Origin of the sequence: Streptomyces glomeratus, from assembly GCF_021462825.1 — a bacterium.
In the GTDB taxonomy this organism is placed as follows: Bacteria; Actinomycetota; Actinomycetes; order Streptomycetales; family Streptomycetaceae; genus Streptomyces; species Streptomyces glomeratus.
The window spans coordinates 1-56,448 of the sequence record NZ_JAKEEB010000008.1; the positions used below are offsets into that span (position 1 = coordinate 1).

Genomic DNA, 56,448 nt, shown 5'->3' on the forward strand with positions numbered 1-56,448 from the left:
GTGCTGCTGCCGTTCTTCTCCTTCATGACGTTCCTCATCGCCGTACCGACCGGCGTGAAGTTCTTCAACTGGATCGGAACGATGTGGAAGGGCTCGCTGTCCTTCGAGACTCCGATGCTCTGGGCGACGGGCTTCCTGATCACCTTCACCTTCGGCGGTCTGACCGGTGTCATCCTGGCCTCGCCGCCGATGGACTTCCACATCTCGGACTCGTACTTCGTGGTGGCGCACTTCCACTACGTGGTCTTCGGTACGGTCGTCTTCGCCATGTTCGCCGGCTTCCACTTCTGGTGGCCGAAGATGACGGGCAAGATGCTGGACGAGCGCCTCGGCAAGATCACCTTCTGGACGCTGTTCATCGGCTTCCACGGCACGTTCCTGGTGCAGCACTGGCTGGGTGCCGAGGGCATGCCGCGCCGCTACGCGGACTACCTCGCCGCTGACGGCTTCACCGCCCTGAACACGATCTCGACGATCTGCTCGTTCCTGCTCGGCCTGTCGATACTGCCGTTCCTCTACAACGTGTGGAAGACGGCGAAGTACGGCAAGCCGGTCGGCGTGGACGACCCGTGGGGCTACGGCCGTTCGCTCGAGTGGGCGACGTCCTGCCCGCCGCCGCGGCACAACTTCCTCACGCTGCCGCGGATCCGCTCCGAATCCCCCGCCTTCGACCTGCACCACCCGGAGATCACCGCGCTCGAGCAGCTCGAGCACGCGGGTGCCGGCAGCAAGGCCGTCGCTGGTGGCAAGGAGGCCGGCAAGTGAAAATCCAGGGCAAGATGTTCCTCTGGCTGGCCATCTTCCTGCTGATCATGGCCATCGTCTACGGCCTGTGGTCGAAGGAACCGGCCGGTACCACCGCGCTCTTCCTGGCCTTCGGTCTGAGCGTGATGATCGGCTACTACCTGGCCTTCACGGCCCGGCGGGTCGACGCGGGCGCCCAGGACAACAAGGAGGCCGACGTCGCGGACGACGCCGGTGAGCTCGGCTTCTTCAGCCCGCACAGCTGGCAGCCGCTCGCCCTCGGTGTCGGTGGCGCGCTCGCCTTCCTGTCCATCGCGATCGGCTGGTGGCTGATGTACTTCTCCGCCCCGCTGATCCTGGTGGGCCTGTGGGGCTGGGTCTTCGAGTACTACCGCGGCGAGAACCGCACCCAGTAACACGCGCCGAGCGCACGGGAGCCCGGACACTCTCCGAAGTGTCCGGGCTCCCTCTTTTGCCACTCCTCACGTCCCCCGCACGGATCACTCGGCGCGCCGCGGCCGAGCGGGATTCATAGCGTGAGGTCATGAGCCACTCAGTGTTCTTCCGGGGGCCACGACGCCGCACCGTCGTCGGCTGCACCCTGCTGCTGATATCCCTCGCCGCGGGCCCCGTCGCCTGCGGCATCGACGGCGACCCGCTCGCGGTGCATCCGTTCGACGCGGCGGACCAGATCTCGTACAACGCCCCTGACGACAACGCCAAGAAGGCCGATCCCGACAAACCCCTGGAGATCACCGCCCCGGACTCGGACGGGCGCATCACGGACGTCACGGCCATGGACACCCGAGGACGCTACGTGGCCGGTGAACTCACCGCCGACGGCAGCCGCTGGCACAGCACCTCACCGCTGGCCGCCGGCACCCACTACACGGTGCGGGTGAGCACCGAGGACGAGGACGGCCTGCCCGGCCGCAAGGTCCTCGAGTTCGACACCGCCACCCCCAAGAAGAAGCCCCTGAAGGTCGGTATCGGCCCCGAGACCGGCACCTACGGCGTCGGCCAGCCCATCACCGCCGAACTCAGCGAGCCCGTCAAGGACAAGGCGTCCCGGGCCATCGTCGAGCGCTCCCTGAAAGTGGAATCGGTACCCCGGGTCGAGGGCTCCTGGTACTGGGTGGACGACAAGATGCTGCACTACCGCCCCAAGGAGTACTGGCCCGCACACACCACCGTCACGGTGCACAGCAACCTCGTCGGTGTGAAGGTCTCAGACCGCCTGTGGGGCGCCGACAGCAAACCCGTACGGCTCACCATGGGAGACCGCCTCGTCGCCGTCACGGACGCCGCCGCGCACCATATGACGGTCTACAAGAACGACGAGGTGCTCCGACGGATCCCCGTCACCACCGGCAGGCCCGGTTACGACACCCGCAACGGGGTCAAGGTCGTCCTGGCCAAGCAGTCCGCCGTACGCATGCGCGGAACGACCATCGGCATCTCCAGGAGTTCCAACGACTCCTTCGATCTGATGGTCTACTGGGCGGCCCGGGTGACCTGGAGCGGCGAGTACGTGCACGCGGCGCCCTGGTCCGTCGGTGACCAGGGGTACCGCAACGTCAGCCACGGCTGCACCGGGATGACCACGGGCAACGCCCGTTGGTTCTTCAACACCGTGCGGCTCGGCGACATCGTCCAGGTCGTCAACTCCCGGGGCAGGCAGATGGACCCCTTCGGCAACGGCTTCGGCGACTGGAACCTCGGCTGGGGCGCATGGCAGAAGGGCAGCGCCCTGACTCCGGACAAACCGGGCCCGAGCCCGGTCGACAGAGCGAGACTGCGCCCGCAGGCGGTGTGAGGAGGGACGCCCGTGCCCCGGCAAGGGGCGCGGGCCGGCGCCCCGGAAGCCGTCAGGTGCTCGCCAGAGCCCGCCGCCGCAACAGCGATGCCAGCGCGGAGGCGAACTCCACCGGCTCCACCGGCAGCGCCACGGCCGCATCGGCCCGGCTCCACGTCGCCAGCCACGCATCCTGGGGCCGCGCGATCAGCAGGAGCACCGGAGGGCAGTGGAAGATCTCGTCCTTGATCTGCCGGCAGACGCCCATACCGCCCATCGGCACGGCCTCGCCGTCCAGCACGCACACGTCGATGCCGCCCTTGTCCAGCTCCCTGACGACCGCATCGGGCGTCGCGCACTCCACGAACCGGACCTCGGGAACGTCCGGAGCGGGCCTGCGCCCGGTCGCGAGCCGCACCTGCTCGCGGGTGCGGGAGTCGTCGCTGTAGACCAGCACCGTGGCGGTCGGCTGCATGCTTCCTCCGGGACGTCAGCGTCGTACGGAATGGACCGTTGGGGCGGATGCTACTCCCTTGAACACCGGGTCAACAGCGGTCCGCACACGGCTTCGATGGGCCATACGGGCACTACAGACGGTACGGACACTCCGAACGGCACCCCCCGGGGTGAGGGCGGGATAAGCGCCCGACATAATGTCGGTCGTGGCGACAGCAACGACAGTAGAAACCGGGCACGCGCACCCGTCGGTCAACCGGCCGAACCTCACCAGCGTCGGAACCATCATCTGGCTGAGTTCCGAGCTGATGTTCTTCGCGGCCCTCTTCGCGATGTACTTCACCCTGCGATCGGTGACCGGGCCGACGCACTGGAAGGAGATGGCGAGCCATCTCAACTTCCCGTTCTCGGCGACCAACACCACGATCCTGGTGCTCTCCTCCCTGACCTGTCAGCTCGGCGTGTTCGCCGCCGAGCGAGGGGACGTGAAGAAGCTCCGGGGCTGGTTCATCGTCACCTTCATCATGGGTGCGATCTTCGTCGGCGGGCAGATCTTCGAGTACACCGAGCTGGTCAAGAAGGACGGCCTCTCGCTGTCCTCGGACCCGTACGGTTCGGTGTTCTACCTGACCACCGGCTTCCACGGCCTGCATGTGACCGGTGGTCTCATCGCCTTCCTGCTGGTGCTCGGACGCACCTACGCGGCGCGGAGGTTCACCCACGAGCAGGCGACCGCCGCCATCGTCGTGTCCTACTACTGGCACTTCGTCGACGTCGTCTGGATCGGCCTCTTCGCCACGATCTACATGATCAGGTAGTCGGCCGTCGGCCGCGGCGGAAGGTCACCCGAACGGGGTGAACCGATCGCCCGCGACGATCCGATCCATTTCCAGAAGCATCGACGCAGAAGATCCTGACACCGGGGTAATCCGTGAAAAAGCTCTCCGCACGACGACGCCATCCGCTGGCGGCTGTCGTCGTCCTACTCCTCGCGCTGGCGGCCACCGGGGGGCTGTATGCCGCGTTCGCGCCCGCGAGCAAGGCGCAGGCCGATGAAACCTCCCAGTCCCTCGCCATCGAGGAGGGCAAGAAGCTCTACCAGGTGGGCTGCGCCAGCTGCCACGGCACCGGCGGTCAGGGCACCTCCGACGGCCCGAGCCTGGTGGGCGTCGGCGCCGCGGCCGTGGACTTCCAGGTCGGCACCGGCCGTATGCCGGCCGCCACCTCCCAGGGCGCCCAGGTGCCGAAGAAGAGGAACATCTACACGCAGGCGCAGATCGACCAGCTCGCGGCGTACATCTCTTCGCTCGGCGCCGGCCCGGACGTGCCGACGAAGAACGACTACAGCCCCGAGGGCGCCGACATCGCCAAGGGCGGCGAGCTCTTCCGCGCCAACTGCGCGCAGTGCCACAACTTCACCGGCCAGGGCGGCGCCCTGACGCACGGCAAGTTCGCGCCGAGCCTCGAGGGTGTCGAGCCCAAGCACATCTACGAGGCCATGCAGACGGGCCCGCAGAACATGCCGTCCTTCCCCGACACCACGCTGTCGCAGCAGAACAAGAAGGACATCATCGCGTACCTCAAGGCGGTCAACGGTGACCAGACCGAGAACCCCGGCGGCCTCGACCTGGGCGGTCTCGGTCCGGTTTCCGAGGGCCTGTTCGGCTGGATCTTCGGACTCGGCGTGCTGATCGCTGTCGCCGTCTGGGTCGCCGCTCGGACCGCAAAGGCCAAGAAGTCATGAGTAGCCACGACATTCCCGAAGAGAACCTGCCCGCTGAGCAGGACGCCGAGCACGGTGCCGTAGCCGTCGCGGACGAGAAGAACCCGTTCGCCGACCCGGGCCTGCCGCCCCACGAGCACCGGATCCAGGACATCGACGAGCGGGCCGCCAAGCGCTCCGAGCGCATGGTCGCCATGCTGTTCACCGTGTCGATGATCGCCACCATCGGCTTCATCGCCGCGTACGTGACGATCCCGAACGACAGGTCGATCTACGTCTTCCCGATCGGGCACCTCAGCGCGATGAACTTCGCGCTGGGCCTGACGCTGGGCGTGGCGCTGTTCACGATCGGCGCGGGTGCGGTCCACTGGGCCCGCACCCTGATGTCCGACGTGGAGGTCGCCGACGAGCGCCACCCGATCGAGGCTCCGCCGGAGGTCAAGGCGAAGGTTCTCGCCGACTTCCAGGACGGTGCCAAGGAGTCGCAGATCGGCCGTCGCCCGCTGATCCGGAACACCATGCTGGGCGCGCTGGCCCTGGTGCCGCTCTCCGGCCTGTTCCTGCTGCGCGACCTCGGTACGCTGCCCGGCACCAAGCTGCGCCACACGATGTGGAGCAAGGGCAAGCTCCTCGTCAACATGAACACGAACCAGCCGATGCGTCCCTCGGACATCGCGACCGGTTCGCTGACCTTCGCCAAGCCCGAGGGCCTGGAGGAGACCAACGAGGACTTCCAGAAGCAGATCGCCAAGGCGGCCCTGATGCTCGTCCGGCTGCAGCCGGAGAACATCAAGGACAAGAAGGAACTCGAGTGGTCCCACGAGGGCATCGTGGCCTACTCGAAGATCTGCACCCACGTCGGTTGCCCGATCTCCCTGTACGAGCAGCAGACGCACCACGTCCTCTGCCCGTGCCACCAGTCCACCTTCGACCTCTCCGACGGTGCCCGGGTCATCTTCGGCCCGGCCGGTCACGCCCTGCCGCAGCTGCGCATCGGCGTCAACGCGGACGGCTACCTCGAGGCGCTCGGCGACTTCGAAGAGCCCGTCGGTCCTGCTTTCTGGGAGCGCGGATGAGCACTACAACGAGCAACGAGTCCGCTTCGCGCGGAAGGGCACCGGCCGGCGAGCGCATCGCCGACTGGGCCGACGGCCGCCTGGGGATCTACTCCCTGGCCAAGTCCAACATGCGCAAGATCTTCCCCGACCACTGGTCGTTCATGTTGGGTGAGGTCTGCCTCTACAGCTTCATCATCATCATCCTCACGGGTGTGTACCTGACGCTGTTCTTCCACCCCTCGATGAACGAGGTGGTGTACCACGGCTCGTACGTGCCGCTGCAGGGCCAGCTGATGAGCGAGGCGTTCAACTCGACGGTGCACATCAGCTTCGACGTCCGGGGCGGTCTGCTGATCCGGCAGATCCACCACTGGGCGGCGCTGGTCTTCCTCGCCGGCATGTTCGTGCACATGATGCGCGTCTTCTTCACGGGCGCGTTCCGCAAGCCGCGTGAGATCAACTGGCTGTTCGGCTTCCTGCTGTTCGTCCTGGGCATGTTCACCGGCTTCACCGGCTACTCGCTCCCGGACGACCTGCTCTCGGGCACCGGCGTCCGCTTCATGGAGGGCGCGATCCTGTCCGTGCCGATCGTCGGCACGTACCTGTCGTTCTTCCTGTTCGGCGGAGAGTTCCCGGGCGGCGACTTCGTGGCCCGGTTCTACTCGATCCACATCCTGCTGCTGCCGGGCATCATGCTCGGCCTGGTGGTCGGCCACCTGATCCTGGTCTTCTACCACAAGCACACGCAGTTCGCGGGTCCCGGAAAGACGAACAACAACGTCGTCGGCATGCCGCTGCTGCCGGTCTACATGGCCAAGGCCGGAGGCTTCTTCTTCCTGGTCTTCGGTGCCATCGCGGCCATCGCGGCGGTCGCCCAGATCAACCCGATCTGGGCCATGGGTCCCTACCGTCCGGACCAGGTGTCCACCGGTGCCCAGCCCGACTGGTACATGGGCTTCTCCGAGGGCCTGATCCGTACGATGCCGGGCTGGGAGATCAACGTCTGGGGCCACACGCTCGTCCTGGGCGTGTTCGTCCCGCTGGTGATCTTCCCGCTGGTCCTGGTCGCCATCGCGGTCTACCCGTTCATCGAGTCCTGGGTCACCGGCGACAAGCGCGAGCACCACATCCTGGACCGTCCGCGCAACGCGCCGACGCGTACGGCCTTCGGTGCCGCCTGGATCGCCTGGTACTTCGTGCTGCTGGTCGGTGGCGGAAACGACATCTGGGCCACGCACTTCCACCTGTCGATCAACGCGATCACCTGGTTCGTCCGCATCGCCTTCTTCGTGGTGCCGGTGCTCGTGTTCATCGCCACCAAGCGGATCTGCCTCGGCCTCCAGCGCCGCGACCGCGACAAGGTGCTGCACGGCCGTGAGTCGGGCATCATCAAGCGGCTGCCGCACGGTGAGTTCATCGAGGTCCACGAGCCGCTCAGCCAGGAGCAGCTGCACACGCTCACGGCGCACGAGCAGTACAAGCCGGCCGAGATCGGCCCGACGGTCGACGAGAACGGCGTCGAGCGGAAGATCAAGGGCTCGGAGAAGCTGCGTGCCAAGCTGAGCAACGCCTACTACGGCGAGGACAACCAGATCCCCAAGCCCACGGTCGAGGAGTACAAGGAGATCACGAGCGGCCACGGCCACCACTGATCGCTGCGCGCGCCACGCCACGGTCGAAGGGCCCCGTCCTCCGCGGACGGGGCCCTTTGCCGTGCCCCGGGCTGGATAGGGTGGACCTGTTCGAGATGTGCGTCCCGTCCGGGACACCGACCCAGGAGCGGCTTATGAGCGCTGTGACCCCCGCAGGAGGCGACACCGCGGCGGCCCGTTCCTGGCCCCAGGTGCTGAACGGGCTGCTGGACGGCCGTGACCAGAGCGCGGACGACACGGCCTGGGCGATGGACCGCATCATGCGCGGTGAGGCCACGGACGCGCAGATCGCCGGGTTCGCGGTGGCGCTGCGTGCCAAGGGCGAGACGGTGGAGGAGATCACCGGACTGGTCCGGACCATGTACGAGCACGCCAACGTCATCGAGGTGCCCGGGCCGACCGTCGACATCGTCGGTACGGGCGGTGACGGCGCGAAGACGGTGAACATCTCCACGATGTCGTCGATCGTGGTGGCCGGCGCGGGCGCCAAGGTCGTCAAGCACGGCAACCGGGCCGCGTCCTCCGCGTCCGGCGCCTCGGACGTGCTGGAGAAGCTCGGCGTCAATCTCGAGCTGACGGTGCAGCGGGTGGCCGAGGTGGCCGAGGAGGCCGGGATCACCTTCTGCTTCGCGGTGAAGTTCCACCCGGCGCTGCGGCATGTGGCCGCCGCGCGCGGACAGCTCGGGATCCGTACGACGTTCAATGTCCTCGGTCCGCTGACCAACCCGGCACGGGTGAGGGCGCAGGCGGTGGGTGTCGCGGACCCGCGGATGGCCCCGATCGTGGCGGGAGTGCTCGCCGAACGCGGGAACTCCTCCCTGGTCTTCCGGGGCGACGACGGACTGGACGAGCTGACGACGACCTCGACCTCGCGGGTGTGGGTGGTCCGCGACGGCAAGGTCACCGAGCAGGCCTTCGACCCCCGGGACGTCGGCCTCGAGCTGGTGCCGGTGGAGGCCCTGCGGGGCGCCGACGCGTCGTACAACGCGGAGGTCGCTCGGCGGCTGCTGGACGGTGAGACGGGGCCCGTCCGGGACGCGGTGCTGCTGAACTCGGCGGCCGCCCTGGTGGCCCTGGAGCCGACGGGAGCACCGCTGGCCGAGCAGCTGCGCGCCGGAATGGAGAGGGCGGCACAGTCGATCGACTCCGGGGCCGCGAAGGGGACCCTGGAACGCTGGGTGGCCGCGAGCAACCGCTAGGCGCCGCATCGCGGAGGGGAGCCCGGCACTGCCGGGCGCCCGTCTCCTGCGCCGCTCTCCGTCTCCTGCGCCGCCCCCCTCTCCTGCGCCGCCCCCGTCTCCTATGCCGCCCCCCGTCTTCGTCTTCGTCGTGGCTTCCGTCCCGGCGCGGACGCAGGCCCCTGTCCCGGCATCCGGACGGAGTTGCGGCCGGGCGATCACCTCCCGTAGCGTCCTGCGCAGGTCATGAGCGACAGCCACTCGGCCCCGGCCGGCTGTCCGGCAACCCTCCGTCCGTGGCGGGGTGCCCCGGGTGAAGACCGGGCCGTGGGCAGCGAGGTCTACGGCAAGCGCGGACCCCTCGCACGCTGATGGATGAGCGTGGGACCAGGGGTCCTGGTCGTTCGAGGGAGCCTTCCGTGAGCAAGCGAATGCGCTAGGGCCGCAGAGCCCCGCCTCCGCATCCCCTTCTCCCCCTTTTCCCTTCCCGCGCCGTCGACACAGCCGCGCGCCGTTGTGCGTGCCCTCCGGTGCGGTGATCCCATACGCCTTCACGGGAGTGCACCCATGTCTGTCTCCACCGTTGCCGCCGATCAGTCCGTTTGTGCCCCGCTGCCCGTTCTGGGCCGGGATGTCAGCGTCCCGCTCGTCACGGGCGGCGAGGTGACCTACGCCGCGCTCGACTACGCGGCCAGCGCCCCGGCGCTGCAGCGGGTCTGGGACGACGTGGCGGCGTACGCGCCGTACTACGGCAGCGTCCACCGCGGTGCCGGGTACCTGTCGCAGCTGTCCACCGACCTCTTCGAGAACGCGCGCCGGACCGTCGCCGAGTTCCTCGACTGCCGCGAGGGCGACCAGGTGGTCTTCACCCGGTCCACCACCGACTCGCTCAACCTTCTCGCCGCCACCCTGCCGGCCGACTGCCAGGTCTTCGTCTTCGAGACCGAACACCACGCCTCGCTGCTGCCCTGGCGGGAGGCCCGGGTCACCTTCCTCGACGCCCCGCGCACCCCGCAGCAGGCCGTCGCGACCCTGGAGCGCGCGCTCGCGGACCGCGATCCCCACGGCCCGGCCCTCGTCTGTGTCACCGGAGCCTCCAACGTCACCGGCGAGCTGTGGCCCGTACGGGAGCTGGCGGCGGCCGCCCACGCCCACGGGGCCCGTATCGTCCTGGACGCCGCCCAGCTGGCCCCGCACCACCCCGTGTCGGTCAGGGACCTCGACGTCGACTGGGTCGCCTTCTCCGGCCACAAGCTGTACGCCCCCTTCGGCTCGGGCGTGCTGGCGGGCCGCTCCGACTGGCTGCGCCAGGCCGAGCCGTACCTCGCGGGCGGCGGCGCCAGCCGCAAGGTCACCCGGCGCACGGACGGGGGAGTGGACGTCGAGTGGCACGAGACCGCCGCCCGGCACGAGGCCGGTTCGCCCAACGTGATCGGCGCCTACTCCATCGCCTCCGCGTGCAAGGCCCTCACGGAAGCGGGCTTCGAGGCGCTCGTCGCCCGTGAGCAGCACCTCGTCCGCGAGGTCAGGGCGGGGCTCGCCAGGATTCCGGAGGTCAAGGTGCTCTCCCTCTTCGGTGACGACGCACCCCGGGTCGGCGTCCTGTCGTTCGTCGTCGAGGGCTGGAACAGCTCCCATTTCGCCGCCGCGCTCTCCGCCGAGTACGGCATCGGCGTCCGGGACGGCCTCTTCTGCGCCCACCCGCTGGTGCGCACCCTGCTGGGCGGCGACCCGGGCACCCAGGGCGAGTGCGGGGCCCCCGAGGCCGCTCCCGGCGAGAGGTCCCTGAACGCCATCCGTGTCAGCTTCGGCGCGGGCACGCCCGACGAGCACGTGGAGCGTTTCGTCCGGGCGGTCGGGGAACTGGTCCGGGACGGTGCGCGCTGGAAGTACCGCACCCAGGACGGGCGGTGCGTTCCGGCGGTCTGACCGTGGGTCCCGTCACCGTCCGCTACCGCCCACGGTGACGGGGCGTGCGCCGTGCCGGGGGCGCCACGCCCCCGGCTAGTTGTCGAGCCCGATCGCGAACGCCGCCTCCAGATCGTGCTGGGAGTACGTGCGGAAGGCGACATGCGTGTCCGTGGCCAGGACTCCGGGGATCTTGCTGATGCGGCCGGGGATGACGTCCGCCAGATCGTCGTGGGCCTTCACCCGGACCATGGCGATGAGGTCGTAGGTCCCGGTGACGGAGAAGACCTCGCTGACGGAGTCCAGCGCGGCGATCGACTCCGCGATCTCGGGGATCCGGTCCACGCTGGTCTTGATGAGCACGATCGCGGTGATCACGGCTGGCGTTCTCCCTCGGGGGCCTGGGCTGGAGGTTTCACCCTACTCGTACTGCCGTAGCGCACCCATGCATAGAGAAAGCCCAGCGCGAAGCCCACCAGGTGGGCCAGGTAGGCGACGCCCGGGCCCTGGCCGGCGCGGCCCGCCGCGATCCACTGGAGCGTCACCCAGAAGGGCAGCACCACCCAGGCGGGAAAGCGCAGCGGCAGGAAGAAGAGGAACGGGAAGAGACTGGTCACCCTGGCTCCGGGGAAAAGGAACAGGAACGCGCCGAGCACCGCGGAGATCGCGCCGGAGGCCCCGACCAGCGTCTGTGCGGAGTCGGCGTTGGCCGCCGCGTACCCGAGCAGCGCGAGAAAGCCGCAGCCCCCGTAGAACAGGGCGAACTCCAGATGGCCCATCCGCTCCTCGGTCATCGCCCCGAAGACATAGAGGAACAGCATGTTGCCGAGCAGATGCACCCAGCTGCCGTGCACGAACAGTGCGGTCGCAGGCGTCAGGGCGGCCCGCGGCGCCCCGCTGAACAGGTCCGTGGGCACCACGCCCCATCGGGCGAAATAGGCGCGCTGGGCGGCGAGCAGCTCGTCCCCCCTGCCGTACGCCGGATTCAGGCCCGAGGCCGGTCCCAGCGCGAAGATCAGACAGCACAGGGTGATCAGTCCGTACGTCATCGGCGCCGACTGTCCTCGCAGCGCCCTGCCGGCCGTCCTGCTCCAGGTGCTGATCATGGGACAGAGCATGGCGTAACCGGACCGATCAGCACAGAGTGCCTCGCCGTGGGATACGGGCGGGCGGCGACTCCCTGCCAGGCCGTAGGGTTACGACCCACACGCTCCAGGGAAACTGGCGCATCACGGAGACTGGAAGAAGAGGGAAGACAGCGACGATGACGGTTCCCCTGCCGACCGAGACGACCCGCTGGCGCTGCATGCTCTGCGGCAACCTGACCCGGTTCGACGTGACCCGCTCGTCGAAGGTCGTCGAGTATGTGCACCTCGATCTGGCCGGGCAGCCGAAGGTCGAGGAGCGCGAGGTGGTCAGTGAGACCATCGAGTCGGTGCGCTGCCGTTGGTGCAACGCTCTGGACCAAGTGGAACTCGTGGACAGGCCGGGCGCCGGCTCCTGACGGAGGCGGCCCCGCACAGGCATTGGGGTGACGGATGGTGGAGACTTCGGGCGGGGAGCCGGTCGACGGCACCGCTGAGGTGCTCGACCGTCCTCTGCCCGACGGAGTGCGCCGCCGGGTCGTGCAGATCGTCTCTGACGGCTTCGGCGGGCTGACCCTGGCCGAACTGCCCCCACAGCTGCGGCAGTACGCCCGGTTCGCCCCGAACCGCCGGGCCAAGTTCGCCGGCAACGCCATGGCGGCGGCCCTGGAGACCGACGCGCTGTTCCGGCAGCGGATCGCGGAGAAGCTCAGAGAGGCCCAGCCGGAACTCACCGGCGCCCTCGACTCCGGCTCGCCGCCTCCGGCCGCGGACCCGCTCGACGTGGCGGCCGCGGCCTATGTTCTGCGACCGGCGGGCTGGGTGAAGCTGGTGACCGCCGCGGGCGAGGAGGCCCAGCGGGCGGACGCCGAGCGCGCCGACGAGGAGAGCCGGGCCGAGCTGGAGCGGCTGCGCGAGGAGCTGGCGGCCGCCCGCGAACAGACCCGCACCGAGACGGAACGGCTCCGTGGCGAGCTGGAGTCCGCCCGCAAGGACGCCGAATCGCTTCACCGAAAGCTGCGTGCCGCGCTCAGTGACGTCAAGCGCGGCGAGGCCGCCCTGCGCAAGCTCCAGGGCGAGGTGGAGGCCGTGCGTGCCGAGGGGCAGGCGCAGGTGTCCGCCGCCGAGAGCGAGACCCGGCGGCTCAAGGCGCGCCTCGGTGAGGCGGAGGCCACCCTCGAGGCCACCCGCCGGGCGGCGCGCGAGGGGCGCAGCGTCGAGGACATGCGGCTGCGGCTGCTGCTCGACACCGTGCTGGACGCGGCCCAGGGCCTGCGGCGGGAGCTGGCGCTGCCACCGGTCTCGGTGCGGCCCGCGGAGACCGTGGACGCGGTCGAACCGGGACGGATGACTCCGAAGGACATCGCCGCCCGGGCGCTGTCCGAGAACGATCCCGCCATCCTCGACCAGTTGCTGGCGCTGCCGCAGGCGCATCTGGTGGTGGACGGTTACAACGTCACCAAGACCGGCTATCCGCAGATGCCGCTGGAGAAGCAGCGGCTCAGGCTCCTCGGGCAGCTCTCGCAGCTCGCCGCGCAGACCGGTGCGGAGGTCACCTGTGTCTTCGACGGGGCCGAACTGGCCGCCCCCGTGCTGCTCGCGCCGCCGCGCGGAGTGCGGGTGCTGTTCTCCAAACCTGGCGTCACCGCCGACGAGTTGATCCGTCAGCTGGTGCGCGCGGAGCCGCCTGGCCGGCCGGTCATCGTGGTCTCCACCGACCGGGAGGTGGCCGACGGGGTCGCCCGGGCGGGCGCCCGCCCCGTCGCGTCGGTGGTCCTGCTCAAACGGCTTTCCAGGGCATAACGGACTTCCGTACCCGGCTGGCCCGTTGCGCCGGACGCCCCATGAGTCGCCTACGCACCAACTGCAACGTCCGCCGGGCATGCCCGAATTGGGTCGGGCTGACGCAACGTAGCGTCAAGACCACATCACCCCATGTGAGTTCTGCGCAAAAAATGCATTGCGTCACGGGAATTTTCCCGCTCAGGATTTGAACTGATCACAGCGAGGTCACTAGGGTCTGGCCTCGAACCTCCGCACGGGTGATCACTCACAAGGGGTGAGTGACGGCGGAGGGCACCGCCCGCCGGCGTGTCGGTAGGCGGCTGGAGGAAGAAGGAGCTCGCCCCCGTGGCGTCCCACCGTCGACCCAAGCAGCCGAGCCGCACCCGTGTGACCGTGCTCACCACCGCCGCCGCCGCTGCCGTGGCCTTCAGCGCGCAGGCCGCCAACGCCGCGCCCAGCGAGAAGCCGAGCAAGGACGAGGTCAAGTCCAAGGTCGACAAGCTCTACGAAGAGGCGGAGAAGGCCACCGAGACCTACAACGGCGCCAAGGAGAAGCAGGACAAGCTGGAGAAGCAGATCTCCACCCTGCAGGACAAGGTCGCCCGGGGTCAGGACGAGCTCAACCAGCTGCGCGAGGGCATCGGCACCATGGCCAGCGCCCAGTACCGCACCGGCAGCATCGACCCCTCCCTGCAGCTGTTCCTCTCCTCGAACCCGGACGACTACCTCGACAAGGCGTCCACGCTGGACCAGCTGAGCAGCCAGCAGGTCGAGGCGCTGAAGAAGATCCAGGAGAAGCAGCGCGAGCTGGCCCAGGAGCGCCAGGAGGCCTCCGACAAGCTCAAGGACCTCGCCGCCACCCGGACCGAGCTCGGCAAGAAGAAGCAGGAAGTCCAGGGGAAGCTCGCGGCGGCGCAGAAGCTGCTCAACTCCCTGACCGCGCAGGAGAAGGCGGCACTGGCCGCCGAGCAGAGCAGGGCCAGCCGGGCCAGCGAGCGCAGCGTCCTCGACGGCGACACCGGCTCCGCCTCCAGCAGGGCGGCCGCGGCGTTCTCCGCCGCCCAGTCCAGACTCGGCTCGCCCTATGTCTACGGCGCCACGGGTCCGTCCTCCTTCGACTGCTCGGGCCTGACCTCCTGGTCGTACGCGCAGGCCGGCGTCTCCATACCGCGCACCTCGCAGGAGCAGGCCAACATAGGCACCCGGATCTACTCGGTGAACGACCTCAAGGTCGGCGACCTGGTCTTCTTCTTCAACGACATCCACCACGTGGGCCTCTACGCCGGCAACGGCCAGATCCTGCATGCCCCGCGCACCGGCACCGTCGTCCGCTACGAGTCGATGAGCACGATCGGCGGACCCTTCATGTTCGGCGTCCGAGTCTGACCGGGTCCCCCGCCGACCCGGGCATCACTCCGCCCGAACGGGCGAATTCCAGCGACGCCCGCTGACCCCGCGCCCCGCCGATGACCTGCGTCAGCGGCGGGGCGCCGCGTTGTGCGCCCGTCCCATGCTTTGGACCGGGCGTGATCACCCGGCTACTGTCTGCCGCGTTTCCCCCCGCCGTGCGGCGGGGCTCGTCAGCGGAAGGGAGTGCGACCGGTCGTGGGGTCCCATCGCCGCCTTGCACCAACCGGCCTCGGCCGGGGCCATGGCGCCGTGCGCCCGGTGAGCCGAAGGGGCGCGCCGGAGGCGAACCAGGCTCTGAAGAAGGCAGCCGCAGTGCTGTACGCCGCGGCAGCCGCCACGGCGTTCGGTGCCACACCGGCGGACGCCGCGCCGCCCCGCGACCCCCGGGCCACGGTGGACCGGCTGTACCAGGAGGCCGAGCGGGCCACCGAGGCGTACAACAAGGCGACCGAGGACACCGGTTCGCTGCGCCGGCAGCTCGGTCAGGACCAGGACCGGATCGCCCGGCAGCAGGACCGCGTCAACTCCCTGCGGGACACGCTCGGTTCGCTCGCCGGGGCCCAGTACCGCTCCGGCGGCCTCGCCTCCCAGCTCGGGCTGCTGCTGTCCGACGACCCGGGCGAGTACCTGGAGCGGGCGGCCGCCCTCGACCGGATCGGCTTCCGCCAGGCCGGGCAGCTGAGGGAACTCCAGAGCGCCCTGCGCGAGCTGGCCCGGGAGCGCGCGGACGCCACCGGTGAGCTGGCCGAGCTGGAGAGGAACCGCGCGGCCGTCGCACGGCACAAGAGGACCGTCGAGCGGAAACTCGCCACGGCGAGACGACTGCTCGACTCCCTGCCTCTCGCCGCCCGCGCCGCCTACGACAGGGCATCCCGCTCCGGCGACGTGCCCGACCTCACCGGCGCCGCCGCGCCGGACATGCGCGCCTCGGCCGCGGTCGCCGCGGCCCGCTCCGCGCTCGGCCGTCCGTATGTGTGGGGCGCCAGCGGCCCCGGCGGCTTCGACTGTTCGGGCCTCATGCAGTGGGCGTACGCGCAGGCGGGCGTCGGACTGCCGCGCACCTCCCAGGAGCAGCGGTACGCCGGCCACCAGGTGCCGCTCTCCCAGGCGCGCCCCGGCGACCTGGTCGTCTACCGCTCCGACGCGAGCCATGTGGCCATGTACGTCGGGGACGGCCAGGTCATCCATGCGCCCCACCCGGGAGCCGCGGTTCGCTACGACCCGGTCGGAATGATGCCGATCTCCTCGGTCACCAGGCCCTGACCACGGGGCCGGTACCAGGTGACCGGCGCGTACGATCGGACGGTGGCTGGTCGTGGGCGTGCATCGGGGGTCGTGGCCTGCTGTGCGCTGCTGCTCACCGGGCTCGTCGGCTGCGGCGGGCGGCCCGGGCCGGACACCGGGACCGCCGCCGTGCAGCAGGTCCTCGACCGGCGGGCGGCCGCCGTCCTCGACGGGAACCGGACCGCGTTCCTCGCGACCGAGGCGCAGTCCGCCGGCGCCGCGGGCCGGCCGGCCGCCGGCGAGTTCGACAACCTCCGTGCCGTGCCGCTCGCCGCCTGGTCCTACCGCGTCACGGCCCTGCACCGCACCGGCGACCGGGCGAGCGCCGACGCCGAACTGCGCTACCGCATCAAGGGATACGACCGGGCTCCGGTCACCGCCGCGCGGGTGCTGCGGCTGGTCCGCACCGGGGGCCGCTGGTACGTCAGCGCCGACGAGCCCGCGAAGAGAGCCCCCGAGCAGTTGTGGGAGCAGGGCGCCGTCGGGACCGTCCGCGGAGCGCACAGCCTCGTCCTCGGGGTGGGGCAGCCGCGGGCCGTCCTGCGGACCTATGCGGACCTCGCCGACCGGTCCGTGCCCGCCGTCACCGGGGCATGGGGAACGGACTGGGCCGGCCACGTCGTGGTGCTGGTGCCTCGGTCCGTCCAGGGGATGGCGGGGCTGCTCGGCGCCTCGGCGTCCGGGTACCGGGGGATCGCCGCGGTCACCACCGGGGAGGCCGGGGGCACGGGGAAGACGCCTGCGGACCGGATCATCGTCAACCCGGACGCGTACAGGGAACTCGGTGACCTGGGCAAGCAGATCGTGCTCCGGCACGAGACCGCCCATGTCGCCACCCGCGCCCACACCACCGCGGCCACGCCCCTGTGGCTGTCCGAGGGGTACGCCGACTATGCCGGCTACCGCGGCAGCGGCCGCACCGCCCGGGAGGCGGCCCCCGAGCTGGGCCGCCGGATCGCCCTGGGACATGTCCCGGCCACGCTGCCGAAGGACGCGGACTTCGCGTTCTCCGGGGACGCGGACACACTGGCGCGGGCCTACGAGGGCGGCTGGATGGCCTGCCGGATGATCGCCGACCGCTGGGGAGAGGCCCGGCTGAACGCCTTCTACCGGGCGGTGGGCGACCACCGTCAGCGTGCCGGAGCGGTCGATGCCGCCCTTGGACGGGTGCTCGGGACGACACCGGAGAAGTTCACCGAGGAGTGGCGGGCGTACCTGCGGACGCGACTGGGCTAGGGGGTTTCGTTCGGATCAGCCCGGGTCCGCGACGCCCGGCACGGCGGCAGTCACGGCCGGGCTGCGCTCCCGGCCGTCAGGAGGGCGCGAGGCTCTCCTCGGCGCGGGCGGTCCGGGGCGGCAGGGTCGGCGGCGGTCCGGAGACCGTGTCGCGCCACAGCTGCCGGGCGGCGGTCACCGTGGCGAGCAGCAGCAGTCCGTTGCGGGCGAGCAGGAGGGCGATGCCCAGCCGGTCGCTGGCGACGACGTTCGCGAAGCAGACGGGGAACTCCAGCACGGTCGCGAGGCAGGCGGCCAGCACGAGTCCGGCGGGCAGCGTCATCCGGCTGCCGCGCCGGCACAGGCACACGGCCGCGAGCCCCACCAGCCACACCAGGTACTGGGGGCTGATCACCCGGCTGGTGACCGTGAACAGCAGCACCGCCACGAAGGCCGCGTCCGCGAGCGCGTGCGGCGGCAGACGGCGGACGCGCACCCGCCACAGCAGCAACCAGCCGAAGGCGGTCACGGTCAGGGCCAGGGCCACCGTGCTGACCCAGTCGACGTACGGGCCGAGGAATTCCACCGAACCGTAGTTGAGCAGCACCTGGCCCTTCCAGCCGAAGTGCCGGGCGACGTGGAAGACCAGCGAGCCCATCGACTCCACCTCGGTGCCGCGGTCGCGCTGGGCGGTCAGGAAGGCGAAGGAGCCGGGCGCCGTCAGGCCGAACAGCAGCGCCAGACCGCCGGCCGTCGCCGCGGCCGAGTACCAGGCACGGCGGCTTGCGGCCCCCGCCAGCAGCAGCACCGGCCACACCTTCAGCAGGGCGCCGAAGGCCGTGAGCGCCCCCATCAGCCGCGGCCGGCCCGCCCCCGCCAGCAGCGCGGCCACCGCGACCGCGGTCACCATCACGTCGTAGCGGGCGTAGACGGTGGGCCCGAGCAGGGCCACGCCGGCCGTCCACAGCCAGGCACCGCGCACCGTCCTGCCGGGGCGGCCTCCCGCGTACCGGAGCAGACAGAGGACCGCCAGATCGGCGAGGAGCGCGAGGACGTAGAAGGCCTGCGCGTAGTCCAGAAAGGGCAGCAGCGCGGGGGAGAGGATCGCGAGCGCGGCGGCGGGCGGGTACTGCCAGGTGACGTCGTCGTGTGGGAACGTCCCGGCGCTCAGGGTCTCGTACCACCCGTGGTAGATCACCGAGACGTCGGTGGTGACGTCGGGGCCGGGGAAGACGAACACCCGGAAGACGAAGAGCAGCAGGAGGGCTCTGGTCAGGATCCACACGGTGAACAGCCAGAGCGGGAACCTCCGTGTGCCCGTCATATCCACTTGAGCCCCTAGTTCCGGCGCGTCGCGCGTCGTTGCCGCCTGCGGGGCCATGATTCCCCGCCGGACTGTGCGAGGGCCAAGAAGCGCGGCCGTGGGGAGCTGTGAGTACGGTCTCACGCCGGGTTCGGTACTGTCGACGACGATGCACAAGACCCTGATCGTGACCAACGACTTCCCGCCCCGCCCCGGCGGCATCCAGGCGTTCCTGCACAACATGGCCCTGCGCCTGGACCCCGACCGCCTGGTCGTCTACGCCTCCACCTGGAAGCGCGGCCGCGAAGGGGCCCGGGCGACCGCCGCCTTCGACGCCGAGCAGCCCTTCCCCGTCGTACGGGACCGGACGACGATGCTGCTGCCGACGCCGGGCGCGACCCGGCGGGCCGTGGGGCTGCTGCGGGAGCACGGCTGTACGTCGGTGTGGTTCGGGGCGGCGGCACCGCTCGGCCTGATGGCGCCGGCGCTGCGCCGGGCCGGGGCGGAGCGACTGGTGGCCACCACCCACGGCCACGAGGCGGGCTGGGCCCAACTCCCCGCGTCGCGCCACCTGTTGCGCAGGATCGGCGAGTCGACGGACACCCTCACCTATCTCGGCGAGTACACCCGCTCGCGGATCGCCTCCGCGCTGACCCCGCAGGCGGCCGGGCGCATGGTGCAACTGCCCCCGGGGGTCGACGAGAAGACGTTCCACCCGGACTCGGGCGGTGATGAGGTCCGCGCCCGGCTGGGACTCACGGACCGTCCGGTGGTGGTCTGTGTGTCCCGGCTGGTCCGGCGCAAGGGCCAGGACACGCTGATCCGGGCGATGCCGCGGATCCTGGCCGGGGAGCCGGACGCGGTCCTGCTGATCGTCGGCGGCGGGCCCTACGAGAAGGATCTGCGCAGACTCGCCCATGAGACCGGGGTCTCGGGCGCCGTCCACTTCACCGGCGCCGTCCCGTGGTCGGAGCTGGCCGCCCACTACGGTGCGGGCGACGTCTTCGCGATGCCGTGCCGCACCCGCCGGGGCGGCCTGGACGTCGAGGGCCTCGGCATCGTGTACCTGGAGGCGTCCGCGACGGGCCTCCCGGTGGTCGCCGGTGACTCTGGCGGCGCCCCGGACGCGGTGCTCGACGGCGAGACCGGCTGGGTGGTGCGGGGTGGCTCCCCCGAGGAGGCCGCGGACCGGATCATCACCCTCCTGGGCGACCCGGAGCTGCGCCGCCGCATGGGGGAGCGGGGCAGGCAGTGGGTCGAGGAGAAGTGGCGCTGGGATCTGCTCGCGGAGAGGCTCAGGGACCTGCTGTAGGGCGGTCCTGCCGGGGGACGGCGCCCCGAAACCGGCGGAGCCACTAGGCGGAAGGCGAAAATCCGCCGATGCTGCGGCCATGACAGAAAAACTGACGCATCGTCACCTGACCAGACGTCACATTCTCGGGATGGTCGCCCTCCAGACAGCGGCGGCCATGGGATTCACCCGTATCGGCCTGCAGTCCGCCGAAGCGGCCGAGCCCGACTCGGCCGAATCCGCGCCCGCGATCGTCGTCGGCTCCGGCTACGGCGGCGCCGTGGCCGCCCTGCGCCTCGGCCAGGCGGGCATCCGCACCCTCGTCCTGGAGATGGGCCGCCTGTGGAACACCTCCGGCCCCGACGGCAAGGTGTTCTGCTCCACCAGCGCCCCGGACCAGCGAGCGATGTGGTTCCGCACGCGCACCGAGGCACCCCTGGCCACCTTCCTGTGGCTGGACGTCGTCAACAGGGACATCGGCCGCTATCCCGGCGTCCTGGACCGCGTGCACTTCGACCACATGTCCGTCTACGTGGGCCGGGGCGTCGGCGGCGGCTCCCTGGTCAACGGAGGCATGGCCCCGACCCCCCTGCCGTCCTACTTCAGCGAGCAGTTCCCCACCGTCGACGCCGGCGAGATGTACGCCACGTACTTCCCGCGCGCCCGCTCCATGCTCGGCGTCAACACGGTCGACCCAGCCTGGTTCGAGTCGACGGAGTGGTACCGGTTCGCCCGTACCTCCCGGAAGGCCGCCGCCAACGCCGGTCTGAAGACCGCCTTCGTGCCCAACGTCTACGACTTCGACTACATGCGGCGCGAGGCGGCAGGCACGGCGACCAGATCCGCGCTGGCCGGCGAGGTCATCTACGGCAACAACCACGGCAAGCGCAGCCTCGACAAGACCTATCTGGCCGCCGCGCTCGGCACCGGCAACGTCACCATCAACACACTGGAGAAGGTCAGGGAGATCCGCCGGGCCGCCGACGGCACCTATCTGCTGACCGCCGACCGGATCGACGTCAGCGGCACGGTCGTCGAGACCAAACAGTACGGGTGCACCTACCTGTTCCTCGGTGCCGGCAGCCTCGGCACCACCGAACTGCTGCTGCGCGCCCGCGAGACGGGCGCCCTGCCGGCGCTCGACGCGAGTGTCGGCACCGGCTGGGGCACCAACGGCAATGTGATGCTCGGCCGCGCCAACCACCTCTGGGACACGGTGGGCGCCAACGAGTCGACCATCCCCGTCATGGGTATCGACGACTGGGCCAACACCGACAACCCCGTCTTCGCCGAGATAGCCCCCCTGCCCATGGGGCTGGAGCACTGGGTCAGCCTCTACCTTGCGATCACCAAGAACCCGGAGCGCGCGTCGTTCTCCTACGACGCGGCCGCCGACTCGGCGAAGCTCGGCTGGACCGCCGCCCAGAGCGCCGTCTCCGTGAGCATGGCGAAGAAACTGTTCGACCGGATCAACGCCGCCAACGCGACCATCTACCGGTACGACCTCTTCGGCACGACCGCCAAGGCCTTCGCCGACGACTTCACGTACCACCCGCTCGGCGGCTGCGTCCTCGGCCGGGCGACCGACGACTACGGCCGGGTCAAGGGCTACTCGAAGCTGTACGTCACCGACGGCTCCCTCGTGCCGGGCTCCCTCGGCGTCAACCCGTTCCTCACCATCACCGCGCTCGCGGAACGCACCATGACGCGGGTCCTCGCAGAGGACACCGCGTCATGAGCTGAGATCCGGGCCCGCTACTTCCGGTAGATGGCCTCGATCTCCTCCGCGTAGTCCTTCGCCACCACACTGCGCCGGAGCTTCAGGGACGGCGTGAGGTGGCCCGACTCCTCGTCGAACTGGGAGGAGAGAATGCGGAACTTCCGCACCGATTCCGCCTTCGACACCGCGGCGTTGCCGTCGTCGACCGCTTCCTGGATCGCCGCGATCAGATCCGGGTCGTCGCGCAGCGACGCCGCGGTGGAACCCGCCGGCTTGCCGTGCTCGGCGGCCCAGCGGCTCAGGAACTCCTCGTCGAGGGTGATCAGCGCGCCCACGAAGGGCCGCCCGTCACCGACCACCATGCACTCCGCGACCAGCGCGTGCGCCCGGATGCGGTCCTCGATCACGGCCGGGGCGACGTTCTTGCCCCCCGCGGTGACGATGATCTCCTTCTTGCGGCCGGTGATCATCAGATAGCCGTCCTCGTCGAGGGTGCCGATGTCACCGGTGTGGAACCAGCCGTCGGCCAGCGCCTCCGCGGTCGCGGCCTCGTTGTTCCAGTACTCCCGGAAGACGTGCTCGCCGTGGATCAGCACCTCGCCGTCGTCCGCGATCCGCACCACGGAACCTGGCAGCGGCTGACCGACCGTACCGATCTTCTGCCGGTCCCAGGGGTTGAACGCAGTGGCCGCGGCGGTCTCGGTCAGTCCGTAGCCCTCCAGGACCGTGAAGCCGAGGCCGCGGAAGAAGTGGCCGAGGCGCTCGCCGAGCGGGGCGCCGCCGGAGATGGCGTACTCGCCACGACCGCCCAGCACCGTGCGCAGCTTGCCGTAGACGAGCTTGTCGAACACCTTGTGCTTGATCTTCAGACCGAGCGACGGGCCGGACGGGGTGTCCAGGGCGCGGCTGTACGCGATCGCCGCGTCCACCGCCTTGTCGAAGATCTTCCCCTTGCCGTCCGCCTGAGCCTTGGCCCGCGCCGAGTTGTAGACCTTCTCGAAGACGCGCGGCACACCGAGGATCAACGTCGGCCGGAACGCGGCGAGTTCCTCGGTGAGGTTCTTGATGTCCGGGACGCAGCCCAGCTTGATGGGCGCCATCATGGGCGCGATCTGCACCAGACGACCCAGGACATGCGCGAGCGGCAGGAAGAGCAGGACGGAGCACTCGCCCGTGCGGAACAGCGGGCGCAGCCGCTCGACGATGTTGCCGCACTCGGCGAAGAAGTTGCGGTGCGTGAGCACACAGCCCTTGGGGCGTCCCGTGGTCCCACTGGTGTAGACGATCGTCGCCGGGTCGTCGGCCTTGGCGAGCGAGCTGCGCTCCTCGACCGTGGCGTCGCTGACGTCCTTGCCGGCCCGGCCCAGCTCCTCCACGCCTCCGGCCTCGATCTGCCAGACGTGCTTCAGCGCGGGCAGCCGGTCGCGCACCGACTCGACGGCCGCGGCGTGCGCGTCCAGCTCCACGATGCAGGCGGTCGCGCCCGAATCGCCGAGGACCCACTCCACCTGCTCCGGCGAGCTGGTCTCGTACACCGGCACGGTGACCGCCCCGGCGCTCCAGATCGCGAAGTCCAGCAGGGTCCACTCGTAGCGGGTGCGGGACAGGAGACCCACCCGGTCGCCCGGCTGCACGCCGGAGGCGATGAGTCCCTTGGCCGCGCTCCGCACCTCGGCGAGGAAGGTGGTGGCGGTGACGTCCTGCCAGGTGCCGCCCACCTTGCGGGCGATGACGGCGACGTCGGGATGCTGCGCGGCGTTTCTGCGGACGATGTCGGTCAGATTGCCGTCCGCAGGGACCTCGTACAAAGCCGGAAGGCTGAACTCGCGCAAGACTGCTGCTCCTCATAGGGCGCCGACGCCACGACTCTGTGTGCTGCGACGGTGCGGTCCAAGGCTCGGTCAGGCACTCAGGCCTCCCACCGAAAATCGTTGGTTGAAACCCTGAGCACGACTGGACTGCCCGGACGTTACCCGCCGGTATGGCCTCCGGGACAGGGGTTCCCGGCGAGATGTTCCCTGCGTCACACGTCTTGGCGTTCCTTCGCGCACAGTAGTCCACCCCTTTACTGACTGGCCAGTAACCACAGGTCCGGCCGCCACTGTTCACATATGTCCCACAGCCCTACCCTTGATCGTCATGGCACCCACACCGGACGGCACCTCCAAGACGCGCGTTCACGTCGTCAGCGACGTGCACGGCAACGCGCGCGACCTGGCCAGAGCAGGGGACGGGGCCGACGCCCTGCTCTGCCTGGGGGACCTGGTCCTCTTCCTCGACTACGCCGACCACTCACGCGGGATCTTCCCGGACCTGTTCGGCAAGGAGAACGCCGACCGGATCGTGGCGCTGCGCACCGCCCGCCGCTTCGAGGAGGCACGCGCCTTCGGCGCCCGGCTGTGGGCCGGGGTGGGCGAGGACCGTGCCACGGCGATCGAGAAGGCGGTGCGCAAGCAGTACACCGAGCTGTTCGCCGCGTTCCCGACCCCGACCTACGCCACCTACGGCAATGTCGACATACCGGCCCTGTGGTCCGAGTACGCCGGTGCCGGCACCACCGTGCTCGACGGCGAGCGGGTGCAGATCGGCGGCTGGACGTTCGGCTTCGTCGGCGGCGGCCTGCGCACCCCCATGCGGACCCCGTACGAGATCAGCGACGAGGAGTACGCGGCGAAGATCGAGGCGGTGGGCGAGGTGGACGTGCTGTGCACCCACATCCCGCCGGAGGTGCCCGAGCTGGTCTACGACACGGTGGCGCGCCGCTTCGAGCGCGGCAGCCGGGCCCTGCTGGAGGCCATCCGCCGCACGCGCCCGCGCTACTCGCTCTTCGGTCATGTCCACCAGCCGCTGGTGCGCCGGATGCGGATCGGCGCCACGGAGTGCGTGAACGTGGGGCATTTCGCGGGGAGCGGGAGGCCCTGGGCGCTGGAGTGGTGACCCGCGGGTGCCCGGACCGCGCCCCGCACGAAGGGGCCGGTGGCCGAACCGCAGGTGGGGTGGTCGCGGCACGGCGCGTGCGCGGTAGCCTTCACGCTGCACACACGTGCGCACGTGCGCACGGACGCACCACCCTCCCTCACCGGACCGCATCTGGAGGAGCCACGGCGATGGCGGAACACACCAGCTCGAGCATCACGATCGAGGCGGCTCCGGCCGACGTCATGCGGGTGATCGCCGACTTCGCGCGCTACCCGGACTGGACGGGAGAGGTGAAGGAGGCGGAGGTCCTCGCGGCGGACGCACACGGCCGTGCCGAGCAGGTGCGCCTGGTCATGGACGCGGGCGCGATCAAGGACGACCAGACGCTCGCGTACACCTGGACGGGCGAGAACGAGGTCTCCTGGACCCTCGTCAAGTCCCAGATGCTCCGCTCTCTCGACGGCTCCTACCTGCTGAAGCCGGCCGCCTCCGGCGGCACGGAGGTGACGTACCAGCTGACGGTCGACGTCAAGATCCCGATGCTCGGCATGATCAAGCGCAAGGCGGAGAAGGTCATCATCGACCGGGCCCTGGCCGGGCTGAAGAAGCGGGTGGAGTCGGGCGAGAAGCACGAGAAGTAGGAGAACGGCTCGGCCCGGCCGGCCGAAGCGCGGTCCGGGGGCGCGGCCCCCGGACGCCACGGCGACTCCGGGCACGCCGGTGTCCTGCTCAGCCCCGCCGCCGGGCGCGGGTAGCGTTCACGACCATGCGCACCATCCTGATCACCGGCCCCGGCGGCTCCGGCCGCACCACCGTCGCCGCGGCCACCGCGCTGGAAGCGGCCCGGAGGGGCACCCGCACCCTCGTCCTCAGCGCCGACCGCACCGACACCCTCGGTGCCGTACTCGGAGTCCCCACCGGCACCACCCCCGCCGAGGCCGCGCCCGGGCTCACGGCCTGGCGCCCGGACGCCGACGCCCGCTTCAGGGAGGACCTCGTCGCCTTCCAGGACCGCGCGGCCGGCGCCCTCGACCTGCTCGGCGCCGCACGGCTGGACCCCGAGGAGGTCACCCCGCTGCCCGGCGCCGAGGAACTCGCCCTCCTGCGTGCCCTGCGCGACGCAGCCCTCTCGGACTCGTACGACCTCCTCGTCGTCGACCTGCCGCCCGCCCCTCAGGCGCTGGCCCTCCTCGCCCTGCCCGAGGAACTCCGTCGCTATCTGCGCCGGCTGCTCCCGCCGGAGCGCCAGGCCGCGCGGGCCCTGCGCCCCGTGCTCGGCCGCCTCGCGGGAGTGCCGATGCCCGCCGAGTGGCTGTACGAGACCGCCGCCCGCTGGGACGTCGAACTGGCCGCCGTCGAGGCCGTCCTCGCCGACCGGGCCACGAGCGTCTGGCTGGTCGCCGAGCCCGGCCCGGCCGGCGCCGACGCCGTCCGGTCCGCGGCCACCGGCCTCGCCCTGCGCGCCCTGCGCCCCGAGGTCCTGGTCGCGAACCGCGTCCTGCCCGAGGACGCCCCGGACCCCTGGCTCGCCGGGCTCGTCGCCCAGCAGCGCAAGACCGTGGAGGAGTGGCGGGGCGTCCACGGCGTCCATGACGTCCCCCATCTCGGCAGGGACCCTCGCGGCGCCGACGACCTCGCCGCGCTCGCCGTCCCCGCCGTCGACCGGGCGCCCGCCCCGGCCGAGTGGCCCGTGAGGGACCGCCTCGCCGCCGACGGTGTGCTCGTATGGCACATCCCGCTGCCCGGCGTCATACGCGACGACCTGGACCTCGTGCGGCGGGGCGACGAACTGGTCGTGACCGCGGGTCCGTTCCGCCGTGTCGTCCCGCTGCCGTCGGCCCTGCGCCGGTGCACCGTGTCCGGGGCCGCGCTGCGGGAGGGCGAGCTGCGCATCCGGTTCGCGCCGGACCCGGAGCTGTGGCCGCGCCGGGTCTGACCGGGGGCGTCCGGGGCGCCCGGGAACGGCCCCGTACACGATGAATCGCGTACCCCCGATCGGGTAACGTCGGGGGTACGAACCGCAGTCAGGAGTCCGCCATGAGCGAAGAGCGCCCCCGGTCCCACGCGGCACAGGGGGAGGCCGCCGATGGTGGGGGTACACCCTGGGCGAACGAGGCCGGGAACATGGGGGAGACGGCATCCGACGCCGACGCCTGGGCCAAGGCGTGCGCCGAGGACCTCGCCGCGGAGAAGGCCCGCCGCCGTGACCGGTACGGACCGCCGCCCGGCTCGGCCGCCGAGGAGCTGCGCAAGCTCGTCGACGCCGTCGCGGACAAGCTGTCCGAGCTGCCGACGCCCCTGTTCGGTGCCGCTGCCTCGGGCGCGGCGCAGCAGATGGTCCAGCAGGTGGTGCAGCAGGCCAAGGCCGCCGTCGAACCGGTGATAGAGCGCAATCCGGAGGTCTTCGACCATCTCGCCGCGGCCGGTTCGGAGCTGCTCGCGGCCTACCGCTCCGCCGTCGAGGCCCAGGAGAAACGCTGGACGAACCGCACCTCCGGAGACGCCGGCCCCCGCCGCCGGGGCGGGGAGCAGGGGCCCGGAGAGCACATCGACCTCGACTAGCCGACCGGAGCGCTCAGCGCCCGGGAGGAGGCCGCAGGGAGCATCCGACAGCCCTCAGCGCCCTCGGGTACGGTTGGCCGTAGCGGGGCTCGACCGAAACTGAGGGATTCATGGGACTCACCATCGGCGTCGACATCGGCGGCACGAAGATCGCGGCCGGTGTGGTCGACGAGGAAGGCAACATCCTCTCGACCCACAAGGTGCCGACTCCGGGCACGCCCGAGGCCATCGTGGACGCCATTGCCGCTGCAGTCGAGGGCGCCCATGCGGGGCACGAGATCGTCGGCGTCGGGATCGGTGCCGCCGGCTACGTCAACCGTCAGCGCTCCACGGTCTACTTCGCGCCGAACATCGACTGGCGCCAGGAGCCGCTGAAGGAGAAGGTCGAGGCCCGTGTGGGCCTCCCGGTGGTCGTCGAGAACGACGCGAACGCGGCCGCGTGGGGCGAGTACAAGTTCGGCGCGGGCAAGGGCCACCGCAACGTCATCTGCATCACGCTCGGCACCGGCCTCGGCGGCGGCATCATCATCGGCAACAAGCTCCGCCGCGGCCACTTCGGCGTGGCCGCGGAGTTCGGCCACATCCGGATGGTCCCGGACGGCCTGCTGTGCGGCTGCGGCTCGCAGGGCTGCTGGGAGCAGTACGCCTCCGGCCGCGCCCTGGTGCGGTACGCCAAGCAGCGCGCCAACGCCACCCCCGAGAACGCCGAGCTGCTGCTCTCGCTCGGCAACGGCACCCCCGACGGCATCGAGGGCAAGCACATCTCCATGGCCGCCCGCCAGGGCGACCCGGTGGCCGTCGACTCCTACCGCGAGCTGGCCCGCTGGGCCGGTGCCGGCCTCGCCGACCTGGCCTCGCTGTTCGACCCCTCCGCCTTCATCGTCGGCGGCGGCCTCTCGGACGAGGGCGAGCTGGTCCTCGACCCGATCCGCAAGTCGTACAAGCGCTGGCTGGTCGGCGGCAACTGGCGCCCGGTCGCCGATGTCATCGCCGCGCAGCTCGGCAACAAGGCGGGCCTGGTCGGCGCCGCGGACCTGGCCCGGGAGCCCGACCCGATCATGTGACGCGAGCAGGGGCGGATGCGGACCGCGCGCATCGGGTGTGCCTTCCGCGGCGGCCACCTCCGCCCCACCTTGCGGCGTATCTTGATCGGCATGGCGACGACCATCACGCTGCCCAACTCCCGTGCCGAGTCCGACGGTTCGGCCGTCATCCGCGTCCTCAGCTACAACATCCGCTCGATGCGCGACGACACCGACGCGCTCGCCCGCGTGATCAGCGCCTGCGCGCCCGACCTGGTGCTCGTCCAGGAGGCGCCCCGCTTCTTCCGCTGGCGCAAGAAGCTCGCCCGGCTGGCGGCGGCCTCCGACCTCGTGGTCCTCTCCGGCGGCGCCACCGCCGCCGGACCGGCCCTGCTGTGCTCGCTGCGTGCCACCGTCGAGCGCACCGAGGACGTGCTGCTGCCGCTCACCCCGGGTCTGCACCGGCGGGGACTTGCGACGGCGGTCGTGCGGTTCGGCGGTGCGCGGCTCGGCGTCATCAGCTGCCATCTGAGCCTGCGGAAGGACGAGCGGTACGCGCAGGGCGGCATGCTGCTCGACCGGCTCGCCGGCCTCGGCACGGCGCATGCGGTCGTCGGCGGCGACCTCAACGAACGGCCGGACGGTCCCACCTTCGCGCGCCTGGCCACCGCACTCCAGGACGGGCGGGCCGCCGCTCCCTGGGGCGCCGAGCACACCTGGACGCCGGCCGATCCCTACCAGCGCATCGACGCGATCTTCGCGACGCGGGGCGTCGAGGTCCTCGGCTGCGGCGTCCCGCTCGGCCACCCCGGGGTGACGCAGAGGGACCTGAGGGCGGCCACGGACCACCTTCCGGTCCTGGCCGCCCTCAGGGTTCCCGCGTCCTGGACACAGGGGCCGGCCGGACCGATCACATGGACCGGCCGGACTGATCACATGGACCGGCCGGACTGATCACATGGGCCGTTCCCACTGATCGCAGGCACCGGTCGGAGGTCAGACGACCGCGCCCCGGCCCGGATCGTCGCCGTCCTCGTCGCCCGTCTTCATCCGTACCACCAGCGTCACGCAGCCGCCCAGGAAACCACCGACGCCGAGCGTGGTGAGCCACCACGTCATGTCCCAGCCCAGCAGCACCGCCAGCAGGAGCAGCACCGGGCCGCCGATCATCCCGAGCCAGGCGAACTTCGCCGTGGTGTCGGCCGTCGGCAGCGGCGGCGGCTCCGGGGGCACGAAATGCCCCTCGTCGTCCTCGTCGAAGTCGTCCTCCGAGGGCTCCGGCGCCGTGTAGTCGCGCGGGCCGACGCCGGGCGCGAAGGAGATGGAACTGCCCAGCGGCTTGACGGGCTCGATCTTCGACTCGTCGCCCTTGCCGCCGGCCGGCTCCGGATCGGGCAGCGCCAGATCCTCGACGGACCGGAACGGTCTGGCGCCCGGCGGGTCCGGCGGCTCCTCGCCGTACCCCGCGACGATCGCCGCCCAGGCAGCCTCCTCGTCGAAGGGCACACCCTTCTCGTCCGGCTCGCGGTCGGAGTCGTGCTCAGCCACCTGCGGCCGTCCCTTCCTTGCCGAGACTGGGCGCGAGCCGGCCGATGAACGCGAGGCTCTCCTCGAAAATCCGGTCCGCATCGTGGTCCAACGTCGCCACGTGGTAGCTCTGTTCCAGCAGGATCTCCCGCACGTCCGTGGAGGAGACCCGGCTGAGGATCCGCGCCGAGTCGGCGGGCGGGACCACATGGTCCTGAGGACTGTGCAGCAGCAGCAGCGGCTGGGTGACCTGAGGCAGCTCGCCGTCGACGACCCGGAAGAAGTTCCGCACGGAGTGCGCGGCGTGCAGCGGCACCCGGTCGTAGCCCAGCTCGGTGCTCCCTTCCTTGGCGATGTCGCTGGCGATGCCCTTCGTCGTCCGGACGAGGTGGCGCGCCACCGGGAGGGCGTACGCGGACAGGCCGTGCACCTTGTTCGCCGGGTTGACGACCACGATGCCGCTGACCGCGTCCCCGTGCAGGGCGGCGAGCCGCAGGGCCAGGGCGCCGCCCATGGACAGCCCGGCGACGAACACGTGGGTGCAGCGGTCGCGCAGGGCGCGCAGCGCGCGGTCCACCTCCGCGTACCAGTCGTGCCAGCCGGTGAGCTGCATGTCCTCCCAGCGCGTGCCGTGCCCGGGCAGCAGCGGCAGCGAGACGGTGAGGCCGCGCTCGGCGAGATACTCCGCCCAGGGGCGCAGCGACTGCGGGGAACCGGTGAAGCCGTGGCAGAGGAGGACGCCGACTTCCCCGCCCTCGTGGCGGTACGGCTCTGCTCCGGGGAGGACCGGCACGTCGGTCTCCTGTTCATGAAAAGGGGCTGGGCACGTCGATTGCAGGTACTTCACCGTACGCGACGGCACTGACACCGACCAGGGCCGTCGGGCTCTTTGACGGCGGACCGGGTTAAGGTCTGTTCGACAGACACAGGAGGCACTCGGTTGTTGTACGGCGCGATGAAGGTATCCATCGGGGGGCCGCTGAAGCTTGCCTTCAGGCCCTGGGTGGAAGGCCTCGAGAATGTCCCCGCCGAGGGCCCCGCCATATTGGCGAGCAACCATCTGTCCTTCTCGGACTCGTTCTTCCTCCCCGCGGTCCTCGACCGCAAGGTCACCTTCATCGCGAAGGCCGAGTACTTCACCACGCCCGGTGTGAAGGGCCGGCTGACCGCCGCCTTCTTCAAGGGCGTGGGCCAGCTCCCCGTCGACCGGTCCGGAGCGCGCGGGGCGGGCGAGGCGGCCATCAAGAGCGGCATCGACGTGCTGGAGCGCGGCGAGCTGTTCGGCATCTACCCGGAGGGCACCCGGTCGCCCGACGGCCGGCTCTACCGGGGCAAGCCCGGGGGCCTGGCCCGGGTGGCGCTCGCCACCGGCGCGCCCGTCATTCCCGTCGCCATGATCGACACCGAGAAGATCCAGCCGCCGGGGAAGATCGTCCCCAAGCTGATGCGCCCGGGCATCCGCATCGGCAAGCCGCTCGACTTCAGGCGCTACCAGGGCATGGAGCACGACCGTTTCGTGCTGCGCGCGGTGACCGACGAGGTCATGTACGAAATCATGAAGCTCTCCGGACAGGAGTACGTCGATATGTACGCGACCGCCGCCAAGCGGCAGATCGCGGAGGCGGCGAAGGCGGAGAAGCAGGCCCAGAAGGACGCCGCGAAGGAGCACAAGGGCTCCTAGGGACCCGATCGGTCCGGCTCGGCGCAAGGCCCGGCGGAGAAATCGACGGGGAGAAGGGGGAGGGGCAAGGGGGGATGGCCAAGCGCGAGCGGGTCGTCAGGATGTCGGTCGAGCAGCCCCTGTGGCGCGCGCTCACGGCGTACCGCGTGCTGACGATGCTGTACGCGATCGGACTGTTCGCGACCGCCTACGGCAGATTCGCGCGGCCCTGGCTCGCCATCGCCTACTACGTCGTGCTGAGCGTGTGGACGCTGGCCACGCTGCCCAGGCTGGCGAACGCGGCGAGCTGCACCAAGCGCTTCCTCGCCGTCGACCTCACGATCGCACTCCTGGGCATCCTTCTCACGCCCCTCGCCGACACCCACGAACGGATCCTCGACGGCGGCCCCACCCTGCCGTCGATATGGACCGCCGGATCCGTCCTCGCGTACGCCGTCAAGGGCGGCTGGCGCTGGGCGGCCCTCGCCTCCACCCTGGTCGCCGCGGTGAACCTGGTCGAACGCGGTGCCCCCGCCCGCGACACCGTCCACAACGTCGTCCTCGTCTGGGTCGCCTCCATCGCGATCGGATACGTCGTCGAGGTCGCCCGCGCCTCCGAACGCACCCTCGCCCGCGCCCTCGAGATCGAGGCGGCGACCCGTGAACGGGAGCGGCTGGCCCGGGACATCCACGACAGCGTGCTCCAGGTGCTGGCCATGGTGCAGCGGCGCGGCACCGCCCTCGGCGGCGAGGCCGCGGAGCTGGGCCGGCTCGCCGGCGAGCAGGAGGTGGCGCTGCGCACCCTTGTCTCCGGCGGCCTCGTGCCCCTCTCGCGGGTGTCGGAGGACGCGGCGCTCGGCGCGGTCGTCCGCGTGGTCGACGAGCCGGACGACGAGGAGGGCCCGGTGGACCTGCGTCTGCTGCTCGCCCCGTACGCCGGTGCCCGGGTGACGCTCTCCGAGCCCGGCTCCCCGGTGCCCCTCGCCCCGGCCGTCGCGCGTGAACTGGCCGCCGCCGTCGGTGCCGCGCTGGACAATGTCCGCGGTCACGCGGGGCAGGGGGCGCACGCCTGGATCCTGGTCGAGGACGAGCCGGACGGCATCGTCGTGACCGTACGCGACGACGGGCCCGGCATCCCGGAGGGGCGGCTCGCCCAGGCCGAGGGCGAGGGGCGGCTCGGGGTGGCCCAGTCGATCCGCGGCCGGCTGCGCGACATCGGCGGTGCCGCCGAGCTGATCTCGGTCCCCGGCCAGGGCACGGAAGTGGAACTGAAGATACCGAAGGACGCCGGGGGCCCGGGGGCCTCACGGGGGAGGGCTGGGACGCGATGACCGCGGACACCACGGAGGTGCGGCGCGAACCGATCAAGGTCATGGTGGTCGACGACCACCCCATGTGGCGGGACGCCGTCGCCCGCGACCTGACCGAGTCCGGCTTCCACGTGGTCGCCACCGCGGGCGACGGCGAGCAGGCGGTGCGCCGCGCCCTGGCCGCGGGGCCCGACGTCCTCGTCCTCGACCTCAACCTGCCCGCCAAGCCCGGCGTCCAGGTGTGCAAGGAACTCGTGGGCGCCAACCCGGCGTTGCGGGTCCTGGTGCTCTCGGCGAGCGGTGAGCACGCGGATGTGCTGGAGGCGGTGAAGTCGGGCGCGACGGGCTATCTGCTGAAGTCCGCCTCCACGGCGGAGCTGATCGACGCGGTGCGCCGTACGGCGGTCGGCGACCCGGTGTTCACGCCCGGCCTCGCGGGCCTGGTCCTCGGCGAGTACCGCCGTCTCGCCGCCGAACCGGTCCTGGCCGCGGGCGCCGACGAGCCGGAGACGCCGCGGCTGACCGACCGCGAGACCGAGGTGCTGCGGCTGGTCGCCAAGGGCCTGAGCTACAAGCAGATCGCCGAGCGTCTGGTCATCTCGCACCGCACCGTGCAGAACCACGTGCAGAACACCCTCGGCAAGCTCCAGCTGCACAATCGGGTCGAGCTGGTGCGGTACGCGATCGAGCGAGGACTGGACGAGGGCTGACACGCGCCGGGCGCACGGCGGGTGTGAACCGCGCAGGCGTGCGTCCACTACCCACCTTCGGGTGAAACCCGACTCGCCCCCGGTGATCAACTGCCCGACTCTTCACCGGAATTGACCTTTCGAGGCATGCCGGAGTGACGTGGGTCACCATTAGCGTGACCCGCATCAGGCAACCGCGGCGAAAGGACATTTCCATGCGGGTCGGAGTACTGACCGGAGGCGGCGACTGCCCCGGGCTCAACGCCGTCATCCGGGGCATCGTGCGCAAGGGCGTGCAGGAGTACGGCTACGACTTCGTCGGCTTCCGGGACGGCTGGCGGGGCCCCCTCGAAGGCGACACCGTGCGGCTGGACATCTCCGCCGTGCGCGGCATCCTGCCCCGCGGCGGCACGATCCTCGGCTCCTCGCGCACCAATCCGCTCAAGCAGGAGAACGGCATCCGCCGCATCAAGGACAACCTCGCCAAGGAGGAGGTCGACGCGCTCGTCGCGATCGGCGGCGAGGACACCCTCGGGGTCGCGGCGCGCCTGGCCGACGAGTACGGCGTCCAGGTCGTCGGCGTACCGAAGACCATCGACAACGACCTGTCCGCCACGGACTACACCTTCGGTTTCGACACCGCCGTCAACATCGCGACCGAGGCGATCGACCGCCTGCACACGACGGCGGAGTCGCATATGCGGGTACTGGTGGTGGAGGTGATGGGCCGCCACGCGGGCTGGATCGCGATCCACTCGGGGCTGGCGGGCGGCGCGAACGTCATCCTCATCCCCGAGCAGCGCTTCGACGTCGACCAGGTGTGCGCCTGGGTGACATCGCGGTTCAAGGCGTCGTACGCCCCGATCGTGGTGGTGGCCGAGGGCGCGATGCCCAAGGACGGCGACATGGTGCTCAAGGACCGGTCGCTGGACTCGTTCGGGCATGTGCGCCTCTCGGGCGTCGGCGAGTGGCTCGCGAAGGAGATCGAGGGGCGCACGGGCAAGGAGGCCCGTACGACCGTCCTCGGTCACGTCCAGCGCGGCGGAACCCCCAGCGCCTTCGACCGCTGGCTCGCCACCCGTTTCGGCCTGCACGCCATCGAGGCCGTCCGCGACGGCGACTTCGGAAAGATGGTCGCCCTGCGCGGCACCGACATCGTCCGTGTCCCGCTCTCGGAGGCCACGGCCAAGCTGAAGACGGTCGACCCGAAGCTGTACGAAGAGGTCGGTGTCTTCTTCGGCTGACGGGCCCCCACGCTCTTCTTACGGGGGTGCCGCCCACACGGGCACCCCCACGCCCACTCCGCCCCTTCCGGCCTACGGCTACCGGGCCGGCCGTCGCTCGGGGAGCGCGCCGGCGCCGCACACTCGCCCGGCGAGCTCCCGGACGATGCCGGCGCCGTTCAGCGTCAGCACCGACTCCGGGTGGAACTGCACCCCGGCGAACCCGGGCCCGCGCAGCGCGTGCACCTCGCCGCCCTCCCCGCGGCTGACCTCGACTGCGTGCGCTGCCAGCTCCGCCGCCGTCTCGTCGTCGCAGCGGGCCACGAAGCTGTTGTAGAAGCCGACGGTCTCCCGCCGCCCGAACAGGTCGATCTCCGTCTGCGCCCCCTGGTACGGCACCGCCTTGCGGACGATCTCCAGTCCCAGTTCGGCCGCGAGCAGTTCGTGACCCAGGCAGACACCCAGCACTCCGTGCCCGTGCCCCCGGACGACCTCCGCCGTCAGCTCCCGCAGGAACCGCATCTTGGGGTCGGCCGTGTCCGACGGGTCGCCCGGGCCCGGCCCGAGCACCACCGGGCCTTCGTGCGCGAGCACCGCATCGCGCAGGCCCGGCTCGTCGTAGCGCCGTACGGTCACCTCCAGGCCCGACGACCGAAGGAGGTGCCCGAGCATCGCGGTGAAGGTGTCCTCGGCGTCGACGACCAGGGCGTGCCCGGTCAGCTCGCCGGACGGCGTCTGCATCCGCAGCCAGAACGGCGAGAGGGAGGCCCGCCGCCCGTCCAGCGCCGCCCGCACCCGGGGGTCGTCGGCCAGCCGGGGCAGCGACCGCTCCTCGGCCGGCCGGGACGCCCGCACCCCCAGCGCGGCCAGCACCCCAGCCGCCTTGGCGTGTGTCTCCGCGACCTCGCCCGCCGGGTCGGAGCCGCGCACGAGGGTGGCGCCGACCGGCACCCGCAGCCGTCCGTCCGCGTCGATGTCCGCGGTCCGGATGAGGATGGGGGAGTCCAGCGTCTGGGCGCCGCCCGTGTCCCGGCCGATGAGCGCGAGTGCCCCCGCGTAGTAGCCGCGCCCGCCGGCCTCGTGCCGCTCGATCACCCGGCAGGCGTTCTGCAGGGGGGAGCCGGTGACGGTGGCCGCGAACATGGTCTCCCGCAGCACCTCCCGCACGTCCAGGGACGAGCGCCCGCGCAGTTCGTACTCGGTGTGCGCGAGGTGCGCCATCTCCTTCAGCCGCGGCCCCACGACCACCCCGCCCCGGTCGCCGACCGTGCACATCATCTTGAGCTCCTCGTCGACCACCATCGACAGCTCCTCGGTCTCCTTGCCGTCGGCGAGGAAGGCCAGCAGGTCCCCGGGCGTCGGGCCGCCGGCCGGATAGCGGTAGGTCCCGCTGATCGGATTCATCACGACGGTCCCCCCGGACATCCGCACATGCACCTCGGGACTGGCACCGACCAGGGTGCGGTCGCCGGTGTGCACCACGAAGGTCCAGTACGCCCCGCGCTCGCCGACCAGCAGCCGCCGGAACAGCGCGAGCGCGTCGGCCCTGCCGAACCCGGGGACTCGGCCCTCGTACGTCCGGCGGATCACGAAGTTCGCGCCCTCACCCCGCCCGATCTCCTCGTGCAGCACCCGCCCGACGATCCCCGCGTACTCCTCGTCGGACACGTCGAAGCCACCGTCCTCCACGTGCACGTCGTGCCGCGGCAGCTGCGCGAGGGCCCGCTCCAGCGGGAGCTCCGAGGACTCCTCCGGCGTCAGGGCAAGCAGCGGGGTGCCGTCGTCGCGGACGTCGAAGCCGCGCTCGCGGATCTGGCGGTACGGGACCAGGGCCAGCGCCTCGCCGGGGAGGTCGGCGAGGCGCGCGTACTCCCGGACCGGGCCGGCCAGCACCTCCACGGTGTCGTGATCGCGCCCGGGCGTGCGGCGGCGGAGCAGGGCGAACGGGCGGGGATCGGTCAGTAGATCCGTCAGGTGCATGGTCCGTGTCCTTCTCGGTGAGGTGAGAGGGGACGGCCCGGTGCCGGAAACACGGAAGGCCGCCCCTCGGGCGGCCTTCGCGAAGTCGTGGGTACGCGCGTCAGTGGGCCGCCGGAGAAGCGGTCCACCACCAGTTCTGGGTCGTGTGCGCGAACATGCGACGCACTGTACCCCATGTCCACAAGGTGTATCGGCTGTCTCATTTGCTGGGCGTGCGGAGGGAGGCCCGACCCGAAGCCGTAATGTTGAGGGCGTGACCGTGAACGCTAAGACCAGCGCCGGCGCTGGCAACACCTGGCGAGACCTGCCCGCGGCGCAGCAGCCCGAGTACCCCGACCCCGAGGCTCTGCGCAAGGTGATCGCGGACCTCGAGTCGTATCCGCCACTCGTCTTCGCGGGCGAGTGCGACCAGCTGCGCGCCCGGATGGGAGCCGTCGCCAGGGGCGAGGCGTTCCTGCTCCAGGGCGGCGACTGCGCGGAGGCCTTCGACGCGGTGTCCGCCGACCACATCCGCAACAAGCTCAAGACCCTGCTCCAGATGGGCGCCGTGCTCACGTACGCCGCCTCGGTGCCCGTCGTGAAGGTCGGCCGGATCGCCGGCCAGTACTCCAAGCCGCGCTCGAAGCCGACCGAGACCCGCGACGGGGTGACCCTGCCGGTCTACCGCGGCGACTCCGTCAACGGCTTCGAGTTCACAGAGGAGTCCCGGATTCCCGACCCGGAGCGTTTGAAGCGGATGTACCACACGTCCGCCTCGACGCTGAACCTCGTGCGCGCCTTCACCACCGGCGGCTACGCCGACCTGCGCCAGGTGCACGCCTGGAACCAGGACTTCGTGAGGTCGTCGCCGTCCGGGCAGCGCTACGAGCAGCTCGCGCGCGAGATCGACAACGCGCTGAACTTCATGCACGCCTGCGGGACCGACCCGGAGGAGTTCAAGACCGTCGAGTTCTTCTCCTCGCACGAGGCGCTGCTGCTCGACTACGAGTCGGCGCTGACCCGGACCGACTCGCGCACCGGGCAGCTGTACGACGTGTCCGCGCACATGGTGTGGATCGGTGAGCGCACCCGTCAGCTGGACGGCGCGCACATCGAGTTCGCCTCCCGGATCCGCAACCCGATCGGCATCAAGCTGGGTCCGACGACCACGGCCGAGGAGGCGCTGCACTACATCGAGCGCCTCGACCCGGAGCGGGAGCCCGGCCGGCTGACCTTCATCGTGCGCATGGGCGCGGACAAGATCCGCGACAAGCTGCCCGAGCTGGTGGAGAAGGTCACGGCCTCGGGCGCGGCGGTGGCCTGGGTGACGGACCCGATGCACGGCAACACCTTCGAGGCGGCCTCCGGCCACAAGACCCGCCGCTTCGACGACGTGCTCGACGAGGTCAAGGGCTTCTTCGAGGTCCACAAGGAGCTGGGCACGCACCCGGGCGGCATCCATGTCGAGCTGACCGGCGACGACGTCACCGAGTGTGTGGGCGGCGGCGACGAGATCTTCGTCGACGATCTGCACCAGCGCTACGAGACGGCGTGCGACCCGCGGCTGAACCGCAGCCAGTCGCTCGACCTGGCGTTCCTCGTCGCGGAGATGTACCGGGACCAGTAGGCCGGACCAGCAGGCCACGGCCTCGGTGCCGGCGCGGTGAGTGGGGCGCGGATCACATGGGATCCGCGCCCCGACCCGTTTCCACGGGTCTGGAGCGACGGTAAGGTTAGGTTTGCCTCACCGAGCCATCGGGGCGGCATACTCAGCGATCCCGTCGGGAGGTGAACCGCGTGTACGTCTGCAGTTGCTTCGGAATCACCGAGCGGCAGGTCAAGGAGCACGCGGCGAACGGCGCCTGCACTCCCCGGCAGATAGCGTCCGCCTGCAAGGCGGGCACGGACTGCGGCTCGTGCGTACGGCGGATCCAGGCGCTGCTGGGCAGGGGCGCGTGCCCGCGCCGGGAGCTCGCCGACCGGGGCGAGCCGGTCCTCTCCGGTCTGGACGGACTGGACCCGGACGGCCCGAGGAGTCTGCGGGACGCCGCCTAGCGGTCCTGGCCGCCTAGCTGTCCGGCTGCTCGATGAGCTGCGAGATGTAGAGCGCCTCACCGAGCTTGTCCACCAGCTCCAGCTGGGTGTCCAGATAGTCGATGTGGTGCTCCTCGTCCTCGAGAATCGACTCGAAGATGTTCGCGGACGTGATGTCGCCCTTCTCCCGCATGACCTTGATCCCGCGCTTGAGCCGGTCGATCGCCTCCACCTCGATCTGCCGGTCCGCCTCGAACATCTCCCGCACGGTCTGCCCCACCCGCACATGGAAGAGCCGCTGGTAGTTCGGCAGGCCCTCCAGGAAGATGATGCGGTCGGTGAGCACCTCCGCGTGCTTCATCTCGTCGAACGACTCGCGCCGGGTGTACGTGGCGAGCTTGGACCAGCCGAAGTTCTCCTGCATCTTCGCGTGCAGGAAGTACTGGTTGATCGCGGTCAGCTCGCCCGTGAGCTGTTCGTTGAGGAATTCGATGATCTCGGGGTCGCCCTGCATCGCCCGGGCTCCTTCCAAGCGGGGGGACTGGCGGGTTGCGCCGCATGATTGCACCGGCACACAGGGGCGTCCAGTAAGTTCACGCTTAGTGCGAGTTGCCCGGTTTGGTCGTCACGCTGGTCCGATGCACCCTCCGCGGTCTGTCAGGATGGAGTCATGGGTCATCCGGTGGAGCGCGCGTCAGGAGAAGCGGTACGGTCCGATCTTCCGCCGGGACAGCGACTGCAGCGGGGCTGGCCGGTCACGCACTACGGCCCGGTGCCGAAGTTCCGCCCCGAACGCTGGGACTTCCGCGTCTTCGGCGCCACCGCGGACGGCGAGAAGCACTGCTGGAACCACGAGGAGTTCACGGCCCTGCCGTACGCGACCGTGGTGGCGGATCTGCACTGCGTCACCAAGTTCAGCATGCTCGGAGCCGAATGGGGCGGCATCCCGGCCCGCACGGTCCTGGACATCGCCCCGCCCGCCCCCGCCGTCACCCATGTGATGGTCTGGGCGGAGTACGGCTACAGCGCGAACCTCCGCCTCGACGACTTCGCCTCGGAGCGCACGATCTTCGCCACCCACAAGGACGGTGAACTGCTCACCGCTGAACACGGCTTCCCACTGCGCCTGATCGTCCCCCACCTGTACGCCTGGAAGGGCCCCAAGTGGGTCCGCGGCATCGAGTACATGACCGCCGACCGGCGCGGCTTCTGGGAGGAGCGCGGCTACCACAACATCGGTGACCCGTGGAGCGAACAGCGCTACTCCTACCAGGAGGAACCCGGCGACGGCCCCGAGCTCTGACCGCGGCGGCGACCGCCCGGGACCGGCTCTTCGCGGCCGGATCGCCTCCCCGGCACTCGAATGATCAGCTCGCCCTCACCCTCGCCCTCACCCGGGATCAGCCTCCCGCAGCTTCTTCAGGCGCTCCACGTCCGCCGCATGGCCTTCCTTTCCGCCCGGCGTCTCGATGATCAGGGGCACGCCCGCGGTGGCCGGGTGGGTCATCAGGGCGCGGAAGGGGTCCTCGCCGATATGGCCGGAGCCGATGTTCGCGTGACGGTCCTTGTGGGCGCCGACCACATCCTTGGAGTCGTTCGCGTGGACCAGCTTCAGCCGCCCCTCGCCGACGGTGTCCACCAGCAGGTCCAGGGTCTGGTGCATGCCGCTCGGCCCCGTCAGATCGTGTCCGGCCGCGAAGACATGGCAAGTGTCGAGACACACGCCCAGCCGGGGATGTGCGTCCAGGGCCGCGAAGTACGCCTCGAAGTCCCAGGTGCGCGAGCACAGGGAGGCGCCCTGGCCCGCGGTCGACTCCAGCAGCAGATACGGGTCGTCGTCGTGCGTCAGCTCGTCCAGCAGGGGCAGCACCCGCTCACGCACCTGCCGCAGCGCGAGGGCCCGGGCCCGCCCGCCGGTGGCGCTCCCGGTGTGCACCACGACCCCCAGCGCCCCGATCTCTCGGCCCCGGCGCAGCGAGTGCCGCAGGGAGTCCACCGATCTGTCGACGGTCGCCTCGGTGTGGGAGCCGAAGTTGATCAGATACGGCGCGTGGACGTACACCGGTATCGACCCGGCGGCACACGCGGCGCGGAACGCCTCGTCCTGCCGCGGGTTGCCGGCGGGGGTCGCCCAGCCCCGTGGGTTGGCGACGAAGACCTGCACGGTCTCGGCCCCGATCTCCCGCGCGTAGGTCAGCCCGACGGAGTGCAGACCACCCGCCACGGGGACATGGCTGCCGACGGGATTGCGGGGGACGGAGGACGCGGCGAGGGCGCCACGGGACGGGAGAGTGCTCACCCCCCAAGGGTGTCACGCCCGCCCGCGCGCCCCGGAGGCCGGGCGCCGCCGAGACCCGTCAGCGGATCTTGAGGGTGATCGTGGATCCCTTCGGCGCCTTCTGCCCGCCCTTCACCGACTGGTGCTTGACCGTGTCGCCGAACAGGCCCAGCAGTCCGCGGTCCTCCTCGACCTGGAAGCCCGCCGCCTCCAGGGTCTTCCTCGCGTCGTCCACGTTGTCGCCGACCACGTCCGGCACCTCGACCTGCTCGCGGCCCTTGGAGATCGTCAGCGTGACCGTGTCGCCCTCGCCGACCTGCTTGCGCGGTTCCGGGGACTGCCTGGCGACCTGTCCGGCGTCGAACTCGGAGGTGACCTGGGTGTCCGCGATCCGCACCTTCAGGCCCGCCCCCTGGAGTTCCTCGGTGGCGTCGTCGATGGAGGAGCCGGTGACCTCGGGCACCTCCACCCGCCTGCCCTGGCTGACGGTGAGCGCGATCGCCGAACCACCGTGGCGCCTGGTGCCCGCCACCGGGTCCGTGCCGATCACCGAGCCCTTGGGCACGTCCTCGCTGAACGTCTGTGTGACCATGCCCGGGACCAGGCCGGCCTTCTTCAGCCGCTCCTGCGCCCTGGCCAGCGGGTCGCCCTTCACGTCGGGCACCTGCACCGTTTCGGGGCCGTCCGAGATGGTCAGGGTCACCGAGTCGTGGGAGCGGATGCGCGCGCCCGCCTGGGGATCGGTGCCGATCACCGTGCCGCGCTTCACCGTGTCGCTGTAGGTGTGCCTGACCGGCCCCGTCTCGAGCCCGGCCCGCTTCAGCCGTGCCCGCGCCTCGGCCTCGGTCTTCGCCAGCAGCGGCGGCACCTTGGTGAACTGGCCTGAGTTGATGTACCAGACGCCCGCGCCGACGCCGAACACCACCAGCGCGGCGAGCACGAGCGCGAGCACCCCACGGGGACGCCGGGAGCGCCCGGCGGGCTCGGGCGGCGGGGTCTGGAGGAGGCTCGTCCGGTTGAGCGCGGCCTCGGAGTCGCCGTGGTCGCCGCGCGCCGGGCGGACCGGCAGCAGACGCGGGATCACGCTCGTACGGTCCTCGGCGTTGTCGTGATCCGAGGCGAGGGCCCCCGGCGGTACCGCGTCCAGCTGTTCGGCGGTGAGCGCGCTGCGCGCGTCGAGCACCTGGCCGAGCAGTGCCACCGCGTCGTGCGGACGCAGCTCGGGGTTGCGGGCGGTCGCCGCGGTGACCAGTTCGTCGAGTTCCATCGCGAGCCCCGGCACGGCGGCCGACGGCGGAGGAACGTCCTCGTTCAGATGCCGGTAGAGCACCTGGGCGGGAGAGTCGCCGTGGTGCGGCTTTGCCCCGCTCAGCATCTCGTACAGGACGACCCCGCACGCGTACACGTCGACCCGGGGATCGGCCGTGCCGTGTTCTATCTGTTCCGGGGCGAGGTAGGAGACGGTGCCGAGGACGGCGCCCGTGGTGTTGGTGACGGTGTCGACGGCCCGGACGAGGCCGAAGTCGGCCACCTTGACCCGGCCGTCGTCGCCTATCAGGACGTTCTCCGGCTTCATGTCGCGGTGCACGAACCCGGCGCGGTGCGCGGCGCCCAGCGCGGCCAGCACCGGCTCCAGGATGTCCAGGGCGGCGCGCGGCTGCAGCGCACCCCGCTCGCGCAGCACGTCACGCAGGGTGCACCCGGCGATGTACTCCATGGCGAGGTAGACGTACGACCTGTCCGTGCCCTGGTCGAAGACCTGCACCACGTTGGGGTGGGCGAGGCGCGCGACCGACTTGGCCTCACGGATGAAGCGCTCGACGAACGACGCGTCCGCGGCCAGCGCCGGGTGCATCACCTTGAGTGCGAGGACGCGGTCGAGGCGGGTGTCCACGGCCCGGTAGACCGTGGCCATCCCGCCGACCGCGATCCGTGCGTCGACGCGATAGCGGCCGTCGAGCACCTGCCCGACGAGGGGGTCCTGAAGGGTCGTATCCACGCAGGTGAGTCTACGAGGGACCACTGACGGCACCCTCCCTCACCGCCGCACCGGGGCACGACTGCAGCCGAGCTGTGACGCACCCCGCATCGGGGGCCGCCCCGCCGGCGCGCGGCCGCGGTGGCCGGCAGGACTCAGAAGGCGGGCCGCTCCGGGTCCAGGCGGGCCATACCCTCCGCCGGTGACGACGCCTCCGCGAAGTGCCGGCGCGGAATGCGCCCCGCCCGCCGGGCCAGCCGGCCCGCCTCCACGGCGTGCCGCATGGCCTCCGCCATCAGGACCGGTTCCTGCGCCCGGGTGACCGCCGAGGCGAGCATCACACCCGCGCACCCCAGCTCCATCGCCAGGGCCACGTCCGAGGCCGTGCCCGCGCCCGCGTCCAGGATGACCGGCACGCGCGCGTGCTCCACGATCAGCTGGAAGTTGTGCGGGTTGCGGATGCCGAGTCCGGAGCCGATCGGCGAGCCCAGCGGCATGATCGCGGCGCAGCCGACGTCCTCCAGTTTCCGGGCGAGGACGGGGTCGTCGTTCGTGTACGGCAGCACGGTGAAACCGTCGTCGACGAGAGTCTCGGCCGCGTCCAGCAGCTCGATCGGGTCGGGCAGCAGGGTCCGCTCGTCGGCGATGACCTCCAGCTTCACCAGGTCCGTGCCCAGCGCCTCGCGCGCGAGACGGGCGGTGAGCACCGCCTCGCCCGCGGTGAAGCAGCCCGCGGTGTTGGGGAGCACCCGGATCCCGAGCCGGTCGAGCACGGACAGCACCGAGCCGTGCACCGAGGCGTCGACGCGCCGCATCGCGACCGTGGTCAGCTCCGTGCCGGAGGCCACCAGCGCCCGTTCCATGACATCGAGGCTCGGCGCACCGCCGGTTCCCATGATCAGCCGGGACGAGAACGTCGCCCCACCGAGGACGAAGGGATCGTCGGCCATCGGTTCAGCCTCCTTGGACGGCGGTGAGGACCTCGACACGATCCCCCTCACACAGGCGTGTCGACGGCCACTGCCCGCGCGGGACGACGGTTTCGTTGAGGGCGGCCGCCACACCCGACGGAGCCGAGGTGAGGGACCGTACTACGGCGTCGAGAGCGGTTCCGTGGGCGAACTGGCGGGACTCCCCGTTGACCGAGATGTTCATGCGGGCTGCTCCGTGAGCGTGGCGGCGGCGAACCGCCGGGGGGTGAAGGGGCGGGCCTCGTCCGGCAGCTCGCCCGTGGTCAGGACATGGGCCATGACGTCACCGGTCACGGGGGTGAGCAGGACGCCGTTGCGGTAGTGCCCCGTGGCCAGCAGCAGGCCGTCCAGCTCCGTCGGGCCGAGCAGCGGCGCGTTGTCCGGGGAGCCCGGGCGCAGTCCGGCCCGGGTCTCGGTCAGCGGCAGCTCGGTGATCCCGGGGACCAGTTCGTGCGCGTCGCGCAGAAGCTCGTAGACCCCGCCCGCGGTGACCGTCGTGTCCCAGCCCAGCTCCTCGCTGGTCGCGCCGACCACCAGCTCGCCGTTCTCGCGCGGCACCAGGTAGAGGTGGCCGCCGCGGACGACGGCGCGCACGGTACGGCTCAGGAACGGTGCGTAGCGCTTCGGCACGGTCAGCCGCAGCACCTGCCCCTTCACCGGGCGCACGGGCGGCAGGACCTGCTCGGGAACCCCTGCCAGCCGCCCGCTGAGACTGCCGGCGGCGAGGACGACCCGGCCCGCGGCGAGGTCGGTGCCGTCGGCCGTGACGACGCCGGCGGCTCGCTCCCGTAGCACCGTGAGCCGCTCGGCCCATCCCCGGTGGAAGACGACGCCGGCCCGTTCACAGGCCGCGAGCAGCGCCGCGACGAGCCGCCGCGGGTCGATCTGGTGATCGCCGTCGACCTTGAGCCCGCCACGCACGCCGGGCGCGAGCATGGGCTCCAGGCGCCGGCACTCGCGACCGCTCAGCCACTCCGACGCGAGGCCGGACCGCTGCTGGAGGGCATGCAGTTCCCGCAGGTGGGCGCGGTCGTCGGCATCCAGCGCGACGGCGAGCGTGCCGCACCGGCGGTAGCCGAGGTCCCGGCCGGTGGCCTCGGTCAGCTCGGCCGCGAAGTCCGGGTAGCGGCGCGCGGACTCCAGATTGAGCGCGAGCAGCGTCTGCTCGCCGTAGTGCAGTTCGGTGACGGCCGCGAGCATCCCGGCGGCCACCTGGGCGGCTCCGCCACCCGGGGCGGGATCCACCACGGTCGTGGCCAGCCCGCGCTGCGCGGCGCGCCAGGCTGTGACGAGTCCGATGATCCCGCCCCCCACGACGAGGACGTCTGAGGTACGTATGGGCGACATGGGCGTCCAGCCCCCTCCCTTCGCCGGCATGATCCGGATCAGGTTCGTACGGTCGGAGGCCGGCCAGCCTCCCTCTCAGCCCGGTGCGTCCGGGCTCCCGCGAGTGCTTGTACGGGGGCCACCCTAGTCCGTGCCCGTCCGCGCCGGTAAGAGAGCCTCACGGGGGTGAGGTTGTGCCGCCCCCGGGCGGGTATGCGAAGGGGGGACCGCCTCCGGTTGCCGGTGCGCGCGGTTCGGACGGGGCGTGGCAGGCAGCGGGACGAGTGCTGTGCAGCAGGTCACTCAGCACGCCCCCTGACTGACGCATTGTCAGTTGACTATGGTGATCAGGTGAGCGAGCAGACGCAGGCACAGGGCGGTTCGGCGCAGCGCGTCGTCGTCGTGGGCGCGGGCATGGCCGGGGTGCAGACCGCGGTCGCCCTGCGCGAACAGGGGTTCACCGGCAGCGTGACGCTGATCGGGGCGGAGCCGCACCAGCCGTACGACAGGCCGCCGCTGTCCAAGGCCGTGCTGCTCGGCAAGGCCGAGGGCTCCGCCTTCGACGTCGACTTCGAGGCCCTGCGCATCGAACTCCGGCTGGGCCGCGAGGTGGTCGGCCTGCGCCCGGGCGACCACGAGCTGGACACCGCCGAGGGACCCGTCCCGTACGACGTCCTCGTCCTCGCGACCGGAGCCGAACCCATCCGGCTGCCGGGTGCGGAGGGCGTCCCCGGGGTGCATCTGCTGCGCACGCTGGACGACGCCGAGCGGCTGCGGCCGGTCCTCGCCGAGCAGCACGACATCGTGGTCGTGGGCGCGGGCTGGATCGGTGCCGAGTTCGCCACCGCGGCGCGCGAGGCGGGCTGCGCGGTGACCGTGGTGGAGGCCGCGGACCGGCCGCTGGCGGGGGCGCTGCCCGCGGAGGTGGCCGCGCCGATGGCCGCCTGGTACGCGGACAGCGGGGCCGAACTGCGCACCGATGCGCGCGTGGACCGCATCGAGCCGGGGGCCGTGGTGCTCGACGACGGGTCCCGGGTGCCGGCGGGCGCGGTGGTGGTGGGCATCGGAGCGCGTCCGGCCACGGCGTGGCTCGCCGGCTCGGGCATCGAGCTGGGCGTGCACGGGGAGGTACTGGCCGACGAGCATCTGCGCACCTCGGTACCGGACGTGTACGCGGTCGGGGACTGCGCGTCCTTCCCGTCGGGGCGGTACGAGCAGCGGCTGCTGGTCCACCACTGGGACAACGCCCTGCAGGGCCCGCGCACGGTGGCCGCGAACATCATCGGGGAGACGCCGATGGCGTACGACCCGGTGCCGTACTTCTGGTCGGAGCAGTTCGGCCGTTTCGTCCAGTACGTGGGCCACCACGCGTCCGCCGACACGACGGTGTGGCGCGGGGACCCGGGCAGTGCCGCCTGGGCGGTGTGCTGGCTGCGCTCGGGCCGTCTGGTGGGCCTGCTGGCGGTGGGCCGCCCCCGGGACCTGGCACAGGGCCGGCGGCTGATCGAGTCGGGCACCCCGATGGACCCCGGCCTGCTGGCGGACCCGTCGCGCCCGCTGAAGGAGGCGACGGCGTAGCCGAAGGCGGCGACGGCGCAAGGGGTGGGGACGGCGCAAGGGGTGGGGACGGTCCCGTGCGGGACCGTCACCGTGCGGGAGGGTCCTGGGCGGGGACGGTCCCGTGCGGGGATGGCCCCCGGCCCTTGCGTATCCCCCCGTCAGCGGGACGCGGCGGCCCTCCGTGTCCACCGCCGGAGGCAACCCGCACTCCACCGGAGGCGCCCCGCTTCCGACTGTCAGTCCGGGATGGCACGCTTGATCCCGTGACCGAGATTGACGCAAAGATCGATGCTCTTGTGCCCGCATGGCTCACCGTCCCCGACATCGCCGAAGCCCTCGGCGTCGAGGTGACCCGCGTGCGGCAGCTGGTCAAGGAGGGCCAGCTCATCGCCGTACGCCGCGGCGAGAACCGCGCGCTGCACGTCCCCGCCGCCTTCATCGACGGGGACAAGGTGGTCAAGGGCCTGTCCGGCACCCTGACCCTGCTGCGGGACGACGGCTTCACGGTCGAAGAGATGATCGAGTGGCTGTTCACCTCCGACCCCACCCTGCCCGGCACCCCCGCGCAGGCCCTCAGGGAGAATCGCGGCACGGAGGTGAAGCGCCGCGCTCAGGCGCTCGCCGTCTGATCCGACCGAGAACAACCGTCCGGCGTACGGACCGCGGGCCCACGGGCCCCGGCCTCCGGCCGGCCGCGCCCGCCGCGGCCCGTACGCCACCGACCCCGGGGGACCCACCGTGCCCGACACCGCCCGCACCACCCGGCTCGCCGACGCCCGTGTCTACCTGTGCACGGACGCCCGCAAGCGCCAGGGCGACCTCGCGGAGTTCCTCGACGCGGTCCTCGCCGGCGGTGTCGACATCGTGCAGCTGCGCGACAAGGGCATGGAGGCGGCCGAGGAACTGGAACATCTGAAGGTCTTCGCCGACGCCTGCGCCCGCCACGGCAAGCTGCTGGCGGTGAACGACCGCGCCGACGTCGCCCACGCCGCCGCCTCGGACGTCCTGCACCTCGGCCAGGGCGACCTCCCCGTCCCCGCGGCCCGCGCCCTCCTCGGCGGCGACGTCCTCATAGGCCGCTCGACGCACTCCGCGGCGGAGGCCGAGGCCGCCGCCGTCCAGGACGGCGTGGACTACTTCTGCACGGGACCCTGCTGGCCCACCCCCACCAAGCCCGGCCGCCCGGCCCCCGGCCTCGGCCTGGTCCGGCACGCCGCCGCCCTGGGCACCGACCGGCCCTGGTTCGCCATCGGCGGCATCGACCTCGGCAATCTGGACCAGGTGCTGGAGGCCGGTGCCCGCCGCGTGGTCGTCGTCCGCGCGATCACGGAGGCGGACGACCCGGGCGCGGCGGCGGCGGAGTTCGCGAAGCGGCTGCGAACGGCGTAGCGATCCCGCCGCCCGGCGCACCCGACTCCGCGGGGCCCCGGGCGGGCGGCCTCTTCTGCCGATCCCTCCCCGGTCCGGATGCTGGACAACAAGGCGACAATTCGGACCTGATCGCGCCACGGTGTCCGAGTGGTGGACAGTAAGACGACAATTCGGGCAAATTCCAGTCGCCCGGTTGGGGGACCGCCTCCCCCTGGCTAACCTGCGACTATGGCCCTCGGAACCGCATCCACGAGGACTGATCGCGCGCGGACCGTGCGCGACATCCTCGCCACCGGCAAGACGACGTACTCGTTCGAGTTCTCGGCGCCGAAGACCCCCAAGGGCGAGCGGAACCTGTGGAGCGCGCTGAGGAGGGTCGAGGCGGTCGCCCCGGACTTCGTCTCCGTGACATACGGCGCGGGCGGCTCCACCCGTGCGGGCACGGTGAAGGAGACGCAGCAGATCGTCGTGGACACGACGCTGACCCCGGTCGCCCACCTCACCGCGGTCAACCACTCCGTCGCGGAACTGCGCAACATCATCGGCCAGTACGCGGACGCCGGCATCCGCAACATGCTCGCCGTGCGCGGCGACCCGCCCGGCGACCCCATGGGCGCATGGGTCCCCCACCCCAAGGGCCTGACCTACGCGGCCCAACTGGTCCGCCTCATCAAGGAGTCCGGCGACTTCTGCGTGGGGGTCGCCGCCTTCCCCGAGATGCACCCGCGCTCCAGGGACTGGGACACGGACGTCGCGCACTTCGTCGACAAGTGCCGGGCCGGCGCCGACTACGCGATCACCCAGATGTTCTTCCAGCCGGAGTCGTATCTGCGGCTGCGCGACCGGGTCGCCGAGGCCGGCTGCGCGACCCCGGTCATCCCCGAGGTCATGCCCGTCACCAGCGTGCGGATGCTGGAGCGGCTGCCACAGCTCAGCAACGCCTCCCTGCCCACCGCACTGAAAGAGCGGATCCTCACAGCGAAAGACGATCCGGCGGCTGTACGCTCGATCGGAATCGAGTTCGCCACGGAGTTCTGCGCGAGGCTGCTGGCCGAGGGGGTCCCCGGACTGCACTTCATTACACTCAACAACTCCACGGCGACGCTGGAAATCTACGAAAATCTGGGCCTGCACCACCCGCAGCGGGCCTAGACCGGTCGCACCGATCTGCGACACACTGCGTAGCGGCCACTGGGAGAGGGGCGTACATGGGCTGGACGGTCCTCTACATCGCGTTCGGCATCGTCGCGCTGTGGCTGCTGGGCGAGGTGCTGCTCCAGTACAAGGCCCGCCTGCGCTGGCGCCTGCTGGCGTTCGTCGGCTTCCTCGGCGTCGTGCTCGGTGTGCTCACCGCCTCGGTGCTGGTCATCGCAGTGGGCGCCGCGGCATTCGCGGTCGGGCAGACCTACGTCACGCTGTCGTTCCGCCGCGGCTTCGCGGCCGGCTGGGCGGTCGGCCACCGCCCGCGCGAGGGCGGGGGCAGCAAGCGCCGCCGCGGCGAGGCGGCCCGCCAGGACCCGGCACCGGAGGGCGTCGGCCCCGACCCGGACGAGCCGACGACCGGAGCGGCCCACCAGCAGGACGACGGCGCCTACGACGACGACAACGTCTTCACCCGCGCCCAGCCCGCGGAGAGCGCCGCCGAGGCGACCGCCGTGTACGAACCGCAGCCGCTGCCCGAGGACACCGGCACGTACGGCGTCTACACCGGCAACGCGTACGCGGCCGCCGCGGACCCGTCCTACGCGAGCGCGGGCCAGGCCCAGGACCAGCAGGCCTATGCCTACGACGGCTACTCCGGCTACGGCCAGCAGGCTTACGGCTACGAGGGCGCCCAGCAGCAGTACGCCGGCTACACCGACCCGTACGCCGGCACCCAGACCTACGGCGGCGGCGCGTACGACCCCTCCTACGGCGGCCAGGGGCAGTACGGCCAGCAGGCGTACGGCCAGGACCAGTACGCCACCGGCACGTACGGCGAGACCCCGACCGGTGGTGTCTGGGTTCCCCAGCAGCGCAGCACCGACGACGCGTTCGGCGGTGAGCTCCCGCAGGAGCAGCCGTACCCGTACCAGGGCAACGGCACCCCGTCGAACGGTTCCACGCAGGGGCACGGCTTCGACGAGCACTACCGCTTCTGAGCGACCGCGGTCACCTGTGTCCGAGGGCCCGGTGCCGAGCACCGGGCCCTCGCGCGCGACCGGGCGCCCGGTGGCTCACTGCGAGCCCCGGAAGTCCGGCCCCTCCACGATCAGCCCGGCGACCAGGGCCCCTGACATGCCGGCATGGGGGAGGCCGCCGCCGGGGTGGGACCAGCCGCCGACCGTGAACAGGCCCGGGAGGCGCGTGGTGTTCGACGGCTGAAGAAGCCGCCCGCCGGCCGCCGCGAGGGCCGGGGCCGGCACGGCGCCGCCGGGCACGCCGGTCTCCCCGGCGATGTCGTCCGGGGTATGCACCTCCCGCCACAGCACACGGTCGCGCAGACCGGGTATCGCGCGCTCGGCGGCCTCCACGATCCGGTCCACGTCGGACTCGGACGGGCGCAGGCCCGCCGGCGCCGTGACGGTCAGCGTGACCGCCTCGTGCCCGGCGTCGGGCACCAGCGCGGGGTCGTCCGGGCGCAGCACGGTCACCGTCGGGGCGGGCGGCAGCCCGGCTCCCGCACCGAACAGACGGTCCAACTCGCCCGCACGGTCGGCCGGGTGGACCACCGTCCGGTGCGCGGTGCCCTCCGGCCGACCGCCGCGCAGCGCCAGCAGCACGCTCAGCCGCCCGGGCATCGCGCGCTGCGGACCGACCTCGCCCGTCCCGCGCACCGACGCCGTCCCCGGCACCAGCCGGTCCAGCACGCCGGGCGCGACCCCGGCGACCACATGATCCGCGTCCGCGACCGATCCTCCTGCCGACCCCGGCGAAACGGAGGGTTCCCCGGCCAGCTCCACGCCCGCCGCCCGGCCGTCCTCCTCGACGATCCCGGTGACCTCCGCGCCGAAGACGAACTCCACCTTCCGGGCCAGGCAGCGCTCGTACACGGCGCGGGCCAGTTCCCGGATACCGCCACGCACATACCAGGTGCCGAAGGCGTGGTCCATGTACGGCAGCACGGCCGCGCTCGCCGGGGCCGTCCGGGGATCCAGGCCGTACGCCAGGGCGTGGCTCTCCAGGAGGGCCACCAGCCGGGCGTCGCGCAGTTCGAAGGCGCCGACCTCGGCGAGCGTGCCGGCCCGCCGGGTGCGCAGCAGCTTCCGGTGCGGCACCGCCGGGTACGGCTCACGCTCGGCCAGCACCGGCCAGTCGGGCCACAGCGGCTCCTCCAGAAGCGGCCGGCGCGTGCGGTCCCAGGCCTCACGGGCCCGCACCAGGAAGTCGCCCCACCGCTCGCCCGCCCCGCCGCCGAGCGCCGCGTCCAGCGCCGCGACGACACCCCCGCGGGACGCGTTCGGCAGCGCCGCCTCCGTGCCGTCCGCGAAGAGGTGCCGCGCGGACGGGTCCACCTGAACCAGCTCGGCACAGCTCTCCAGAGGCTCCTTGCCGGTCTTGACGAACAGGTCGCGGTAGACCGCCGGCAGCGGCAGCAGGCCCGGGCCGGTGTCGAAGGAGAAACCGTCACGCGTGAAACGGCGCACCGCACCGCCGTACGTCTCCGTGCGCTCGTAGACCACCACCCGGTGGCCCGCCACGGCCAGCCGGGCGGCGGCCGCCATCGCGCCCATCCCGGCGCCGATCACCGCAATCCGTGCCATGCCGGTGACTTTATAGGCCACCGCCGACAGCCCGGCCGCGGGCCTGTGATCAGCGCCTTCGAGGTGACCCCGGCCGTGGGGACCGCCCTGGTGCGGGGTTGAGCGCTCCGCCGTGAGTATCCGTACCTAGTCGATGAGATGAGTACGCGCGCGGATGGGCCCACAGCTGCGCGACCGGGAAAGTGGGAGGCACGGAAAGGGGTGCGGCTCGGCACCGCCGACACGGGGCGGCGGAACGACGCCCGCGCCCTTGACCGCTCCTTCCGCCGACCCGGTTCGGCGGAAGCGAGGCACGGGGGGACCCGGGGGACGACCGCACGGGGGCACGGGGGAACGACGAAGCGCCGGTTCGAGGCGGCCCGCGGAAGACGCGGCCACCCCGGACCGGCGCTTTCGTGCGCCGGGCGCGCGCTACCGGCTGCCGCTCACGCGCCCCTGCAGCAGCCTCGACAGCGCCGCATGGACGTCGTCCAGGGAGCGCTCCGGCTGGAACGACTGCCAGTCGAGGGCCGCCACCAGGACCATGCCGACCAGTGCGGCCGCTGTCAGCTGGACATCGATCTCCTCGCTGAACTCACCGTTCGCCACGCCCTCGTGCAGTACGTCCTCGATGGCCGCGACGACCTGCCGGCGGACCACCATGAGGGTGGACTGCCAGGCCCGGTTGGTGCGCCACAGCTCGGCCACGTACAGCTGGGTGAAGGCCGGGTAACGGGCGATGAAGCCGAGTCCCGCTCGGATCATGGCGTCCAGGGCGTCCACCTTGCTGCCGCCGGCCAGGGCGGTCTGCTCCGCCGCCTCCCTCAGGGAGGCGGTCAGGAGGCCCACGCCGTGTCGCAGCAGCTCCTCGAAGAGGACTGACTTGCTGGCGAAGTTGTAGTAGACCGTGCCCTTCGCGACCCCCGCCCGCTCGGCGATCTCGTCGACGGTCGTCGCGGAGAACCCCTGTTCCGCGATGAGGGTGACGGCCGCCTCGTAGAGCTTCTGCCGGGTCGCCTCGCGCCGGCTCGAGCCGCCCGGGGCGGCCGCACTGCTGCGTTCCATGGGCCTGATTCTCACAGGTAAGGGCGCGTCGGAGGGTGCGGGTCCGGCTGTGGCCGTCACAGGCTCAGCTCCGGGTGCAGCCGGTCGAGGGTCCACACCTGCCTGCGGCGGGCCGACAGGGCGGTGAGCGCGAGGGCGCCGACGGTGAACGCCGTCAGTACCGCGCACGCCTGCCACACGGGCCCGAGACCGCCGCCGGTGATGAGCCTGCGGAGGGCTTCGACGACGTAACTCATCGGCAGGTACGGGTGGATCGCGTTGAAGAAACGCGGACTGGTCTGCACGGGGTAGGTGCCGCCCGCGGATGTCAGCTGGAGCATCAGCAGGGCGAGGACGAGGATCCGGCCCGCCGCCCCGAAACGCGCGTTCAGCCACTGCACCAGTGCCCCGAAGCACGCCGCCACCAGGAACAGGAACCCGATCGTGCCGGCCGCCCGCACCATCTCCAGGCCGATCGCCCAGTGCAGCACGGCCATGAGCGCGGCCGTCTGCACGACGCCCACGGCGGCCACCGGCAGCCAGCCCGCCAGCGCGATCCGCCAGGCCGAGGCGCCCGCCGCGAGCGCGCGCCGGTTCAGCGGCGGGATCAGCATGTACGCCACCATCGCGCCCACCCACAGGGACAGCGGAATGAAGTACGGGGCGAAACCGGTGCCGTAGTTCGGCGCGTGGTGCAGGTCCCTGGAGGCGAGCTGCACCGGGTCGGCCATCACGTCGGTGCGGCGGTCCCGGTCCTGCTTGTCGTAGTCGGGGATCTTCGACGCACCCTGGTGCAGGCCGCCGGCGAGCTTCCCGGAGCCGTCGGCGAGCTTGTACATGCCTCCGTGGAGATCGATCGCGCCCGTCTCCAGCCGGCCGATGCCCACGTTCAGGCCGGCCGCGCCCGTCTGTGTGCGGCTGAGTCCGGCGTGCAGCGTCCCGGCTCCCTCGGCGACCTGGGCGGCACCCCTGTTGAGCGCGTTCACCTTGGCGACCGCGTCGTCGAGGTCGTCGGAGAGGTGCGGTGCCGACTTGGCCAGGGCCCGGGCCTGCTGCTGGAGCGTCTTCAGGTCCGTCTTCAGGGCGGCCATGTCGCCCTGGTAGTCCTGCACCACGGCGTTCACGTCGTGAGCGAGCTTCGCCGCCTCCGCCGCCGCGTCCTTCGCCTTCTTGAGGTCGTCGCACGCGGGGTCGGGCAGGAGCTGCCCCTCACAGCGCCTCTCATAGACCGCGTTCAGCGTGTCGGACGCCTTGCGGGTGCCGCTCTCCGCGAGCGGGGCGGTGGTGACGAACGCGTCGAGGTGGCCGCTGATCACCCCCGCCGAGTCGGCCACCAGGGTCGCGGTGTCGGCGATCTGCCTGCCGTTCTTCTTCAGGAACGGCCGCACCTGGTCGGCCGTTCCGTCCACCCGGTCGGCCAGTGCCTGGGTGCCGGCGGCGACCTGCCCGGCCCCGTTCTCGAGGTCGCCCGAGCCACTGGTGAGCTTCGCCAGGACGCTCGACAGCTGCCCGCTGCCGTTCTCGGCCTGCTTGAGGCCGTCGGCGAGGTCCTTGGAGCCCTTCTTCGCCTTCCCGATCCCGCCCGTGAGCCGGTCGGCTCCCTCGGCCGCCTGCACGGTCTTCCCGTGGATGTCGGAGAAGGAGATGAAGATCCGGTCCAGGAACGACCGCGACGTCTTGGTGGAGGCCGCCGCGCGCACCTCGTTGAACACGGTCTTGGAGATCTGCCCGACGATGTAGTTGTTCGCGTCGTTGGTCCGCACCTGGAGGGCGCCGGTCTCGGGGGACTCCCCGGAGCTGGAGGCGATCCGCTCGCTGAAGTCGGACGGCATCGTCAGCGACAGGTAGTAGGTGCCGTCCTCGACGCCCTGCCTGGCCTCGTCGGCGCTCACCTCGTGCCACTCGAAGGTCTTGCTCTTGCGCAGTCCCTCGACGAGGTTGTCGCCGGCGGTGATCCTCTTGCCGTCCGCCGTCGCCCCCTTGTCCTCGTCGACGAGCGCCACGGGGATGCGGTCGAGGCGCCCGTACGGGTCCCAGAACGACCACAGGTACAACGCGCCGTACAGCAGCGGCAGCAGCAGGAGCGCGACCAGTGCCGCGCGCGGCAGCCTTCCCCTGCCGAACCGCCTCAGCTCAAGCGCGGCCAGTTTCGGCGAGCGCATCCGCCGTCTCCTTGTCGTCGTTCGAGCCGTCCTCGGAGGGCTCGTCGGGTGTGGTGGCCTCCTCGGGGGCGTCCTCCGCGCCGCGCACGGCGTCCGGTGGGTCCACGTCCCGGTCCGGCGGTACGCGGTAGCCGGGTGACGTCGACACCACCACCGCGTCCTGCGGGGCCTCCTCGCAGACCGCGAGAACCGTGGTTCCGGCCTCGGTGACGGACCTCAACAGGGCCCATGCCGCGGCCCGTTCGGAGGCGGAGAGCTTGAGGTCGGTGTCGTCGACGGCGAGCAGGCGCGGCCGGCTCATCAGCGCCAGGGCCACCGACAGGCGCAGGGCCTCCAGGCGCTCCAGATCGCGTACGGCGGTGCGGGGCCCCTTGGGCAGCGCGTCCTGGTCGAGCCCGGCCGCGGCGAGAGCGGCGTCGATGCGCCGCCTCGCCGCCGCCGTGCGCTCGTCGCGAGGCCGCAGCAGCGCGCGCAGCGAGTCGCCGAACCGGCTCTCCAGCAGGGCCCGTTCGCGCAGGTGCTCGCCGACGGTCAGCGCCGGCTCCAGGTCGGTGACGCCGGACACGTTCGCGAGCGCGCTGATCCGGCGTACCGCGGACATCCCCTTGGGCAGCCGGTGCCCGTCCACGGTGGCATGGCCCTGGTTCGGCTTCATCCGTCCGGTGAGCGTCAGCAGCAGACAGGTCCGGCCCGAGCCCGAGGGCCCCTCGACGGCGATGAGCGAGCCGGGCCGGGCCTGAAGACGGACATCTCTGAACACCTGGCCGCGCGGGCCCTTCAGGCCGAGATTCGTGGCCTCCACGGCCACCCCTGGCGCTGCCTCCTGCATGTCCATGCCCCCCTGATTCCCCCGGGCCCGCGGCCCAGTCGTGGAACCGGTTTTGAACTGACTGGTCAGTGCAAAAATAACCCGAACCTTCGAACGAAGCAAAAGCGCAGGTCAGAACGGATTGTCAGTGCCATACCTCACGATGAGCACATACGGCCACAGTGCCGTCACGCAGACGACAGGAGGTTCGTCATGGCCAGCCATCCCGCGGGTGCCGCACGCCGGCGCCGCGCCACCGGCCCTGCCCCCTCACTGACCGGCCCGGCGAGCGACGTGCACCCCGTACTGCGCCGGGCCACGGCCCCGCCCGCCGCACTGGAGCTGCTCGCCCAGGCCCGCGCCGGACTCGACGAGGCGGCCCGCCTGGAAACCCCCAACGAGCGGTACGCGACGGCCCATCTGGCGGCCCTGCGCACGGCGGCCGCCGTGCTCGCCGCGCGCGGACGGCCGGAGCCCACGGCCCGCCGCCGCGCCAGAATCAGGAGCGCCTGGGAAGTGCTCCCCGAGATCGCGCCCGAACTCACCGAGTGGAGCGCGCTGTTCGCCTCCGGTGCCGCGCGCCGCGCCCGGGCCGAGGCCGGCATCCAGGGCGCGGCCGGCACCCGCGACGCCGACGATCTGATACGGGACGTGGCGATGTTTCTGCGCCTGGTCGAACGGACGCTGCTACTCCAGCCGGTCCTGCCGCAGCCACG

The 56,448-nt window shown here is 71.5% G+C and carries 54 protein-coding genes and 2 riboswitches (1 of these 56 only partly in view); of the genes, 35 read left to right on the forward strand and 19 right to left on the reverse strand.

All coding sequences use genetic code 11. From position 1 onward, the window contains the following. The 3 genes from LZ604_RS11680 to LZ604_RS11690 form a co-directional block, all read left to right on the forward strand. On the forward strand, window positions 1–765 hold a 765-nt coding region (locus tag LZ604_RS11680; RefSeq protein ID WP_234514933.1), incomplete at its 5' end, for a cytochrome c oxidase subunit I. Then, a complete protein-coding gene (locus LZ604_RS11685; protein WP_234514934.1) occupies window positions 762–1,160 on the forward strand; it encodes a cytochrome c oxidase subunit 4 in 399 nt (132 codons plus the stop codon). The genes LZ604_RS11680 and LZ604_RS11685, both read left to right, overlap by 4 nt. Before the next feature lie 128 nt (window positions 1,161–1,288). Continuing rightward, window positions 1,289–2,560 (forward strand): L,D-transpeptidase, encoded by a 1,272-nt coding sequence (locus tag LZ604_RS11690; protein WP_234514935.1) that lies wholly within the window; start codon window positions 1,289–1,291, stop codon window positions 2,558–2,560. Window positions 2,561–2,612: 52 nt separating this feature from the next. Here the strand turns inward: LZ604_RS11690 and LZ604_RS11695 are convergent, their stop codons facing one another. Then, the gene (locus LZ604_RS11695; protein ID WP_234514936.1) at window positions 2,613–3,014 is read right to left on the reverse strand and encodes a response regulator; all 402 of its coding nucleotides are present in this window, start codon (window positions 3,012–3,014) and stop codon (window positions 2,613–2,615) included. A 178-nt stretch (window positions 3,015–3,192) separates the two neighbouring features. Here LZ604_RS11695 and ctaE point away from each other — a divergent pair, with 178 nt between their 5' ends. The 6 genes from ctaE (at window position 3,193) to LZ604_RS11725 (ending at window position 10,535) form a co-directional block, all read left to right on the forward strand. Further along, window positions 3,193–3,813 carry an aa3-type cytochrome oxidase subunit III gene (gene ctaE, locus LZ604_RS11700; protein ID WP_055491901.1) on the forward strand — a complete coding sequence of 207 codons (621 nt, stop codon included), beginning with the start codon at window positions 3,193–3,195 and terminating at the stop codon, window positions 3,811–3,813. A 113-nt stretch (window positions 3,814–3,926) separates the two neighbouring features. Then, the gene (qcrC, locus tag LZ604_RS11705) at window positions 3,927–4,739 is read left to right on the forward strand and encodes a cytochrome bc1 complex diheme cytochrome c subunit (protein ID WP_234514937.1); all 813 of its coding nucleotides are present in this window, start codon (window positions 3,927–3,929) and stop codon (window positions 4,737–4,739) included. Next, the gene (qcrA, locus tag LZ604_RS11710) at window positions 4,736–5,794 is read left to right on the forward strand and encodes a cytochrome bc1 complex Rieske iron-sulfur subunit (RefSeq protein WP_234514938.1); all 1,059 of its coding nucleotides are present in this window, start codon (window positions 4,736–4,738) and stop codon (window positions 5,792–5,794) included. The genes qcrC and qcrA overlap by 4 nt, the downstream gene beginning before the upstream one ends. After that, entirely contained in the window at window positions 5,791–7,428 is a 1,638-nt protein-coding gene (gene qcrB / locus LZ604_RS11715; RefSeq protein WP_234514939.1) for a cytochrome bc1 complex cytochrome b subunit, read from the forward strand. The genes qcrA and qcrB overlap by 4 nt, the downstream gene beginning before the upstream one ends. A 134-nt stretch (window positions 7,429–7,562) precedes the next feature. Then, entirely contained in the window at window positions 7,563–8,627 is a 1,065-nt protein-coding gene (trpD, locus tag LZ604_RS11720) for an anthranilate phosphoribosyltransferase (protein ID WP_234514940.1), read from the forward strand. A gap of 221 nt (window positions 8,628–8,848) precedes the next feature. Beyond that, window positions 8,849–8,965: riboswitch (SAM riboswitch) on the forward strand. A gap of 208 nt (window positions 8,966–9,173) precedes the next feature. Further along, window positions 9,174–10,535, forward strand: a complete 1,362-nt coding sequence (locus tag LZ604_RS11725) for an aminotransferase class V-fold PLP-dependent enzyme (RefSeq protein WP_234514941.1) — start codon at window positions 9,174–9,176, stop codon at window positions 10,533–10,535. Window positions 10,536–10,610: 75 nt separating this feature from the next. On the opposite strand, the gene LZ604_RS11730 is transcribed toward LZ604_RS11725, so the two are convergent. Then, a complete protein-coding gene (locus LZ604_RS11730) occupies window positions 10,611–10,892 on the reverse strand; it encodes an Lrp/AsnC family transcriptional regulator (protein WP_055491895.1) in 282 nt (93 codons plus the stop codon). Next, on the reverse strand, window positions 10,889–11,620 hold the full coding sequence (locus tag LZ604_RS11735) for a rhomboid family intramembrane serine protease (protein WP_234514942.1): 732 nt from the start codon (window positions 11,618–11,620) through the stop codon (window positions 10,889–10,891). Before LZ604_RS11735 ends, LZ604_RS11730 begins: the two co-directional genes overlap by 4 nt. Before the next feature lie 158 nt (window positions 11,621–11,778). On the opposite strand from LZ604_RS11735, the gene LZ604_RS11740 reads away from it, so the two are divergent. The 5 genes from LZ604_RS11740 (at window position 11,779) to LZ604_RS11760 (ending at window position 17,314) form a co-directional block, all read left to right on the forward strand. After that, entirely contained in the window at window positions 11,779–12,018 is a 240-nt protein-coding gene (locus tag LZ604_RS11740) for a hypothetical protein (RefSeq protein WP_234514943.1), read from the forward strand. 34 nt (window positions 12,019–12,052) lie between these two features. Continuing rightward, window positions 12,053–13,402 carry an NYN domain-containing protein gene (locus LZ604_RS11745; protein ID WP_234514944.1) on the forward strand — a complete coding sequence of 450 codons (1,350 nt, stop codon included), beginning with the start codon at window positions 12,053–12,055 and terminating at the stop codon, window positions 13,400–13,402. 327 nt (window positions 13,403–13,729) lie between these two features. Beyond that, complete coding sequence (locus tag LZ604_RS11750; protein WP_234514945.1) at window positions 13,730–14,770, forward strand: C40 family peptidase; 1,041 nt, start codon at window positions 13,730–13,732, stop codon at window positions 14,768–14,770. Between the two features lie 219 nt (window positions 14,771–14,989). After that, complete coding sequence (locus LZ604_RS11755; RefSeq protein WP_234514946.1) at window positions 14,990–16,057, forward strand: C40 family peptidase; 1,068 nt, start codon at window positions 14,990–14,992, stop codon at window positions 16,055–16,057. Window positions 16,058–16,099: 42 nt separating this feature from the next. Continuing rightward, window positions 16,100–17,314 carry a hypothetical protein gene (locus LZ604_RS11760; protein ID WP_234514947.1) on the forward strand — a complete coding sequence of 405 codons (1,215 nt, stop codon included), beginning with the start codon at window positions 16,100–16,102 and terminating at the stop codon, window positions 17,312–17,314. A 76-nt stretch (window positions 17,315–17,390) separates the two neighbouring features. Here LZ604_RS11760 and LZ604_RS11765 read toward each other — a convergent pair whose 3' ends face one another. Beyond that, entirely contained in the window at window positions 17,391–18,623 is a 1,233-nt protein-coding gene (locus LZ604_RS11765; RefSeq protein WP_372482126.1) for a glycosyltransferase 87 family protein, read from the reverse strand. 142 nt (window positions 18,624–18,765) lie between these two features. Here LZ604_RS11765 and LZ604_RS11770 point away from each other — a divergent pair, with 142 nt between their 5' ends. Then, window positions 18,766–19,908 (forward strand): glycosyltransferase family 4 protein, encoded by a 1,143-nt coding sequence (locus LZ604_RS11770; protein WP_234514949.1) that lies wholly within the window; start codon window positions 18,766–18,768, stop codon window positions 19,906–19,908. A 79-nt stretch (window positions 19,909–19,987) separates the two neighbouring features. Then, on the forward strand, window positions 19,988–21,625 hold the full coding sequence (locus LZ604_RS11775; protein ID WP_372482127.1) for a GMC oxidoreductase: 1,638 nt from the start codon (window positions 19,988–19,990) through the stop codon (window positions 21,623–21,625). Window positions 21,626–21,642: 17 nt separating this feature from the next. On the opposite strand, the gene LZ604_RS11780 is transcribed toward LZ604_RS11775, so the two are convergent. Continuing rightward, window positions 21,643–23,439: an AMP-dependent synthetase/ligase gene (locus LZ604_RS11780; protein ID WP_234514950.1), complete on the reverse strand. Its 1,797-nt coding sequence runs from the start codon at window positions 23,437–23,439 to the stop codon at window positions 21,643–21,645. Window positions 23,440–23,746: 307 nt separating this feature from the next. Here LZ604_RS11780 and LZ604_RS11785 point away from each other — a divergent pair, with 307 nt between their 5' ends. The 6 genes from LZ604_RS11785 (at window position 23,747) to LZ604_RS11810 (ending at window position 29,064) form a co-directional block, all read left to right on the forward strand. Next, window positions 23,747–24,544 carry a metallophosphoesterase family protein gene (locus LZ604_RS11785; protein WP_234514951.1) on the forward strand — a complete coding sequence of 266 codons (798 nt, stop codon included), beginning with the start codon at window positions 23,747–23,749 and terminating at the stop codon, window positions 24,542–24,544. Window positions 24,545–24,714: 170 nt separating this feature from the next. Continuing rightward, window positions 24,715–25,167, forward strand: coding sequence for an SRPBCC family protein (locus LZ604_RS11790; protein WP_234514952.1), 453 nt, complete (start codon window positions 24,715–24,717; stop codon window positions 25,165–25,167). A gap of 125 nt (window positions 25,168–25,292) precedes the next feature. Beyond that, window positions 25,293–26,462 carry an ArsA family ATPase gene (locus LZ604_RS11795; protein WP_234514953.1) on the forward strand — a complete coding sequence of 390 codons (1,170 nt, stop codon included), beginning with the start codon at window positions 25,293–25,295 and terminating at the stop codon, window positions 26,460–26,462. A gap of 101 nt (window positions 26,463–26,563) precedes the next feature. Beyond that, window positions 26,564–27,088, forward strand: coding sequence for a DUF5304 domain-containing protein (locus tag LZ604_RS11800; protein WP_234514954.1), 525 nt, complete (start codon window positions 26,564–26,566; stop codon window positions 27,086–27,088). Window positions 27,089–27,198: 110 nt separating this feature from the next. Beyond that, the gene (locus LZ604_RS11805) at window positions 27,199–28,152 is read left to right on the forward strand and encodes an ROK family glucokinase (RefSeq protein WP_234514955.1); all 954 of its coding nucleotides are present in this window, start codon (window positions 27,199–27,201) and stop codon (window positions 28,150–28,152) included. A 90-nt stretch (window positions 28,153–28,242) separates the two neighbouring features. Beyond that, window positions 28,243–29,064, forward strand: a complete 822-nt coding sequence (locus LZ604_RS11810) for an endonuclease/exonuclease/phosphatase family protein (protein WP_234514956.1) — start codon at window positions 28,243–28,245, stop codon at window positions 29,062–29,064. Window positions 29,065–29,106: 42 nt separating this feature from the next. On the opposite strand, the gene LZ604_RS11815 is transcribed toward LZ604_RS11810, so the two are convergent. Both LZ604_RS11815 and LZ604_RS11820 read right to left on the reverse strand, forming a co-directional pair. Beyond that, a complete protein-coding gene (locus LZ604_RS11815) occupies window positions 29,107–29,658 on the reverse strand; it encodes a hypothetical protein (RefSeq protein ID WP_234514957.1) in 552 nt (183 codons plus the stop codon). Continuing rightward, on the reverse strand, window positions 29,651–30,430 hold the full coding sequence (locus LZ604_RS11820) for an alpha/beta hydrolase (protein ID WP_234514958.1): 780 nt from the start codon (window positions 30,428–30,430) through the stop codon (window positions 29,651–29,653). Before LZ604_RS11820 ends, LZ604_RS11815 begins: the two co-directional genes overlap by 8 nt. Window positions 30,431–30,592: 162 nt before the next feature. Between LZ604_RS11820 and LZ604_RS11825 the strand changes: the two genes are divergently transcribed. The 4 genes from LZ604_RS11825 to LZ604_RS11840 all read left to right on the forward strand — a co-directional run bounded on the left by LZ604_RS11825 (window position 30,593) and on the right by LZ604_RS11840 (window position 34,540). Further along, window positions 30,593–31,318 carry a lysophospholipid acyltransferase family protein gene (locus tag LZ604_RS11825; RefSeq protein ID WP_234514959.1) on the forward strand — a complete coding sequence of 242 codons (726 nt, stop codon included), beginning with the start codon at window positions 30,593–30,595 and terminating at the stop codon, window positions 31,316–31,318. A gap of 74 nt (window positions 31,319–31,392) precedes the next feature. Further along, window positions 31,393–32,628 carry a MacS family sensor histidine kinase gene (gene macS, locus LZ604_RS11830; RefSeq protein WP_234514960.1) on the forward strand — a complete coding sequence of 412 codons (1,236 nt, stop codon included), beginning with the start codon at window positions 31,393–31,395 and terminating at the stop codon, window positions 32,626–32,628. After that, window positions 32,625–33,317, forward strand: a complete 693-nt coding sequence (locus LZ604_RS11835; protein ID WP_234514961.1) for a response regulator — start codon at window positions 32,625–32,627, stop codon at window positions 33,315–33,317. The genes macS and LZ604_RS11835 overlap by 4 nt, the downstream gene beginning before the upstream one ends. A gap of 194 nt (window positions 33,318–33,511) precedes the next feature. Beyond that, the gene (locus LZ604_RS11840; RefSeq protein ID WP_234514962.1) at window positions 33,512–34,540 is read left to right on the forward strand and encodes a 6-phosphofructokinase; all 1,029 of its coding nucleotides are present in this window, start codon (window positions 33,512–33,514) and stop codon (window positions 34,538–34,540) included. A 78-nt stretch (window positions 34,541–34,618) separates the two neighbouring features. Here LZ604_RS11840 and LZ604_RS11845 read toward each other — a convergent pair whose 3' ends face one another. Then, entirely contained in the window at window positions 34,619–36,499 is a 1,881-nt protein-coding gene (locus tag LZ604_RS11845) for an anthranilate synthase family protein (protein ID WP_234514963.1), read from the reverse strand. Between the two features lie 100 nt (window positions 36,500–36,599). Further along, complete coding sequence (locus LZ604_RS36210; RefSeq protein WP_359389524.1) at window positions 36,600–36,656, reverse strand: trp operon leader peptide; 57 nt, start codon at window positions 36,654–36,656, stop codon at window positions 36,600–36,602. Window positions 36,657–36,752: 96 nt separating this feature from the next. On the opposite strand from LZ604_RS36210, the gene LZ604_RS11850 reads away from it, so the two are divergent. Further along, the gene (locus tag LZ604_RS11850) at window positions 36,753–38,105 is read left to right on the forward strand and encodes a class II 3-deoxy-7-phosphoheptulonate synthase (RefSeq protein ID WP_234514964.1); all 1,353 of its coding nucleotides are present in this window, start codon (window positions 36,753–36,755) and stop codon (window positions 38,103–38,105) included. A 161-nt stretch (window positions 38,106–38,266) separates the two neighbouring features. Beyond that, entirely contained in the window at window positions 38,267–38,533 is a 267-nt protein-coding gene (locus LZ604_RS11855) for a (2Fe-2S)-binding protein (RefSeq protein ID WP_234514965.1), read from the forward strand. Window positions 38,534–38,546: 13 nt separating this feature from the next. Here LZ604_RS11855 and bfr read toward each other — a convergent pair whose 3' ends face one another. Beyond that, window positions 38,547–39,026: a bacterioferritin gene (gene bfr / locus LZ604_RS11860; protein ID WP_234514966.1), complete on the reverse strand. Its 480-nt coding sequence runs from the start codon at window positions 39,024–39,026 to the stop codon at window positions 38,547–38,549. Window positions 39,027–39,182: 156 nt separating this feature from the next. Between bfr and LZ604_RS11865 the strand changes: the two genes are divergently transcribed. Continuing rightward, entirely contained in the window at window positions 39,183–39,815 is a 633-nt protein-coding gene (locus LZ604_RS11865) for a sulfite oxidase-like oxidoreductase (RefSeq protein ID WP_234514967.1), read from the forward strand. 87 nt (window positions 39,816–39,902) lie between these two features. Here LZ604_RS11865 and LZ604_RS11870 read toward each other — a convergent pair whose 3' ends face one another. The 5 genes from LZ604_RS11870 to thiO all read right to left on the reverse strand — a co-directional run bounded on the left by LZ604_RS11870 (window position 39,903) and on the right by thiO (window position 45,086). After that, on the reverse strand, window positions 39,903–40,811 hold the full coding sequence (locus tag LZ604_RS11870; RefSeq protein WP_234514968.1) for a deoxyribonuclease IV: 909 nt from the start codon (window positions 40,809–40,811) through the stop codon (window positions 39,903–39,905). 58 nt (window positions 40,812–40,869) lie between these two features. Next, the gene (gene pknB, locus LZ604_RS11875) at window positions 40,870–42,789 is read right to left on the reverse strand and encodes a Stk1 family PASTA domain-containing Ser/Thr kinase (protein WP_234514969.1); all 1,920 of its coding nucleotides are present in this window, start codon (window positions 42,787–42,789) and stop codon (window positions 40,870–40,872) included. A gap of 134 nt (window positions 42,790–42,923) precedes the next feature. Beyond that, window positions 42,924–43,718, reverse strand: coding sequence for a thiazole synthase (locus LZ604_RS11880; RefSeq protein WP_234514970.1), 795 nt, complete (start codon window positions 43,716–43,718; stop codon window positions 42,924–42,926). A gap of 4 nt (window positions 43,719–43,722) precedes the next feature. Continuing rightward, a complete protein-coding gene (thiS, locus tag LZ604_RS11885; RefSeq protein ID WP_234514971.1) occupies window positions 43,723–43,923 on the reverse strand; it encodes a sulfur carrier protein ThiS in 201 nt (66 codons plus the stop codon). Then, complete coding sequence (thiO, locus tag LZ604_RS11890; protein WP_234514972.1) at window positions 43,920–45,086, reverse strand: glycine oxidase ThiO; 1,167 nt, start codon at window positions 45,084–45,086, stop codon at window positions 43,920–43,922. The genes thiS and thiO overlap by 4 nt, the downstream gene beginning before the upstream one ends. Continuing rightward, window positions 45,085–45,197, reverse strand: a riboswitch (TPP riboswitch). It overlaps the preceding gene by 2 nt. Window positions 45,198–45,416: 219 nt before the next feature. Between thiO and LZ604_RS11895 the strand changes: the two genes are divergently transcribed. The 5 genes from LZ604_RS11895 (at window position 45,417) to LZ604_RS11915 (ending at window position 50,137) form a co-directional block, all read left to right on the forward strand. Then, a complete protein-coding gene (locus tag LZ604_RS11895; RefSeq protein WP_234514973.1) occupies window positions 45,417–46,643 on the forward strand; it encodes an NAD(P)/FAD-dependent oxidoreductase in 1,227 nt (408 codons plus the stop codon). Window positions 46,644–46,888: 245 nt separating this feature from the next. Then, window positions 46,889–47,254: an Rv2175c family DNA-binding protein gene (locus LZ604_RS11900; protein ID WP_234514974.1), complete on the forward strand. Its 366-nt coding sequence runs from the start codon at window positions 46,889–46,891 to the stop codon at window positions 47,252–47,254. A gap of 109 nt (window positions 47,255–47,363) precedes the next feature. After that, complete coding sequence (gene thiE, locus LZ604_RS11905; RefSeq protein WP_234514975.1) at window positions 47,364–48,014, forward strand: thiamine phosphate synthase; 651 nt, start codon at window positions 47,364–47,366, stop codon at window positions 48,012–48,014. A gap of 210 nt (window positions 48,015–48,224) precedes the next feature. Beyond that, a complete protein-coding gene (gene metF, locus LZ604_RS11910; protein WP_234514976.1) occupies window positions 48,225–49,148 on the forward strand; it encodes a methylenetetrahydrofolate reductase [NAD(P)H] in 924 nt (307 codons plus the stop codon). 56 nt (window positions 49,149–49,204) lie between these two features. Next, complete coding sequence (locus LZ604_RS11915) at window positions 49,205–50,137, forward strand: SCO2102 family sporulation regulator (protein ID WP_234514977.1); 933 nt, start codon at window positions 49,205–49,207, stop codon at window positions 50,135–50,137. A gap of 75 nt (window positions 50,138–50,212) precedes the next feature. Here LZ604_RS11915 and LZ604_RS11920 read toward each other — a convergent pair whose 3' ends face one another. From LZ604_RS11920 to LZ604_RS11935, 4 genes are all read right to left on the reverse strand, one after another. Further along, on the reverse strand, window positions 50,213–51,739 hold the full coding sequence (locus LZ604_RS11920) for a phytoene desaturase family protein (protein WP_234514978.1): 1,527 nt from the start codon (window positions 51,737–51,739) through the stop codon (window positions 50,213–50,215). A 411-nt stretch (window positions 51,740–52,150) separates the two neighbouring features. After that, window positions 52,151–52,783 (reverse strand): TetR/AcrR family transcriptional regulator, encoded by a 633-nt coding sequence (locus tag LZ604_RS11925; RefSeq protein ID WP_234514979.1) that lies wholly within the window; start codon window positions 52,781–52,783, stop codon window positions 52,151–52,153. A gap of 56 nt (window positions 52,784–52,839) precedes the next feature. Continuing rightward, on the reverse strand, window positions 52,840–54,924 hold the full coding sequence (locus LZ604_RS11930; RefSeq protein ID WP_234514980.1) for a YhgE/Pip family protein: 2,085 nt from the start codon (window positions 54,922–54,924) through the stop codon (window positions 52,840–52,842). Further along, entirely contained in the window at window positions 54,896–55,759 is an 864-nt protein-coding gene (locus LZ604_RS11935; protein ID WP_234514981.1) for an ATP-binding cassette domain-containing protein, read from the reverse strand. Before LZ604_RS11935 ends, LZ604_RS11930 begins: the two co-directional genes overlap by 29 nt. Before the next feature lie 186 nt (window positions 55,760–55,945). Between LZ604_RS11935 and LZ604_RS11940 the strand changes: the two genes are divergently transcribed. After that, window positions 55,946–56,448, forward strand: the 5' portion of a protein-coding gene (locus LZ604_RS11940) for an SAV_6107 family HEPN domain-containing protein (protein ID WP_234514982.1). It continues 67 nt past the right edge of the window; the window shows 503 of its 570 coding nt (coding positions 1–503); it begins with the start codon at window positions 55,946–55,948; its stop codon lies beyond the right edge, outside the window.

Bases quoted from the DNA above. Each gene is read 5' to 3' on its own strand.
- LZ604_RS11690 (WP_234514935.1), top strand. From the start codon at position 1,289: ATGAGCCACTCAGTGTTCTTCCGGGGGCCACGACGCCGCACCGTCGTC.
- LZ604_RS11695 (WP_234514936.1), bottom strand. From the start codon at position 3,014: ATGCAGCCGACCGCCACGGTGCTGGTCTACAGCGACGACTCCCGCACC.
- ctaE (WP_055491901.1), top strand. From the start codon at position 3,193: ATGTCGGTCGTGGCGACAGCAACGACAGTAGAAACCGGGCACGCGCAC.
- qcrA (WP_234514938.1), top strand. From the start codon at position 4,736: ATGAGTAGCCACGACATTCCCGAAGAGAACCTGCCCGCTGAGCAGGAC.
- qcrB (WP_234514939.1), top strand. From the start codon at position 5,791: ATGAGCACTACAACGAGCAACGAGTCCGCTTCGCGCGGAAGGGCACCG.
- trpD (WP_234514940.1), top strand. From the start codon at position 7,563: ATGAGCGCTGTGACCCCCGCAGGAGGCGACACCGCGGCGGCCCGTTCC.
- LZ604_RS11725 (WP_234514941.1), top strand. From the start codon at position 9,174: ATGTCTGTCTCCACCGTTGCCGCCGATCAGTCCGTTTGTGCCCCGCTG.
- LZ604_RS11735 (WP_234514942.1), bottom strand. From the start codon at position 11,620: ATGATCAGCACCTGGAGCAGGACGGCCGGCAGGGCGCTGCGAGGACAG.
- LZ604_RS11740 (WP_234514943.1), top strand. From the start codon at position 11,779: ATGACGGTTCCCCTGCCGACCGAGACGACCCGCTGGCGCTGCATGCTC.
- LZ604_RS11745 (WP_234514944.1), top strand. From the start codon at position 12,053: ATGGTGGAGACTTCGGGCGGGGAGCCGGTCGACGGCACCGCTGAGGTG.
- LZ604_RS11770 (WP_234514949.1), top strand. From the start codon at position 18,766: ATGCACAAGACCCTGATCGTGACCAACGACTTCCCGCCCCGCCCCGGC.
- LZ604_RS11775 (WP_372482127.1), top strand. From the start codon at position 19,988: ATGACAGAAAAACTGACGCATCGTCACCTGACCAGACGTCACATTCTC.
- LZ604_RS11785 (WP_234514951.1), top strand. From the start codon at position 23,747: ATGGCACCCACACCGGACGGCACCTCCAAGACGCGCGTTCACGTCGTC.
- LZ604_RS11790 (WP_234514952.1), top strand. From the start codon at position 24,715: ATGGCGGAACACACCAGCTCGAGCATCACGATCGAGGCGGCTCCGGCC.
- LZ604_RS11795 (WP_234514953.1), top strand. From the start codon at position 25,293: ATGCGCACCATCCTGATCACCGGCCCCGGCGGCTCCGGCCGCACCACC.
- LZ604_RS11800 (WP_234514954.1), top strand. From the start codon at position 26,564: ATGAGCGAAGAGCGCCCCCGGTCCCACGCGGCACAGGGGGAGGCCGCC.
- LZ604_RS11805 (WP_234514955.1), top strand. From the start codon at position 27,199: ATGGGACTCACCATCGGCGTCGACATCGGCGGCACGAAGATCGCGGCC.
- LZ604_RS11810 (WP_234514956.1), top strand. From the start codon at position 28,243: ATGGCGACGACCATCACGCTGCCCAACTCCCGTGCCGAGTCCGACGGT.
- LZ604_RS11825 (WP_234514959.1), top strand. From the start codon at position 30,593: ATGAAGGTATCCATCGGGGGGCCGCTGAAGCTTGCCTTCAGGCCCTGG.
- macS (WP_234514960.1), top strand. From the start codon at position 31,393: ATGGCCAAGCGCGAGCGGGTCGTCAGGATGTCGGTCGAGCAGCCCCTG.
- LZ604_RS11835 (WP_234514961.1), top strand. From the start codon at position 32,625: ATGACCGCGGACACCACGGAGGTGCGGCGCGAACCGATCAAGGTCATG.
- LZ604_RS11840 (WP_234514962.1), top strand. From the start codon at position 33,512: ATGCGGGTCGGAGTACTGACCGGAGGCGGCGACTGCCCCGGGCTCAAC.
- LZ604_RS11845 (WP_234514963.1), bottom strand. From the start codon at position 36,499: ATGCACCTGACGGATCTACTGACCGATCCCCGCCCGTTCGCCCTGCTC.
- bfr (WP_234514966.1), bottom strand. From the start codon at position 39,026: ATGCAGGGCGACCCCGAGATCATCGAATTCCTCAACGAACAGCTCACG.
- LZ604_RS11865 (WP_234514967.1), top strand. From the start codon at position 39,183: ATGGGTCATCCGGTGGAGCGCGCGTCAGGAGAAGCGGTACGGTCCGAT.
- LZ604_RS11880 (WP_234514970.1), bottom strand. From the start codon at position 43,718: ATGGCCGACGATCCCTTCGTCCTCGGTGGGGCGACGTTCTCGTCCCGG.
- thiS (WP_234514971.1), bottom strand. From the start codon at position 43,923: ATGAACATCTCGGTCAACGGGGAGTCCCGCCAGTTCGCCCACGGAACC.
- thiO (WP_234514972.1), bottom strand. From the start codon at position 45,086: ATGTCGCCCATACGTACCTCAGACGTCCTCGTCGTGGGGGGCGGGATC.
- metF (WP_234514976.1), top strand. From the start codon at position 48,225: ATGGCCCTCGGAACCGCATCCACGAGGACTGATCGCGCGCGGACCGTG.
- LZ604_RS11915 (WP_234514977.1), top strand. From the start codon at position 49,205: ATGGGCTGGACGGTCCTCTACATCGCGTTCGGCATCGTCGCGCTGTGG.
- LZ604_RS11920 (WP_234514978.1), bottom strand. From the start codon at position 51,739: ATGGCACGGATTGCGGTGATCGGCGCCGGGATGGGCGCGATGGCGGCC.
- LZ604_RS11925 (WP_234514979.1), bottom strand. From the start codon at position 52,783: ATGGAACGCAGCAGTGCGGCCGCCCCGGGCGGCTCGAGCCGGCGCGAG.
- LZ604_RS11930 (WP_234514980.1), bottom strand. From the start codon at position 54,924: ATGCGCTCGCCGAAACTGGCCGCGCTTGAGCTGAGGCGGTTCGGCAGG.
- LZ604_RS11935 (WP_234514981.1), bottom strand. From the start codon at position 55,759: ATGGACATGCAGGAGGCAGCGCCAGGGGTGGCCGTGGAGGCCACGAAT.